The sequence below is a fragment of the Vreelandella azerica genome (assembly GCF_013112225.1).
In the GTDB taxonomy this organism is placed as follows: Bacteria; Pseudomonadota; Gammaproteobacteria; order Pseudomonadales; family Halomonadaceae; genus Vreelandella; species Vreelandella azerica.
Genome location: NZ_JABFHI010000004.1, coordinates 115,344 through 173,014 on the forward strand (window position 1 = coordinate 115,344; position 57,671 = coordinate 173,014).

At 55.7% G+C, this 57,671-nt stretch carries 49 protein-coding genes, 2 tRNA genes and 9 pseudogenes (1 of these 60 only partly in view); 21 read left to right on the forward strand and 39 right to left on the reverse strand.

From position 1 onward, the window contains the following. Positions 1 to 123: 123 nt before the first annotated feature. Positions 124 to 2,496 (reverse strand): phosphoenolpyruvate synthase, encoded by a 2,373-nt coding sequence (gene ppsA, locus HLB35_RS10625; protein WP_171702559.1) that lies wholly within the window; start codon positions 2,494 to 2,496, stop codon positions 124 to 126. 260 nt (positions 2,497 to 2,756) lie between these two features. Here ppsA and ppsR point away from each other — a divergent pair, with 260 nt between their 5' ends. After that, complete coding sequence (ppsR, locus tag HLB35_RS10630; RefSeq protein ID WP_171702560.1) at positions 2,757 to 3,608, forward strand: posphoenolpyruvate synthetase regulatory kinase/phosphorylase PpsR; 852 nt, start codon at positions 2,757 to 2,759, stop codon at positions 3,606 to 3,608. Positions 3,609 to 3,632: 24 nt separating this feature from the next. On the opposite strand, the gene HLB35_RS10635 is transcribed toward ppsR, so the two are convergent. The 4 genes and pseudogenes from HLB35_RS10635 to HLB35_RS10650 form a co-directional block, all read right to left on the reverse strand. Further along, positions 3,633 to 4,211 carry a hypoxanthine-guanine phosphoribosyltransferase gene (locus HLB35_RS10635; protein ID WP_171702561.1) on the reverse strand — a complete coding sequence of 193 codons (579 nt, stop codon included), beginning with the start codon at positions 4,209 to 4,211 and terminating at the stop codon, positions 3,633 to 3,635. Between the two features lie 82 nt (positions 4,212 to 4,293). Then, entirely contained in the window at positions 4,294 to 5,313 is a 1,020-nt protein-coding gene (nagZ, locus tag HLB35_RS10640) for a beta-N-acetylhexosaminidase (protein WP_171702562.1), read from the reverse strand. A 112-nt stretch (positions 5,314 to 5,425) separates the two neighbouring features. Then, the gene (locus tag HLB35_RS10645; RefSeq protein WP_171702775.1) at positions 5,426 to 5,896 is read right to left on the reverse strand and encodes a L,D-transpeptidase family protein; all 471 of its coding nucleotides are present in this window, start codon (positions 5,894 to 5,896) and stop codon (positions 5,426 to 5,428) included. 24 nt (positions 5,897 to 5,920) lie between these two features. Next, positions 5,921 to 6,624 (reverse strand): annotated as a pseudogene (locus HLB35_RS10650) (TetR/AcrR family transcriptional regulator). Between the two features lie 328 nt (positions 6,625 to 6,952). Here HLB35_RS10650 and lexA point away from each other — a divergent pair. Beyond that, complete coding sequence (gene lexA / locus HLB35_RS10655) at positions 6,953 to 7,639, forward strand: transcriptional repressor LexA (RefSeq protein WP_171702563.1); 687 nt, start codon at positions 6,953 to 6,955, stop codon at positions 7,637 to 7,639. Between the two features lie 27 nt (positions 7,640 to 7,666). On the opposite strand, the gene HLB35_RS10660 is transcribed toward lexA, so the two are convergent. Together HLB35_RS10660 and purU are read right to left on the reverse strand one after the other, a co-directional pair. After that, on the reverse strand, positions 7,667 to 8,338 hold the full coding sequence (locus HLB35_RS10660) for an energy-coupling factor ABC transporter permease (protein ID WP_171702564.1): 672 nt from the start codon (positions 8,336 to 8,338) through the stop codon (positions 7,667 to 7,669). Between the two features lie 63 nt (positions 8,339 to 8,401). Beyond that, positions 8,402 to 9,256, reverse strand: coding sequence for a formyltetrahydrofolate deformylase (gene purU / locus HLB35_RS10665; RefSeq protein ID WP_171702565.1), 855 nt, complete (start codon positions 9,254 to 9,256; stop codon positions 8,402 to 8,404). A gap of 307 nt (positions 9,257 to 9,563) precedes the next feature. Here purU and HLB35_RS10670 point away from each other — a divergent pair, with 307 nt between their 5' ends. Continuing rightward, complete coding sequence (locus HLB35_RS10670; protein ID WP_171702776.1) at positions 9,564 to 11,165, forward strand: ribonuclease J; 1,602 nt, start codon at positions 9,564 to 9,566, stop codon at positions 11,163 to 11,165. An 18-nt stretch (positions 11,166 to 11,183) separates the two neighbouring features. Here HLB35_RS10670 and moaE read toward each other — a convergent pair whose 3' ends face one another. From moaE to HLB35_RS10720, 10 genes and pseudogenes are all read right to left on the reverse strand, one after another. Further along, positions 11,184 to 11,636 (reverse strand): molybdopterin synthase catalytic subunit MoaE, encoded by a 453-nt coding sequence (gene moaE, locus HLB35_RS10675; RefSeq protein ID WP_171702566.1) that lies wholly within the window; start codon positions 11,634 to 11,636, stop codon positions 11,184 to 11,186. Positions 11,637 to 11,638: 2 nt separating this feature from the next. Beyond that, positions 11,639 to 12,445: a cyclic pyranopterin monophosphate synthase MoaC gene (gene moaC / locus HLB35_RS10680; protein ID WP_171702567.1), complete on the reverse strand. Its 807-nt coding sequence runs from the start codon at positions 12,443 to 12,445 to the stop codon at positions 11,639 to 11,641. Between the two features lie 72 nt (positions 12,446 to 12,517). Further along, positions 12,518 to 13,078 (reverse strand): molybdopterin-guanine dinucleotide biosynthesis protein B, encoded by a 561-nt coding sequence (mobB, locus tag HLB35_RS10685; RefSeq protein ID WP_171702568.1) that lies wholly within the window; start codon positions 13,076 to 13,078, stop codon positions 12,518 to 12,520. Between the two features lie 14 nt (positions 13,079 to 13,092). Further along, positions 13,093 to 14,264 (reverse strand): annotated as a pseudogene (locus HLB35_RS10690) (uracil-xanthine permease family protein). A gap of 187 nt (positions 14,265 to 14,451) precedes the next feature. Continuing rightward, positions 14,452 to 15,081 (reverse strand): uracil phosphoribosyltransferase, encoded by a 630-nt coding sequence (upp, locus tag HLB35_RS10695; RefSeq protein WP_171702569.1) that lies wholly within the window; start codon positions 15,079 to 15,081, stop codon positions 14,452 to 14,454. A gap of 96 nt (positions 15,082 to 15,177) precedes the next feature. After that, positions 15,178 to 15,861: a uracil-DNA glycosylase gene (gene ung / locus HLB35_RS10700; protein WP_171702570.1), complete on the reverse strand. Its 684-nt coding sequence runs from the start codon at positions 15,859 to 15,861 to the stop codon at positions 15,178 to 15,180. 67 nt (positions 15,862 to 15,928) lie between these two features. Beyond that, positions 15,929 to 16,408, reverse strand: coding sequence for a xanthine phosphoribosyltransferase (gene gpt, locus HLB35_RS10705; RefSeq protein ID WP_171702571.1), 480 nt, complete (start codon positions 16,406 to 16,408; stop codon positions 15,929 to 15,931). Between the two features lie 8 nt (positions 16,409 to 16,416). Next, positions 16,417 to 16,961, reverse strand: a pseudogene (locus HLB35_RS10710) (adenine phosphoribosyltransferase). A gap of 33 nt (positions 16,962 to 16,994) precedes the next feature. Continuing rightward, positions 16,995 to 18,292 (reverse strand): annotated as a pseudogene (locus HLB35_RS10715) (NCS2 family permease). A gap of 148 nt (positions 18,293 to 18,440) precedes the next feature. Further along, complete coding sequence (locus HLB35_RS10720; RefSeq protein WP_171702572.1) at positions 18,441 to 19,082, reverse strand: riboflavin synthase subunit alpha; 642 nt, start codon at positions 19,080 to 19,082, stop codon at positions 18,441 to 18,443. A gap of 562 nt (positions 19,083 to 19,644) precedes the next feature. Between HLB35_RS10720 and HLB35_RS10725 the strand changes: the two genes are divergently transcribed. The 4 genes and pseudogenes from HLB35_RS10725 (at position 19,645) to HLB35_RS10740 (ending at position 22,791) form a co-directional block, all read left to right on the forward strand. Next, entirely contained in the window at positions 19,645 to 20,688 is a 1,044-nt protein-coding gene (locus HLB35_RS10725; RefSeq protein WP_171702573.1) for a methionine ABC transporter ATP-binding protein, read from the forward strand. Then, positions 20,669 to 21,321 (forward strand): annotated as a pseudogene (locus HLB35_RS10730) (methionine ABC transporter permease). Before HLB35_RS10725 ends, HLB35_RS10730 begins: the two are co-directional and overlap by 20 nt. Before the next feature lie 106 nt (positions 21,322 to 21,427). After that, the gene (locus tag HLB35_RS10735; RefSeq protein WP_171702574.1) at positions 21,428 to 22,219 is read left to right on the forward strand and encodes a MetQ/NlpA family ABC transporter substrate-binding protein; all 792 of its coding nucleotides are present in this window, start codon (positions 21,428 to 21,430) and stop codon (positions 22,217 to 22,219) included. A 95-nt stretch (positions 22,220 to 22,314) separates the two neighbouring features. Continuing rightward, a complete protein-coding gene (locus tag HLB35_RS10740) occupies positions 22,315 to 22,791 on the forward strand; it encodes a GAF domain-containing protein (RefSeq protein ID WP_171702575.1) in 477 nt (158 codons plus the stop codon). 97 nt (positions 22,792 to 22,888) lie between these two features. On the opposite strand, the gene HLB35_RS10745 is transcribed toward HLB35_RS10740, so the two are convergent. Then, positions 22,889 to 22,965: transfer RNA gene (locus tag HLB35_RS10745), tRNA-Val, on the reverse strand. A gap of 37 nt (positions 22,966 to 23,002) precedes the next feature. After that, positions 23,003 to 23,079: transfer RNA gene (locus HLB35_RS10750), tRNA-Val, on the reverse strand. Between the two features lie 173 nt (positions 23,080 to 23,252). Here HLB35_RS10750 and HLB35_RS10755 point away from each other — a divergent pair. After that, a complete protein-coding gene (locus HLB35_RS10755; protein WP_171702576.1) occupies positions 23,253 to 24,326 on the forward strand; it encodes an endonuclease/exonuclease/phosphatase family protein in 1,074 nt (357 codons plus the stop codon). 58 nt (positions 24,327 to 24,384) lie between these two features. On the opposite strand, the gene HLB35_RS10760 is transcribed toward HLB35_RS10755, so the two are convergent. Then, positions 24,385 to 25,761, reverse strand: coding sequence for a class II fumarate hydratase (locus HLB35_RS10760; protein WP_171702577.1), 1,377 nt, complete (start codon positions 25,759 to 25,761; stop codon positions 24,385 to 24,387). A gap of 298 nt (positions 25,762 to 26,059) precedes the next feature. On the opposite strand from HLB35_RS10760, the gene HLB35_RS10765 reads away from it, so the two are divergent. Continuing rightward, entirely contained in the window at positions 26,060 to 26,434 is a 375-nt protein-coding gene (locus HLB35_RS10765) for a phasin family protein (RefSeq protein ID WP_171702578.1), read from the forward strand. A gap of 129 nt (positions 26,435 to 26,563) precedes the next feature. On the opposite strand, the pseudogene hda reads toward HLB35_RS10765, so the two are convergent. Together hda and HLB35_RS10775 are read right to left on the reverse strand one after the other, a co-directional pair. Then, a pseudogene (gene hda, locus HLB35_RS10770) lies at positions 26,564 to 27,267 on the reverse strand (DnaA regulatory inactivator Hda). Beyond that, positions 27,264 to 28,385, reverse strand: coding sequence for an AI-2E family transporter (locus HLB35_RS10775; protein ID WP_171702579.1), 1,122 nt, complete (start codon positions 28,383 to 28,385; stop codon positions 27,264 to 27,266). The pseudogene hda and the gene HLB35_RS10775 overlap by 4 nt, the downstream one beginning before the upstream one ends. A gap of 157 nt (positions 28,386 to 28,542) precedes the next feature. On the opposite strand from HLB35_RS10775, the gene purM reads away from it, so the two are divergent. Beyond that, positions 28,543 to 29,610 carry a phosphoribosylformylglycinamidine cyclo-ligase gene (purM, locus tag HLB35_RS10780; RefSeq protein ID WP_171702580.1) on the forward strand — a complete coding sequence of 356 codons (1,068 nt, stop codon included), beginning with the start codon at positions 28,543 to 28,545 and terminating at the stop codon, positions 29,608 to 29,610. Further along, entirely contained in the window at positions 29,607 to 30,338 is a 732-nt protein-coding gene (gene purN, locus HLB35_RS10785) for a phosphoribosylglycinamide formyltransferase (protein ID WP_171702581.1), read from the forward strand. The genes purM and purN overlap by 4 nt, the downstream gene beginning before the upstream one ends. Positions 30,339 to 30,445: 107 nt before the next feature. Here purN and dcd read toward each other — a convergent pair whose 3' ends face one another. The 5 genes and pseudogenes from dcd to HLB35_RS10810 all read right to left on the reverse strand — a co-directional run bounded on the left by dcd (position 30,446) and on the right by HLB35_RS10810 (position 35,850). After that, positions 30,446 to 31,012 (reverse strand): dCTP deaminase, encoded by a 567-nt coding sequence (gene dcd / locus HLB35_RS10790; protein WP_171702582.1) that lies wholly within the window; start codon positions 31,010 to 31,012, stop codon positions 30,446 to 30,448. Positions 31,013 to 31,021: 9 nt separating this feature from the next. Beyond that, entirely contained in the window at positions 31,022 to 31,825 is an 804-nt protein-coding gene (gene apbC, locus HLB35_RS10795; protein WP_171702583.1) for an iron-sulfur cluster carrier protein ApbC, read from the reverse strand. 109 nt (positions 31,826 to 31,934) lie between these two features. Beyond that, complete coding sequence (locus tag HLB35_RS10800; protein WP_171702584.1) at positions 31,935 to 32,735, reverse strand: enoyl-CoA hydratase-related protein; 801 nt, start codon at positions 32,733 to 32,735, stop codon at positions 31,935 to 31,937. Between the two features lie 35 nt (positions 32,736 to 32,770). Further along, positions 32,771 to 34,935 (reverse strand): annotated as a pseudogene (locus tag HLB35_RS10805) (acetate--CoA ligase family protein). Between the two features lie 60 nt (positions 34,936 to 34,995). Then, positions 34,996 to 35,850 (reverse strand): enoyl-CoA hydratase/isomerase family protein, encoded by an 855-nt coding sequence (locus HLB35_RS10810; protein WP_171702585.1) that lies wholly within the window; start codon positions 35,848 to 35,850, stop codon positions 34,996 to 34,998. A 191-nt stretch (positions 35,851 to 36,041) separates the two neighbouring features. Here HLB35_RS10810 and HLB35_RS10815 point away from each other — a divergent pair, with 191 nt between their 5' ends. From HLB35_RS10815 to HLB35_RS10825, 3 genes are all read left to right on the forward strand, one after another. Then, a complete protein-coding gene (locus HLB35_RS10815; RefSeq protein ID WP_171702586.1) occupies positions 36,042 to 36,995 on the forward strand; it encodes a MurR/RpiR family transcriptional regulator in 954 nt (317 codons plus the stop codon). A 246-nt stretch (positions 36,996 to 37,241) separates the two neighbouring features. Next, positions 37,242 to 38,408: a TRAP transporter substrate-binding protein DctP gene (gene dctP / locus HLB35_RS10820; RefSeq protein ID WP_171702587.1), complete on the forward strand. Its 1,167-nt coding sequence runs from the start codon at positions 37,242 to 37,244 to the stop codon at positions 38,406 to 38,408. 116 nt (positions 38,409 to 38,524) lie between these two features. Then, positions 38,525 to 40,726: a TRAP transporter large permease subunit gene (locus HLB35_RS10825; protein WP_171702588.1), complete on the forward strand. Its 2,202-nt coding sequence runs from the start codon at positions 38,525 to 38,527 to the stop codon at positions 40,724 to 40,726. 63 nt (positions 40,727 to 40,789) lie between these two features. On the opposite strand, the gene HLB35_RS10830 is transcribed toward HLB35_RS10825, so the two are convergent. Beyond that, complete coding sequence (locus HLB35_RS10830) at positions 40,790 to 41,767, reverse strand: NADPH:quinone reductase (RefSeq protein ID WP_171702589.1); 978 nt, start codon at positions 41,765 to 41,767, stop codon at positions 40,790 to 40,792. Positions 41,768 to 41,940: 173 nt separating this feature from the next. On the opposite strand from HLB35_RS10830, the pseudogene HLB35_RS10835 reads away from it, so the two are divergent. Continuing rightward, positions 41,941 to 42,728: pseudogene (locus HLB35_RS10835) on the forward strand (glycerophosphodiester phosphodiesterase family protein). Between the two features lie 18 nt (positions 42,729 to 42,746). Here HLB35_RS10835 and HLB35_RS10840 read toward each other — a convergent pair. Next, positions 42,747 to 43,226: a hypothetical protein gene (locus tag HLB35_RS10840; RefSeq protein WP_216601496.1), complete on the reverse strand. Its 480-nt coding sequence runs from the start codon at positions 43,224 to 43,226 to the stop codon at positions 42,747 to 42,749. Positions 43,227 to 43,526: 300 nt separating this feature from the next. Between HLB35_RS10840 and HLB35_RS10845 the strand changes: the two are divergent. Continuing rightward, a pseudogene (locus HLB35_RS10845) lies at positions 43,527 to 45,250 on the forward strand (proline--tRNA ligase). Positions 45,251 to 45,353: 103 nt separating this feature from the next. Further along, the gene (locus tag HLB35_RS10850; RefSeq protein WP_171702778.1) at positions 45,354 to 45,899 is read left to right on the forward strand and encodes a transglycosylase SLT domain-containing protein; all 546 of its coding nucleotides are present in this window, start codon (positions 45,354 to 45,356) and stop codon (positions 45,897 to 45,899) included. Between the two features lie 28 nt (positions 45,900 to 45,927). On the opposite strand, the gene HLB35_RS10855 is transcribed toward HLB35_RS10850, so the two are convergent. The 4 genes from HLB35_RS10855 to HLB35_RS10870 all read right to left on the reverse strand — a co-directional run bounded on the left by HLB35_RS10855 (position 45,928) and on the right by HLB35_RS10870 (position 47,430). Next, positions 45,928 to 46,092, reverse strand: a complete 165-nt coding sequence (locus tag HLB35_RS10855) for a diguanylate cyclase domain-containing protein (RefSeq protein ID WP_235937139.1) — start codon at positions 46,090 to 46,092, stop codon at positions 45,928 to 45,930. A gap of 35 nt (positions 46,093 to 46,127) precedes the next feature. Next, positions 46,128 to 46,364: a hypothetical protein gene (locus HLB35_RS10860; RefSeq protein WP_171702590.1), complete on the reverse strand. Its 237-nt coding sequence runs from the start codon at positions 46,362 to 46,364 to the stop codon at positions 46,128 to 46,130. A gap of 257 nt (positions 46,365 to 46,621) precedes the next feature. Continuing rightward, positions 46,622 to 46,783 (reverse strand): cytochrome c oxidase subunit CcoM, encoded by a 162-nt coding sequence (gene ccoM / locus HLB35_RS10865; protein ID WP_171702591.1) that lies wholly within the window; start codon positions 46,781 to 46,783, stop codon positions 46,622 to 46,624. A gap of 128 nt (positions 46,784 to 46,911) precedes the next feature. Then, positions 46,912 to 47,430 (reverse strand): FKBP-type peptidyl-prolyl cis-trans isomerase, encoded by a 519-nt coding sequence (locus HLB35_RS10870; protein ID WP_171702592.1) that lies wholly within the window; start codon positions 47,428 to 47,430, stop codon positions 46,912 to 46,914. Positions 47,431 to 47,522: 92 nt separating this feature from the next. On the opposite strand from HLB35_RS10870, the gene HLB35_RS10875 reads away from it, so the two are divergent. Further along, on the forward strand, positions 47,523 to 48,890 hold the full coding sequence (locus HLB35_RS10875) for an AmpG family muropeptide MFS transporter (protein ID WP_171702593.1): 1,368 nt from the start codon (positions 47,523 to 47,525) through the stop codon (positions 48,888 to 48,890). On the opposite strand, the gene HLB35_RS10880 is transcribed toward HLB35_RS10875, so the two are convergent. Then, positions 48,887 to 50,698 carry an SEC-C domain-containing protein gene (locus HLB35_RS10880; protein WP_171702594.1) on the reverse strand — a complete coding sequence of 604 codons (1,812 nt, stop codon included), beginning with the start codon at positions 50,696 to 50,698 and terminating at the stop codon, positions 48,887 to 48,889. The genes HLB35_RS10875 and HLB35_RS10880 overlap by 4 nt on opposite strands. A gap of 161 nt (positions 50,699 to 50,859) precedes the next feature. Here HLB35_RS10880 and HLB35_RS10885 point away from each other — a divergent pair, with 161 nt between their 5' ends. Further along, positions 50,860 to 51,450 carry a GNAT family N-acetyltransferase gene (locus HLB35_RS10885; RefSeq protein ID WP_171702595.1) on the forward strand — a complete coding sequence of 197 codons (591 nt, stop codon included), beginning with the start codon at positions 50,860 to 50,862 and terminating at the stop codon, positions 51,448 to 51,450. A gap of 14 nt (positions 51,451 to 51,464) precedes the next feature. Here the strand turns inward: HLB35_RS10885 and HLB35_RS10890 are convergent, their stop codons facing one another. Further along, complete coding sequence (locus HLB35_RS10890) at positions 51,465 to 52,712, reverse strand: ABC1 kinase family protein (RefSeq protein WP_171702596.1); 1,248 nt, start codon at positions 52,710 to 52,712, stop codon at positions 51,465 to 51,467. 216 nt (positions 52,713 to 52,928) lie between these two features. On the opposite strand from HLB35_RS10890, the gene HLB35_RS10895 reads away from it, so the two are divergent. Together HLB35_RS10895 and HLB35_RS10900 are read left to right on the forward strand one after the other, a co-directional pair. Beyond that, a complete protein-coding gene (locus HLB35_RS10895) occupies positions 52,929 to 54,869 on the forward strand; it encodes a DNA topoisomerase 3 (protein ID WP_171702597.1) in 1,941 nt (646 codons plus the stop codon). A gap of 32 nt (positions 54,870 to 54,901) precedes the next feature. Next, a complete protein-coding gene (locus tag HLB35_RS10900; RefSeq protein WP_171702598.1) occupies positions 54,902 to 55,978 on the forward strand; it encodes an NAD(P)H-dependent flavin oxidoreductase in 1,077 nt (358 codons plus the stop codon). On the opposite strand, the gene HLB35_RS17890 is transcribed toward HLB35_RS10900, so the two are convergent. From HLB35_RS17890 to HLB35_RS10915, 4 genes are all read right to left on the reverse strand, one after another. Next, positions 55,975 to 56,103, reverse strand: coding sequence for a hypothetical protein (locus HLB35_RS17890; RefSeq protein WP_268895910.1), 129 nt, complete (start codon positions 56,101 to 56,103; stop codon positions 55,975 to 55,977). The two genes, HLB35_RS10900 and HLB35_RS17890, sit on opposite strands and share 4 nt — an antisense overlap. A gap of 144 nt (positions 56,104 to 56,247) precedes the next feature. Beyond that, positions 56,248 to 56,508, reverse strand: coding sequence for a tunnelling fold family protein (locus HLB35_RS10905; RefSeq protein ID WP_171702599.1), 261 nt, complete (start codon positions 56,506 to 56,508; stop codon positions 56,248 to 56,250). Between the two features lie 19 nt (positions 56,509 to 56,527). Continuing rightward, on the reverse strand, positions 56,528 to 57,208 hold the full coding sequence (gene queC, locus HLB35_RS10910; protein WP_171702600.1) for a 7-cyano-7-deazaguanine synthase QueC: 681 nt from the start codon (positions 57,206 to 57,208) through the stop codon (positions 56,528 to 56,530). Between the two features lie 133 nt (positions 57,209 to 57,341). Beyond that, a protein-coding gene (locus HLB35_RS10915) for a DUF4236 domain-containing protein (protein WP_171702601.1) crosses the window boundary here: on the reverse strand, positions 57,342 to 57,671 show its 3' portion. It continues 894 nt past the right edge of the window; 330 of the gene's 1,224 nt are visible here — the last part of the coding sequence; the start codon falls outside the window, past its right edge; the stop codon is at positions 57,342 to 57,344.

Genomic DNA, 57,671 nt, shown 5'->3' on the forward strand with positions numbered 1-57,671 from the left:
ACATTTGGCGAGATCCGTTGTTGCAGCCTCGTCGTGAAAAGTGCTCGCTAATAAATACTAGCCAATAAAAAAGCCCAGCGGCAGCCGGGCTTTTTATTGTTCACAAAAACACTATGGAGTCACTTAGTTGAGGGTTTCACCCGCCAACATGAACCAGGTTTCAAGTACCGCGTCCGGGTTCAGGGAGACTGAGTCTATTCCCTGCTCCATCAGCCACTTGGCCAGGTCCGGATGATCCGATGGGCCTTGCCCGCAGATCCCCACATACTTGCCTTGCGCCTTGCAGGCCTGAATGGCCATAGCCAGCAGCTTTTTGACCGCCGCATTACGCTCATCAAACAGATGCGCGACGATACCCGAATCACGATCAAGCCCCAGAGTCAGCTGCGTCAGGTCGTTGGAACCAATCGAGAAGCCGTCAAAGTGTTCAAGAAACTCATCCGCCAATAGCGCATTAGCAGGCAGCTCACACATCATGATGATCTTGAGGCCGTTCTCGCCGCGCTTGAGGCCATTGGCAGCCATCAGCTCAACCACTTCACCGGCTTCCTCAGGTGTACGCACAAAGGGCACCATGATTTCGACGTTATCCAGCCCCATGACTTCGCGCACCCGTTTCAAGGCTCGACATTCCAGTTCAAAACAGGGCCGGAAGGCATCAGAAACGTAGCGGGAAGCACCGCGGAAACCCAGCATGGGGTTTTCTTCGCCCGGCTCGTAAAGCTTACCGCCAATCAGATTTTCATACTCGTTGGATTTAAAATCTGACAGCCGGACAATCACCCGCTGCGGATAAAACGCAGCAGCCAGGGTCGAGATTCCTTCAACCAGTTTATCCACGTAAAAACTGACCGGATCATCGTAGCCGGCTGTTCTCAGATCGATAATCTGCTGAAGATCCGAAGGCAACGTCGCGTATTCGAGCAGCGCCTTGGGGTGAACGCCAATCATCCGGTTAATGATGAATTCCAGACGAGCCAGGCCAACACCGGCATTCGGCAAGCTTGAGAAACTGAAAGCGCGGTCTGGGTTACCAACGTTCATCATGATCTTGAAAGGAATCTCCGGCATGGCATCAACGCTTGATACCTTATAGTCGAACTCCAGAAGCCCTTCATACACTTGGCCGGTATCCCCTTCCGCACAGGAAACCGTGACATCACTGCCTTCGTTAAGCAGCTGAGTGGCATCCCCACAGCCAACAACCGCTGGAATACCCAGCTCACGAGCAATAATGGCGGCATGGCAGGTGCGTCCGCCGCGATTGGTCACAATCGCCGACGCCCGCTTCATGATCGGCTCCCAGTCCGGGTCGGTCATGTCGGTGACTAGAATATCGCCGTCGTGAACCTTGTCCATATCATCAGGGCTTAACACAATTTTTACCGCCCCGCGGCCAATACGCTGACCAATCGCACGGCCAGTCACCAAGGTGCGGCCCTTTTCCTTCAGATGGAAGCGTTCCAGCTTACCGCCTTCCTGTTGGGAAACCACTGTCTCCGGACGCGCCTGAACGATATACAGCTTACCGTCATCGCCATCCAGCGCCCACTCGATATCCATCGGGCGCTGGTAGTGTTTTTCAATCGTCACCGCCTGCTCGGCCAGCGCCATTACCTGGGTATCATCGAGACAGAAACGCCCCCGCTCCTTGAGCGGCACATCGACGGTCTCAACAGATTTACCCGCGCTGGCATCATCGGTGTAGACCATCTTGATAAGTTTGGAACCCAGATTACGACGCAGCACAGCCGGGCGACCAGCGGCCAGGGTCGGCTTGTGCACATAGAACTCATCCGGGTTAACCGCGCCTTGCACAACGGTTTCACCCAGGCCCCAGGAGGCGGTGACAAATACCGCATCGCGGTAGCCGGATTCCGTATCCAGAGTGAACATGACCCCGGCAGCACCGGTTTCCGAGCGCACCATTTTCTGAATACCGGCGGACAGCGCCACGTTTTCATGGGCGTAGCCACGGTGTACCCGGTAGGAAATCGCCCTGTCGTTGAACAGTGACGCAAAGACTTCATGTACGGCGCGCTTGATATTGTCGAAACCTTCGATGTTAAGGAAGGTTTCCTGCTGGCCGGCAAAGGAGGCATCTGGCAGATCTTCAGCAGTGGCTGAGCTGCGCACGGCTACCTTGAGGTTGGGGTGCTGCTGTTGCAGCTGCTCGTAGGCGTCACGCAGGGCGGCTTCAAAGTTGGGCGGCAGAGGTGTGTCAATCACCCATTGACGAATATTGCGACCGGCCTCGGCAAGCGCCTTGACATCGTCAACGTCAAGCCGGTCCAGCGTGGCATTTATGCGTTCGTTAAGCTTTTCATGGGAGAGAAATTCCCGGTACGCCTGAGCAGTGGTGGCAAAGCCGCCTGGCACAGTCACGCCAGCGCCGGAAAGGTTCGAGATCATTTCACCCAGAGAGGCATTCTTACCACCCACCCGCTCTACGTCGTTCATACCCAAGTGATCAAACCACAGAATGTACTCTTCCACGCAACCCCCTCGCATTTAGCATCAGCACGGCCAGCGGGCCGCCCAAAATAGACGATGCTACCCTAGCATCACCCTTCTCTATTCGCCATTGGTCTAACATCGAAGGGGGTGGAGGATAATTACAACATCGGTGACATTCAGACGTTTCCTGTAGTGGCTACGCGAACCTCTACTATTGCCGCAGTGAGGTAAGCAGCTGCTGAGATTGTTTTATCGCTGCCAAGTCGTGACAATAGCCCAATTCACGCCATATTCCCGTATTGACAGAGCGACAAACTGATGACACGCACCGCTTTTTTATTTCTGATGGCACCGGTATCACCGCTGAAAGCCTGGGGCGCAGCTTGCTGGCCCAGTTTGAAAATGTCGAAATCAAGATGCTGACCAAGCCATACATCGACACCCTGGCCAAGGCTCATGCATTGGTTGAGATCATTGACGCCACCGCTGTCAATGATGGTGAACAGCCGATCATTATCGATACCATCGTTGATCAGGACATTCGCGATGTGATTCGTAAAGCCACAGGCTTCAAGGTTGATATCTTCTCAACCTTCCTGAAACCCTTGGAACAGGAACTGAACACTCATTCTTCCTACAGCGTAGGCAGAACCCATTCGATTGGCAGCGATGATGTGTATATGGACCGGATTCACTCGGTACATTTTGCCCTGGATAACGACGACGGTGCGCGTACTCATCAATACGACAAGGCTGATGTGATTCTGGTAGGTGTTTCACGCTGTGGCAAAACCCCCACTTCGCTGTATCTGGCGCTGCAGTTTGGTATTCGCGCCGCCAACTACCCGCTGACCGAAGATGACCACGATGAAGATGGCGTGCTCAAACTACCCAAAGCACTGGCACCCCACCGGCACAAGCTGTTCGGGCTGACCATTGATGCGCGTCGCCTGGCAGCCATTCGCAATGAACGACGCCCCAACAGCCGCTATAGCTCCATGGATCAATGCATGCAGGAAGTTGAACAGGCAGAATCCTTGTATCGCAGCATGCATATTCCGTTTATCGACACGACACGTTTTTCCGTTGAGGAAATTTCCACCCGCATGATTGCTGAGACTGGCCTGTCACGGCGTTTCTCACCGCGATAATGTAATGGTTTAAAAACTTTGGGTTTAAAGGCCTTTGGGTGCAAAGATCCCAGGGGCGTTGCGCCAGTAGCCTTTGTAATCCATACCAAAGCCGAATACAAAGCGGTCTGCGACTTCCAGGCCGCAATAATCGGCTTTCAATCCAGGCGCTGCCTTGCGGTCATGCTGTTTATCAACCAGCACCGCCGTGCTGATACTCGCCGCTTGGGCTTCTTTGCAGTATTCAAGAATAGCCGCCAGCGTTGACCCTTCATCAAGAATATCGTCAATGATCACCACATGGCGCCCTGCCATGGGCACTTCAGGAGAAACCCGCCAGAACAGATCCCCTCCGCGCAGTTCACTGCGGTAGCGGGTCGCGTGGATATAGTCGACTTCCAGCGGGAAACCCAGGCGGGTCAACAAGTGCCCGGTGGTGATCAAACCACCGTTCATCACGCAATAAAAGACCGGCAACTTGTCGCCGAGATCCCGGCTGATTTCTTCGGCCATGCGGTCGAGGGCGTGCTCCACCTGCTGCTGAGTAATCAGGCAGTCCGCATCATCCATCAGCTCGCGCATGGAATCGCGCGAAGCCAGTGTTTCATTATCTAACTTGGCCATCATGTTTCCTCTGGCGTTTTTACAAATGGGCCATGATTGCCTACAGGCCTTCTCGTGTGTCGTCGATTTTTTGATTTCTAGCTTACTGAGCTGAGCCAGCCAGCGCTTCCAGCCTGGCGTGGGTGCGCCGCCAACGCCCCAATGCGCTCAGCGATTCAAGCGTTGGCCTCGCACGGGCGTAGCGTAATTTCATGGGTCGTCTTGTGCCCTTCCCGATGCATGCATCAAGCACTTCAAGTGCTGCCGCACGATCATTACATATTAGTAGCATATCGCAGCCTGCCTGCAGGGCGGCGTTAGCGCGCCCTGCAGGTGAGCCTGCGGCATGAGCGCCGGTCATGCTCAGGTCATCGGAAAAAATACAGCCTTTGTAGTTGAGCGATTCACGCAACATGCCCAACCAGGCCGGAGAGAACCCAGCAGGCCGATGATCAAAGGCAGGATAGATAACATGGGCGGGCATGACGCCATCCAGCACATTCGCCAGCTGGGTAAACGGCACCAAATCATGTTGCTTGATGGCGCTCAAAGGGCGTTCATCAACCGGGAGGGCAATATGCGAATCTTCTGCCACGCTGCCATGACCGGGAAAATGCTTCCCGACAGCCGCCATCCCGGCATCATGCAGGCCTTGAATCAGCGCTTGGCCAAGCTCAGCCACCTGCTGCGGTTGTTGGCCAAAACTACGATCGCCAATCACGCTTGAGGTGCTCCCATCAACGTCCAATACCGGAGCAAAGGTAATATCCAATCCGCAGGCGGCCATTTCCATGCCCAGCAACCAGCCGGCATCCCGTGTCAGGGCTAGCCCTTCAGCCGCATCCTGCTGATAGCGCTGGCCAAGCAGGGCCATCGGCGGCAAGCGGGTGACGCCTTCCTTGATACGCTGCACCCGGCCGCCCTCCTGATCAACCGCAATAAGCAGATCAGGGCGCACTTGGCGAATGTCATCGCATAAGGTGCGCACCTGGGTGGCACTTTGAATGTTACGCGCAAACAAAATGACGCCACCCACGGCATCTTTCTGCAACAGCTGACGTTCATCCGACGTTAACGAGCTTCCTTCGAGGTCAAGCATGACCGGGCCAACTGAGTGCGTCATAGCATAAACATCCTGAAAAAACGGCAATTCTAGTGGATCATTCCCTGTATGCAACTTATCTGGCAACAATGGCGTTGTTGATCGGCTATGGCCAACTCTGCATCCGACGCTCTTAGAGATGTATCCAGACGGGTGTACCGGGTACCGCGAAAGCAAATACCTCCAGCAAGGCCTGGCGCTCAAGCCGGATGCAACCATGCGACAGCGGCTGCCCCATGGGCTCACTAGGCGGCGTACCGTGGATATAGATATAACGGCGCTGTGAATCCACCTTGCCACCCCGATTAAAACCGCTTTCCAGGCCACACAGCCAAAGGATACGCGTCAGAATCCAGTCTCTTGCAGGATACTGCTCACTTAAGGCCGCTGAATAGATTTCCCCTGTCCAGCGACGGCCGCGAAATACCGCATCAGGTGGCGCCTCGCTGCCAATGGCAGCCCGCACATAGTGCCAGCCCAAAGGGGTCTGGCCACTGCCATCCTGCTGGCCGGTGCCCGCCTTGCCAGTAGAAATCGGCAAGCAAAGCTCACTTGTTTGCCCCTGCCACAGAGTTAATGCCTGGCGTGTAATATCGACGTCAATCCACTTGCCCGCTTCAGGGGAAGCTCAATCAGCGAGGGAGTGCGCATTGTTGTACTCCTTGCTCTCGAGCGCCTTGTGTTCTGACTCAACGGAAGCGGGCAACGGTGCATTCATAGCCGCCACCACCACAGGGCGCAGGCGGCGTACCAGATCGCGCACGGAAACATGCTCCTGATAATCTTTCTGAGCAATATCTCTCAGCGCATCCAGGCCAGAAAGGGTAAAAATCACCGTTCCCAGCATGAAATGCAGCCGCCAGAAACGCTCAGCGTCCGGCAGTTCAGGGGTAGCCTGACGCACAAGTTCGGTAAAGCGGGTGAACACATCGCCATATTGCTCCTGGATAAACCGCCGCAGGTGGCCCTGCGCCTGGCTGTAGGCCAACCCCAGAAGGCGCATGAAGACTTTAAGGCTGTTGCGCTCAGCAGGCACCGATAGAACCGTCTCCGCCATGGTTTCCAACAGCACTTCAAGCGGGATAACGCGCCCCTGATAGCGCTCTTCCAGCGCATCCAAAGCGCTATGAAAACGCTCACTGAAGGGGTCCAGATAGCGTGAAAATACTGACTGGATCAGCGCCTTCTTGGAGCCGAAATGATAGTTGACCGCGGCCAGATTGACCTTTGCTTTGCTGGTAATGTTGCGCAGCGATGTTTCAGCAAAGCCGCGCTCAGCAAAAGGACTTCAGCAGTGTCAAGGATGCGTGTCACTGTGTCGAGCTGGGCCATGAAGTTGCTCCAGAAAACAGATGTTTAAAACATAAACAGATATTACGACATGGCTTGCAGACGCTCAACGCCTGTTGAATTAAAACTGTCCCTGTCGCCTGCAAACACTTACCGCCTGCAGTTGAAAACCTCGGTTCTCTCACGCAAGCCTCTGGTATGACTACACAAAATTTAACGCTCATCCTATACTGGACAGAGGCACATACTGTATACTTAATCACATAGTTTATTACGCTAATTTTTGGGTTCATCTGCAGAATTAACCTATCAATAAGTAATGACAGGTTCTTACTTATTAATTACCAACACCATCAGGTGGGAGAGCTCCATGTCTCGTCCTTTGACTGCGCGCCAACAAAACGTTTATGACTTTATTGTCAAAACCATGGGTGAATTTGGTTACCCACCCACTCGCGCCGAGATCGCTAAGGCGCTTGGCTTTCGCTCCCCGAATGCGGCGGAGGAACATCTCAGGGCACTAGAACGCAAGAAAGTGATTCGCATTATCCGCAATACTTCGCGGGGTATACGCCTACCGGCTCAGGAAGGCACTGAAACCACGCCTTCACCCCCTGAAAGCCAGCCTCTGGAAAGCGTACCTGTCAGCACTGCCAACAGCGGCTTGCCAATTATCGGTGAGGTTGCTGCAGGCAGCCCGATACTGGCCACTGAGCATATTGATCGTTACTGCCCGTTGCCGGCTGAATACTTCACACCCAAAGCAGATTACCTGTTGCGGGTGCGCGGCCTGTCGATGAAGGACGTTGGTATTCTCGAAGGTGATCTATTGGCAGTCCATCGTACCGAGCACGTTCGCGACGGCCAGATCGTGGTTGCCCGGCTGGATGACGAAGTAACGGTCAAGCGTTTTAAACGCGATGGCCATCTGGTTCAGCTGCTAGCTGAAAATGAGGATTTCCTGCCAATCAACGTTGACCTGCGCTCTCAGTCGCTGGAAATTGAAGGCGTGGGGGTGGGCGTTATTCGGGGTGGCAGCGGACAGGCGTTGGGTTAAGCGGCCTGCCCGCTGTAGGTGTCATGCCTACTGCATATCAATGTAGCGGTGGTCATTAAAGGTGGCCACCCACTGCGGATGGTAGACCAGCAGGACACTTAGCAACATGCCGGTAATAAAGGCTTCTGAAGGCATCAGAAGCGGAAGAAAACGCGCATATTCCTGAGCAAGATACACCGCTTCAGGGTCTGTACCGGCCAGGACAATCAGCCCTACCGCCGTTAACCCACCAGCCAGTGTTGCCAGTGCAGTACCAAAAAAGCCGCAGGCAAACAGAAAGACCATCAGGTTATCGGGCATCTTGCGGTCGACAAATCGCCAGATAAGGCCTGTCGTCAAGGCAGGCACTATCCCTGTCACCAGGACATTCGCCCCCAGCAACGGCCACTCGTTTCGCCCAATCAATACCATGGCAATGTTGATCATGACGTTGCTCAATAGCGCCAGCGGCGCCTTGAACACCAGCGTCATCAATACGGTAAACACCAAGTGCAGGGTTAGCCAATCCACCGCTTGAGCACGTAGTTGCCACATCAGCACAACGGCCAGCGTCGCCGCCAACCAACGATGCTGTAAGGCAGTATCGTCCAGCAGCGCCTGCCAGGGCTTCAGCATTAATACCCAGGCCAACATTGCGGTAGAAAGCAACCCGGAAAGCAGTAAAGCCCAAGGCGCCAGGACACTTTCGGCAAAAGACATAAAGACCAACCTCAAGGGGTAAAAAGCGGGATTTCCTACCGAATACTTTCCAGGCGTTGCACGCTAGTTGAAGACAACCGTCTTATTACCGTGAATAATGACCCTATCTTCAAGATGCCAGCGCACGCCACGTGCAAGCACTGACTTTTCAACGTCGCGCCCAAAACGCACTAGATCCTTTGGCGTATGGCAATGCGTAACCCGATGGATATCCTGCTCAATAATGGGGCCTGCATCGAGTTCTTCCGTCACATAGTGACAGGTTGCCCCTATCAGTTTAACGCCCCTTTGGTAGGCTTGGTGATAAGGTTTGGCGCCCGCAAAGGAAGGCAGGAAACTATGATGGATGTTGATCACTCGCCCGCTTAAACGTTGGCATAATGCCGGCGGCAGTATCTGCATGTAACGCGCGAGGATAACACAATCCGCCTGAAGCGCTTCTATCTGTGCTTCAACGGCATCAAAGGCCGGCTGTTTATCGTCAGGGTTCACCGGAATATGCTGATAGGGAATACCGTACCACTCGGTCAGCGAGCGCATGTCATCATGGTTGGAAAGTACTCCAACGATATCACAGGCAAGCTCTCCTCCCTGCCAGCGATACAGCAGATCCACCAGACAGTGCGACTCCTTGGACACCATGATCACGACCTTGGGCAGCTTGCCCGTATCGGTTACCGCCCAATCCATCTGAAAATCATCAGCCACTGGGCGAAACGCTTCACTGAAAGCATCAGGACCCATCGCCAGGGAATCAGCCAGAATTTCATAGCGCATGAAAAAGCGCCCAGTTTCCAGGTCTGAATGCTGGCTCGCTTCGGTAATTGAGCCACCTTGCTGGGCAATGAAATTGGCCACTCGCGCCACAATTCCCACCTGATCCGGGCAGGAAACCACCAAACGATAATATCGGGACATAAATAAGACTCTGTGATAGCACTGACCTGAAGCTGGCGACAAGCCTGCATGAATTTCGCCATCCTGGGCTGCTTGCCTCTTCAGAGTGGCAAACAGGGGATATAGTGTACCGAATGTGCGCACGCTGATCACGGTTGCAAATCGATCCACAGCGCTGCAGTGATTGTGGCAGCCCCCTCAATCCCGTATAGTAAAGGCCTTACTTTCAAGGCTTTTCACCCACGATGCATCCACCCCGCGTACATATTCGTCCCCGTCGTCGCCCCCGCTGCAGCTACTGCCGCTTGGAGGGTGCGGTGAAGTGGGAATGAACTTCACCCTGTACGGCTATGAAGACCATTGGGTAGCGGTTGATTGTGGCATGATGATCCGTCAGGACATGCCTGGCACTCCCCTGCAAGTTCCCAACCTGGACACCCTGACGTCGCTTGATATCACCCCAGCGGCGCTGTTTATCACCCATGGCCATGAAGATCATATCGGCGCTGTTGTCTGGTTGTGGCCCAACTGGCAATGCCCGATCTACGCCACGCCGCTGGCCGCAGGCCTATTGCGCCTCAAGTTTGCCGAACATGGCCTAAGCCCGGAAAAAATCAGCGTTGTCGACCCTGGCGAGGCTCTTTCATCCGGACCTTTCACCGTTCGCCACCTGCCGCTGCCGCATTCCATTCCGGAAAGCTGCGCACTGATGATGTTGGTGGGTGATTATCGCGTTCTGCATACGGGTGATTGGAAGCTAGATGCCCAGCCTCTGGTGGGCAAGCCGGCTGACGCCAGCCAGTTCCGCGCCCTGGCACCGCTTGATCTTGTGGTGGGTGACTCAACTAACGCGCCCATGCCCGGTCATTCCGGTAGTGAAGGCGATGTCGCCAAGGCGCTGGCCAGCACCATTGCCAGCTGCAAGGGTCGCGTGGTGATATCCTGCTTTGCCAGCAATGTGGCGCGGATAGTGGCGATTGCCCGGGCAGCCCAGCAGTGCGGGCGCAGAATCAGCCTGATGGGGCGTTCCATGGAGCGTATGGTGACGGTGGCCAGAGGGCTTGGTTACCTTGACGAGCTGCCGCCGCTGGTACCCGCCCACGATCTGGGCTACCTGCCCGCTGATGAAGTCATTATTATTGCCACCGGCAGCCAGGGTGAGCCGCGTGCAGCGCTACAGCGCCTGGCCCAGCGTCGTCACCCCTTTGTTGACCTGGAACCGGGCGACAACATCATCTTTTCAGCCAAAGCGATTCCTGGCAACGAGCGCCCTATTGAACGCTTGAAAAAACGCTTCACCCAGATGGGGATTACCCTGTTTGACGAGTTCAACCACCCGGAACTCCACGCCACAGGCCACCCGGCCCAGGAAGAGCTGAAAACCCTTTACCGCTGGGTAAAACCGCGCCATCTGCTGCCCGTGCATGGCGAGGCGCGTCATCAGCAAGCGCATCAGGAGCTGGCCGAATCGCTCAATATTGCAGCGCCGTTGGCACCGCTTAACGGCGACCTGATCCATTTTGATTCTCGCGGGCTGCGCCATCAGGCGCGCTACCCTCAGCCGCCCTGCATTGTCAGCCAGAACAGCGTCGTGCCGCACCCTGGCCTGGAAGCATCCACCCAGCATAAACGCCGTGGCAGCCTTTATCTGGCCCTGCCGGTTACTGCCAGCGATATTGGTTGGTGGCGTATTGGTCGTTTAATGCTGGATAACGCCGGGGCAGGCGCACTGGATGAAGACAGCTTCAGCGACTGGCTGGACGAGCAGTTGAGCGAGATTCATGCCGACACCCTGGCGGAGCTGCGCCTGGCGTTGCAGCCGCGCCTGATCAGCTGGCTGGCAGAGCATATGCAGCATCTGCCAGAGGTTCACCTGCAGATCATGGCGGCCGAAATGCCCGAATGGAGCACGCCGGACCAGGAAGGCTGAGAAACGTTATCCAAACTCTTACCAGCGGGTTGCATCCTGCTGGTCTGATGCACGCTCCTTCACCCAGTAATCGCCCTCCCTAGCGTGTTCCTTTTTCCAGAAAGGTGCCCGGGTCTTCAGAAAGTCCATGATAAAATCACAGGCCTCAAAGGCATCGCGCCTGTGCGCGCTGGCCACCGACACCCGTACGATAGGGTCGCCAGGCGCCATATAGCCAACTCGATGAATGATCCGGATTCCCTGTAGTGACCAGCGCTGCCACGCCTGTTGGCCGATGTCCTCAAGGGTGCGCTCTGTCATACCCGGATAATGTTCAAGCGTCAGCCCTGTCACCTCAGGGGATTCATTGAAATCACGCACCAGGCCTGTAAAGCTGACCACAGCCCCGACATCGCTGCGATTTTCCAGAAGATCCTCATAGCCATAAGCCATATCAAAGGCTTGCGTCTGAATACACACTGCAATATTCATGATTAGCCGCCGGTTACAGGAGGGAAAAAAGCCACTTCATCGTTATCCGTCAGGCGCGCACTGTCATTGACCATCACCTGATTGACGGCACACAGGGTGCGTTGATCACGCAGGACATCAAAGTTGTCTTCCCTAGCGGCAAGCAATGCTTTCAGACCAGCAACATCCTTGGTTTCCAGCGCATCCAGGGCAATGCTCAGGTCGCTATGCCCCAGGCGCTCGCGCAGTTCAGCCAGAAATTTAACGCGCACGCACTCGCCCACACAGCGCTCGCCCAACTGCACTTCGCCCGCCGCGCTTTCGCCGGTCACAATCGGTGGAACCTCTAGATCATAAGACCCACGCTGGTAATCACCGCTTTTGCCACCCACCTTGCTATCCAGTTGAACCCCTTCAATGCGCATCGACTTGTCCACCGCCTTACACATATCGTAGAGCGTCAGGCAGGCCACGGATACGGCGGTCAGCGCTTCCATTTCGACACCGGTCTGCCCTGTCAGGCGGCACATGGCCGATACATGCACACAGCTGTTTTGCGTATCAAGTTCAAAATCCACCGTTACCTTGGAAAGCGCTAACGCATGGCAGAGTGGGATCAGTTCATGGGTGCGCTTGGCCGCCTGAATACCGGCAATCCGCGCGGTGGCGATAACATCACCCTTGGGCAGCGCCCCGTCGGTCAGCAAGTGCAGCGTTTGCGGCTGCATCATGATGCGTCCGGAAGCCACTGCCTCGCGGCGGGTTGACTGCTTTGCGCCCACATCCACCATATGTGCCTCACCGTTAGCATTCAGGTGCGTCAGTTGCATATCAAATCACCCCAGAGTCAATCAAGACCGTTAATAAAGACCGCTTAATCCAACTAGCTGATGTTTCCGCTTTCAGCGCTGCATCCAACCATGAATCCATTCAGCAATACTGGGCGCGTCATCAATATCAAGACGCGCTACTGCTTCTGCCAGCGGCCGAGCATCTGAATGCTTGAGAGCCGCTGCACAAACCCAGGGATCTTCCAGAATACCTGGATCGCCCACTTCCTGGCGATAAACCACCAGCTTGGGTAGCGGCCAGGCCTTGAACCCTTCGACAATGACCAGATCAGGAGTATGCGCTGCCATCAAGGTCAGCAGGTGATTCAGATCCGGCTCTTGCTGCCCCGGCGTTTCCTGCATTAGCGCGTACCGCTGATGGGACGCCACCAGCATTGGTGATGCACCTGCCTTGCGCAATTGGTAACTATCCTTACCGGGCTTGTCTACCTCGAAGCTATGATGCGCATGCTTGATTACACCCACCGTCAGGCCGCGTTCACGTAGCGCTGGCAGCAAGGCCTCCAGCAAGGTCGTTTTGCCGGTACCGCTCCAGGCCGCTACGCCTAGTACAGGAAATTCGGTGGCCACCAGGGGGCAATCTCTGAGATGCTCATAGCGATCCTTTTTCATACCAATGGCAAGCTTTATTCATCTTCCTGGGCACGCGGCAAGACCAGATTCAGCACTATCCCTACAATCGCCGCCAAGCTAACGCCCTGCAAGGTGAACTGGCCGCCCCCAAACTGCATGCCACCGATCCCGAAGACCAGAATCAATGACACCACCACCAGGTTACGAGGCGCCGTCAACGATTGCCCTGCCCTGACCAGGGTATTCATCCCTACCACGGCAATTGAGCCAAACAGCAGTGTCATGATACCGCCCATCACAGGCGCGGGGATGGTCTGCAGCAAGGCCCCCAGCTTACCAATAAAGGCCAGCAGAATAGCGATGATAGCGGCAATGATCATATACATCGGATTGAATGCGCGGGTCAGGGTGACCGCACCCGTCACTTCTGAGTAGGTGGTGTTAGGCGGGCCACCAAACAGGGCAGCCACTGTGGTTGCCAGGCCATCCCCTAACAGGGTGCGATGCAAACCGGGGGTTTCCAGATAGTTTTTACGCGTCACCGAGCCAATCGCGACCATATCACCAATATGTTCAACGGCAGGGGCAATGGCTACCGGGATCATGAACAGAATCGCAGCCCAATGAAAGCTTGGCGCGGTAAAATTGGGCAGAGATAGCCAACTTGACGAGGTCACCGGCGAAAAGTCCACGACCCCCATGATCAGCGCCAGCACATAACCACTGATAATACCGCCCATAATCGGCACCAGGCGGAGTAGCCCGCGGCCAAATACCGCCAAAATCAGGGTGATCAAAAGGCTGGTCATGGAAAGGAAAATGGCCGCACCATAATCAATATTATCGCTGTTTTCACCGGTTGCCATACTGACCGCCACCGGCGCAAGCGCCAGGCCGATTACCATGATCACAGGCCCCACGACGACCGGTGGCAGCAAACGATGCAGCCAGGCGGTACCCTTCAAGCGCACGACCTGAGAAATCACCACATAGACCAGCCCCGCTGCCATCAAGCCGCCCAGGGTGGCCGAGACGCCAAAGCTGGCAATCGAGCCCTGAATAGGGGCGATAAAGGCAAACGAAGACGCCAGAAAGACCGGCAAAGTCTGACGGGTGACCGCATGAACACCAGGGTGCCAGCCCCTGCGGTAAACAAGGCAACACTTGGGTCAAGCCCCGTCAGTAGCGGTACCAGTACCAAGGCACCAAAAGCCACAAACAGCATCTGTGCGCCCGTCAGTATTAGCTTAGGCCATGAATCGGATTGTGCGGTTGTGGTGGTATCACTCACAAGCTGCCTCCATTGAATGGGTGGGTATTTGACGCCCCTGAACCGCTAGCGGTCTCACGACAGTCACTCAAAAAAATGCCCCCAACGCCTATAGCGTAAGGGGCAGGAGATCAAGGGTTGTTCAACGCGTCCCGAAGATCTTGTCACCGGCATCCCCGAGACCGGGGACGATATAGCCGTTTTCATCCAGCCGTTCATCCACCGAGGCGGTGTAGATCTCGATATCCGGGTAAGATTCCTGAACACGCGCAATCCCTTCCGGTGCCGCCACCAGGACAATCACCTTCATCTGCTCGCAGCCGCGCTCACGCAGCATATCAAGGGTGGCCACCATGGAGCCTCCAGTAGCCAGCATGGGGTCGATCACAATGGCCATACGCTCTTCGATATCATTGGCGAACTTGGCAAAGTAAGGTACAGGCTGAAGCGTTTCTTCATCGCGATAGAGGCCAACCACGCTCACCCTGGCACTGGGAATCAGGTCAGTAACGCCTTCCAGCATACCCAGGCCAGCACGCAGAATAGGCACAACCGTGACTTTCTTGCCCTTTAGGCGGCGCGTCATGATCGCTTGGCCATTCCAGCCCTGAATTTCGTGGTCTTCAAGCTCCAGTCCCTGGGTTGCTTCATAGGTCAGCAGCTTGGCCACTTCACCCGCCAGTTCCCGAAAGCTTTTGGTGCTGAGATCCATCTCGCGCATAAGGCCCAGCTTATGCTGGACCAGTGGGTGATTTATGGCATGTACGCTCATGGAACTTCCTCGCGGCGGTTAGACGGAATAACGACGTTCGTCGACTCGACAAACGCGTAAAATTGCGCAGCATTCTACTCTCAACGAACGCCCAGGTTAAGGGGTAGTCGGTAATTGCCAGTCAATCGGTTCACGCCCCTGAGCGACCAGAAAGGCATTCGCCTGGGAAAAATGCCGAGTACCGAAAAAACCACGATGCGCTGACAGCGGCGAAGGGTGTGGGGCTTCGAGAATCAGATGACGCTGCTGGTCAATCAGCGCCTTTTTCTGACGCGCATGACTACCCCACAGCATGAAAACACAAGGTGGCGCCTGCTGGCTGACAGCCTCGATGGCCCTGTCAGTAAAGGCCTCCCAGCCTTTGCCTCGGTGAGAAGCCGCATTGCCCTGCTCAACGGTCAAGGCCGTATTTAGTAACAGCACGCCCTGGCGGGCCCAACTCTCCAGGCAACCGTGGCGCACCGGCTGAAAACCAGTATCACTGGCCAGCTCCTTGTAGATATTGGCAAGCGAAGGCGGCACCGGCACACCGGGCTGAACAGAAAAGCACAGCCCATGGGCCTGATTGGGCCCGTGGTAAGGGTCCTGCCCCAGTATCACTACCTTGACATTGCTCAGCGGCGTCAACTCGAAGGCACGAAACCAATCAGATGAATGCGGGTAAATCACCTTTCTAGCGGCTTTTTCAGCGGCCAGAAACTGCTTGAGTGAGTGCATATAATCAGCCTGGAATTCGGCGCCCAATGCTTCTGCCCACTCACCTGATAATGGATTTGCCATACCTGCCCTCGTTCATGCCCTTCAAGTAGCAGCCTCTTGCAGCTGCGCCCATGCTGGTTGAGTCCGTTTACTTCTTGACCTGATCCACCAGCGGCTCAACGTAGGCCACACCCATATCCCAGGGGAACTGGATCCAGCACTGCTGGCCCACTTCGGTCAGATACTGATCAACCAGCGGTTTGCCTTCCGGTTTGGCATAGATCGTCACAAAATGCGCCTTGGGCAGCATTTCCCTGACGGCTCGGGCGGTCTTGCCGGTATCCACCAGGTCATCCACCAAAAGCCAGCCATCACCGTCATGGTCAACGCCTTTAAGCACGTCAAGCTGGCTCTGCTCCATATGATCGTAGCTTCTGATACAGACCGTATCGATCAGTCGCACATTCAACTCACGGGCAATCAGCGCCGCCGGAATCAACCCGCCTCGGGTAATGGCGATAATCCCTTTGAAATCCCGCGCCACCAACTGATGGCAGAGCTCACGCACATCGCGGTGTAGCTGATCCCAGGAGACCGTAAAATGTTGACGATAACGATGACTACTCATAAAAGGTGTTACTCGCTTTCATTAAAGGAACATACCGCGAACACACCAAAACCGGCATCGCGAATTTTCTGGGAACCGCCCAGTTCAGGCAGATCAATAATCGTTGCCGTTTCAACCACCTGCCCACCGCAGCGCTGAATCAGGTTGGCAGCGGCCAGCATGGTGCCGCCTGTGGCAATCAGATCATCCATGAGCAGAATGCGGTCGTCCTTATAAAAGGCATCCGCATGCAGTTCCACTTCAGAATGGCCGTACCCAGCGTATAAGTTTCACTGATTGTCTTGAAAGGCAGCTTGCCCTTTTTGCGCACGGGCACAAAGCTGCAGCCCAACTCGTAGGCCAGCGGCGCGCCGATGATAAAGCCACGTGCATCAATGGACGCAATCGCATCAAGGTTCATTTCCTGATAGCGGTGAACAAAGCTATCAATCAACTTGCGAAATGCCGCGCTGTTCTGCAACAACGGCGTAATATCGCGGAAATTCACCCCGGGCTCGGGCCAGTCAGGAACCGTGCGGATAACGGACTTGATATAATCGCCGTAGATGCTCATTGCGTCTCTCATTGGTTCATCAAAGATGGAGGATTAATCCAGGAACAGGAACTTGGCTACAAACAGCAGCGCCAGCACAATAACGGCCGGATTCAGGTCTTTAAAACGGCCTGACAGGGTCTTGATCGCCACAAAGCTGATAAAACCCAGCGCAATGCCTTCTGCAATCGAAAAAGTCAGCGGCATCGCCAGTGCTGCAATCAGCACAGGGGCAGCCTCAGTCGGGTCATCCCAGTCGGCATGTGCCAGACTACCGGCCATCAATACTGCCACATACAGCAGTGCGCCCGCGGTGGCATAGGCTGGAATAGAGCCCGCCAGTGGCGCAAAAACAGGCTGACCAGAAACAGAATCGCGACCACGACCGCGGTAAGACCAGTACGCCCGCCTGAGGCAATCCCGGCGGTGGATTCGATATAGCTGGTGGTGGTCGAGGTACCCAGAGCAGCACCGGCCATGGAGGCAGTGCTGTCGGCCATCATGGCGCGCCCGATGCGCGGCAGCTTGCCATTTTCGTCAAGGAGTTTACCGCGCTGTGCCACGCCTACCAGCGTGCCAGACGTATCAAACAGGTCAACAAACAGGAAGGCAAAAATGACGCTGAGCATGGCCACATCCAGAGCGCCCATTATATCCATCTGCATCAGGGTTGGCGCAATGGAAGGCGGCATGGACATCAGGCCACCGTATTCATTGTGGCCCAGCAGGATGGCGACGACTGTCACACCCAGAATGCCAATCATCACCGCGCCGGTCACCTTAAGATAGGCCAAGGCAGTAATCACAAAAAAGCCGACCAGGGCATAAATGGCGGCCGGCTCAGTCAAGTCGCCCAGAGCTACATAGGTGGCCGGGTTAGACACAACGATACCGGCATTTTTCAGTGCAATCATGGCCAGAAACAGACCAATACCCGCCGCAATACCCAGGCGTAAAGAAAGCGGAATCGAATTGATGATCCATTCACGTACCTTGAAGATACTCAGCAGGAAAAAGCAGAAACCGGAAAGGAAGACCGCACCCAACGCTGCTTCCCAGGTGTAGCCCATTCCAAGCACAACACCGTAGGTAAAGAAGGCATTCAGGCCCATACCTGGCGCCTGGGCAATCGGGTAGTTGGCCCAGATACCCATCACCAGACAACCAATGGCCGCTGCCAGACAGGTGGCTACGAAGACTGCTCCGTAATCCATCCCGGCTTCAGACAGGATACTGGGGTTAACGAAAATAATGTAGGCCATGGTCAGGAAGGTGGTAACTCCTGCAATAACCTCTGTTTTTATATTTGTCTTATGTTCTGTCAGCTTGAAGTGCTTATCCAGAAAGTTCATGAGTATGGTTACCCTTGGTGCAAACGCAGCGGCGTCAGAGTGCAAGAAAAGCCGCATATATTACCGAAAGGCCAGCATTCATGCGAGCCTTAAGGCAATGAGCAGCCAACATGAAACCGCAGCACAAGGCGGCGGCGTCCAAACAGACTTAGCCTGCAATATCGAGGCCACGTGTACTCAACATACGTTCAACGGTTTCAACGATGACCTGGGTTTGCGGGTCAATCTCGATATTGACGTTATCCCCCAACTGACGGTCACCCAGGCTTGTACGTGCCAGTGTTTCCGGAATCAGGTTCACGCAAAACGCCAACGACTGGCTCTCCTTGTCATGCCTCACTTCTCCCACTGTCAAACTGATGCCATCAACGCCGATGTAACCTTTTTCAAACACAAAGCGGCCGATTTCTGCTGGCAGGTTAAACCACAGGCGCCGATTATTGGGCGCTTCTTCAATCGCGCTCAGGGTTGCCATGCAAATAACATGGCCCGACATGGAGTGACCGCCGATTTCATCACCAAAGCGCGCAGCGCGCTCGATATTGACACGCGACCCTTCACTGACTGCACCAAGATTGGTCAAGCGCAGGGTTTCGCGCATCAGATCAAAGCTCACACGGTCATCGTCAATGGCGGTGACCGTCAAGCAAACGCCATTATGAGCAACGGAAGCGCCGGTGGTCAGCCCTTCGCGCATTTCAGCCGACATCTTTATAACGTGTGTCCTGAATTGTTCCAGCTCTTTGACGGCCACAACTTCAGCTGTGCCCTGAACGATACCGGTAAACATAAAGTCCTCTATTAAAGTACGGTCGGATAAATATCCACAATGAAAGAAAGGCGTCATGATAACGCTGTTATTGTGCCATTTTTAACTATCAGGCACCCAATAGATGTACGGCTGTATAACATCAGCACAACCATTATCGACACCCTTTTCCTTGATATGACGATTCAGGCAGTAGCTTCCGAGCAGGCCATTGAGCCCGCTTGAAACACCCCACTTTAGCCTTTTCAACAGAGAATCACCTGCAGTAGAAACATTAAACCAAAAATTAATATCAAATAAGCAATACAGTATAAAAATCCCACCATGGCGTTTGACAACCTATCAGCTTCATCTTAGACTTTTTGCCTAATCGAAATGACGCCGATTTGTACCCAGATTGCGGGCGTCCATCGTGAGACATCACGGTGAAGTGCAGCTAAAAGGGTGTGTCCAGCGTTGATGGCCACCCATCAGGGTGGTCTTTTTTGCCCCCACCCTACGCTCGCCGCCCCCGCATGTTTCCATATCGGCTTACTGAATCTGGCCCGCAGTTTTCACTTGCGGCCAACCTCAAGGTAACGCCATGATCGAGCTCAACAACGTCAGTAAAACCTACACCAATGGCAGCCAAGTCGTTCACGCTCTGAAAAACGCTAACCTGCATATCCCCAAGGGTGCCATTCACGGGGTCATTGGCCTGTCCGGCGCCGGCAAATCCACATTGATCCGCTGCGTCAACCTGCTGGAGCGCCCAACCGAGGGCAGCGTGATGGTTGATGGCCAGGATATCACTCGCCTTAGTGCTGCTCAGCTGAACCAGGCGCGTCATCGCATCGGCATGATCTTTCAACACTTCAACCTGCTAACGACTCGCAATGTCTTCGATAATGTTGCCTTCCCTCTGGAGCTGACGGGACAGTCTAAACAGGCTATCAAGGAGCGCGTTGAACCCTTGCTGAAGCTGGTGGGCCTGGCTGACAAGGCCAGCCAGTTTCCCGCCCAGCTTTCGGGCGGCCAAAAGCAGCGGGTGGCGATTGCTCGCGCTCTGGCCAATGAGCCCGCTGTGCTGCTCTGTGACGAGGCCACCTCAGCGCTGGACCCCCAGACCACGACCTCGATTCTGGAACTGTTGCGCGATATCAACCAGACGCTGGGTATCACCATCTTGCTGATCACCCACGAGATGGAAGTTGTCAAATCCATCTGCCACCGGGTCAGCCTGATTTCTGCAGGCGAGCTGGTGGAAGACGCTGAAGTCGGCGACTTTTTTACCGCCCCGCGCACCCAGCTAGGGCGAGACTTCCTCAATGATTTTCTTCAGCTTACCCCGCCCAAGGAGTTGGTTGAGCGCCTACAGTCCTCCCCTGGCGAGCGTACTCACCCAGTGGTACGTCTGACGTTTTCCGGCGATGCGGTGTCTACACCGCTGATTTCCCGCCTGGCCAGAGAATGCGGTGTTGATGTCAGCATTCTGCAGGCCAAGGTGGAGTCAATCCAGGAGCGCACTCTCGGGCTGATGATAGCGGAACTGCTGGGCGATGCGCAGCAGACCCGTCAGGCAATCACCTATCTTGAATCTCACCAACTTAACGTGGAGGTGCTTGGCCATGTCCAGCGCAATGATTGATCTTATTTTCCAGGCCACCCTGGACACCCTCTACATGGTCGCCATCTCAGGGTTTATCGCCACTCTGCTCGGTGTGCCGCTGGGCGTCTTGCTGTATGTCACCCGACCACGCCAGATTCTGGCCCGGCCGCTGCTTAACCAGGTATTGGGAATCATCACCAATATTGGCCGCTCGATTCCGTTCATCATTCTGATGGTGGCGATTACCCCCTTCACGCGTATGCTGGTAGGCACCTCCATTGGCATCAATGCGGCCGCTGTACCGCTTACCATTGCCGCCATCCCGTTTGTTGCTCGCCTGGTAGAGGGAGCACTGAATGAACTGTCACCTGGCCTGGTAGAAGCCGCTCAGGCCATGGGCGCAACGCCCTGGCAGATTATCTGCAAGGTGCTTTTGCCCGAAGCCCGAGGTGGCATTATCACCGCACTGACCGTCACCCTAGTAACGCTGGTCAGCTACTCAGCCATGGCGGGGCTGTTGGCGGCGGCGGCTTGGGCGATCTGGGGATTCGCTACGGCTATAACCGTTTCATGCCGGAAATCATGCTGGTCACCGTCATTATACTGGTGGTTATGGTGCAGGGCTTCCAAAGCCTGGGCGACTACCTGGTACGTAAAAGCGACCGTAAATAACCTGGATGCATATAGTCTATTTTATTGATAACCAAAAATTATTAAAAATAGCTTCTTTATGCTTTAATATCACGCTAACTCAATACTATTCGTGAGGAAAAACACCATGAAAACACTTGCCATCAGCAGTTTAACCGCTCTGGCACTATCCATTAATACTGCAGCCGCCGATGACCACAGCATCAAGGTCGGCACTGTCGCCGGGCCTGAAACCGATGTTATGGAAGTGGCAGTGCGTATTGCGGAGGAAGAATTCGGTCTTGATATCGAGATCATCGAATTTACTGACTACGTAACCCCCAACGCAGCCTTGGCCGATGGCAGCCTGGATGCCAATGCTTTTCAGCACGAGCCCTACCTGCAGTCAATGATCAATGACCGCGGTTACGATCTGGCGATTGCTGGCCGCACCTTCGTCTACCCGATTGGCGCCTACTCCGAGAAGTACACAGATATCGCCGATCTGCCTGACGGCGCCCAGATTGCCCTGCCTAATGACCCTTCCAATGAAGGCCGTGCCCTGATTTTGATGCACAATGAAGGCCTGATCACCCTGGAAGATCCCACTTTCCTTGAAGCCACACCGCTGGATATTGCCGAGAACCCGCGCAACTTCCGCTTCCGGGAAATCGAAGCTGCCCAGTTACCCCGAGTATTGCCTGATGTGGATATGGCGTTCATCAATAATACCTTTGCCCAGCCTGCCGGGCTGACATTGGGTGACGCCCTGATCAAGGAAGGCCCTGAGTCTCCCTACGTCAACTTGATCGCCGTGCGTGCCGGTGATGAAGAGCGTGAAGACATTCGCCAACTGGTAGATGCCTACCAGCGTGAAGAAGTCATCGAAAAAGCCGATGAGCTGTTCAAGGGTGCCGCCGTGCCTGGCTGGATTGAATAAACGCCAGCCGTATTAAATACTAAACACATCATAGCGACATCAGGTCAGCATCATTGCTGGCCTGATGTGCTTTTACACCGAGGAAAATTACCCGCATGCCTCAGATTGACTATCTCCTGCTCAACCGACAGCTGGAAGCTTTGCTTGATACCCGCGACTGGCTGACCAACAGCGCCCAGCTCTGCGCCTTTGTCTTTCATGAAGTGCCCAGCCTTAACTGGGTGGGCTTTTATCTGCAGCGAATGCCAGAGATGCTCAGCCTGGGGCCTTTTCAGGGCAAACCCGCCTGTCACCCGATTCCTTTCAGCAAAGGCGTTTGCGGAGCAGCAGCTCGCCAGCAAAGTACCCAGCGCGTTGATGATGTTCACGCTATTGCCGACCATATTGCCTGTGATGCCGATTCACGCTCGGAACTGGTCATCCCTGTGGCAATTGATGGTCAGCTGTGGGGCGTCTTCGACCTGGACAGCCCCATGCCAGCACGCTTCAGCGAGGAAGACCAGAACGGCATTGAGCGTTTGATTGCGACCTTTCTCCGCCAGACGGATCTGCCCGTATTTTTAGAGCACTAGTTCTGTGTCATAAAACTGCTGGCCACAAAAAAGCCCCGAGCATGATGCCCAGGGCTTTTTTATGGAATTTGTATCAGCCTGATAAAAAGGCATGAAATGGTAGGACCAGGCGGATTTGAACCGCCGACCTCCACGATGTCAACGTGGCGCTCTAACCAACTGAGCTATGGTCCTGAAACAAGTCAATATTTGCGAAAAGTTGCAGTAAAGCTGGTAGGACCAGGCGGATTTGAACCGCCGACCTCCACGATGTCAACGTGGCGCTCTAACCAACTGAGCTATGGTCCTGCTGCTGTGCAACGGATGCGTATTTTACGGCTTTATTGCTGAAAGGCAAGTCATTTTTGTTCAAGAACACAGGCATGGTACTGACAGGAAGTGTTTCAGCATAAAATCGACACTTATCCAGCCAAGGCGCTAAGATAACTCAAACCTTCACGCTTAGGATAAGGAGATCACCTTTGGCCGGACTTCTGCTGGGAAGCATATCGCTACTTCTGCTGCTGGCAACGCTGGTTGCCTACATTCGCGTTCACTGGTGGTGGATACGTGCCTTTGAGTTTCCCCGCCTGCAGTTTGCTCTGCTTGCTCTGTCATGCGCCTTGGCCAGCCTATGGTTAGTGGAGCCTGGGCTTTGGCGCACCACTTCAGTCACCTTGTCACTTGCCAGCGCCATTCTCCAATTCAGCCACATTCTGCCCTGGACGCCCTTATGGCCAGTGCAGGTGAAAAGATCCGCCCAAGAGGCACCTGAAAAACGCAAGGTGACGCTATTCATTGCCAATGTGTTAACGCCCAATCGTCAATCTCAGGCGCTGGTTGACATGATCGTCCGGCATCAGCCCGACATTGTGCTGACGCTGGAATCTAACGACTGGTGGCAGACCCAGCTCGACAAGGCGCTGGATAAAGACTGGCCATACTCTGTCAAGATTCCGCTGGATAACCTTTACGGCATGCATCTTTATTCCAGGCTAAAGTTGGAAAATACTGAAGTCCGGTGGCTTATTCAGGACGATATACCGTCTATCCATACTCAGTTGGTACTGGCAAGCGGTGATATTGTGCAGTTTTATGCCGTCCACCCCAGGCCTCCCGCCCCCAACGAAAGTGAGAAATCGCTATGGCGGGACGCAGAGCTTTTATGGATAGGAAAAGAGATTCATCGCCATGGGCAAGCAAGCATCGTTGCCGGAGACCTCAACGATGTTGCCTGGTCACGCACAACACGGCTGTTCTGTCGGGTCGGCAACATGCTCGACCCACGCCGTGGGCGCGGCATGTTCAGCACCTTCCATGCTCACTATCCTGTGCTGCGCTGGCCGCTTGACCATGTGTTTATCAGTGAGCATTTCACCCTCGTAAAAATGCAGCGTCTGGAGAATTTCGGCTCTGATCACTTTCCGATTCTGACTACCTTGTGCTACTGCCCTTCGCGCCAGGCTGAGAATGAAGAGCCTGACGCCAACGGTGAAGAACATCTGGAAGCCCACCAGACCATCCAACAAGGCAAACAGGAAGAACAGCAGACCTGACCTTCTTTTTCTCTTGTCTATCCGCTGTTTGTGGCTTTCTAACCCTCTTCGCCTGCCGCTATTCAGGCACCCCGCCATGGGTCAGTACAACAGGATCCAGCAGGCGCTCAAGGGTGGCTCGGTCCAGGTCGGTTTCCTCTTCGGCCACATCAATGATCGGCCGCCCAGCCTGATAGGCTTTCTTGGCAACGGCTGCCGCTGCGTTATAGCCAATGACACCATTCAAGGCGGTCACCAGAATCGGATTACGCGCCAAAGGGCCTTGCAGGTTATCTTCACGCACCTTGAAAGTGGCAATTGCCCGCTCACCCAATAGCCTGGCGGTATTACTCATTAGGGTAATTGAGGTCAACAGGTTATAAGCCACCAGTGGAAGCATCACATTCAGCTGGAAATTGCCACTTTGCCCGGCCACGCTGATGGCCGTATCCAGGCCGATCACCTGGGCCGCAGCCTGGGCGGCAGACTCGGGAATCACCGGGTTAACCTTGCCTGGCATAATCGAGCTGCCGGGCTGCAGTGCCTCCAGCTCAATTTCCCCAAGGCCTGCCAGTGGGCCGGAATTCATCCAGCGCAGGTCATTGGCAATTTTCATCACCACACAGGCAAAACCTTTCAGCTGCCCGGAAAGTTCCACCGCCGCATCCTGGGAGGCCAGACTGGCAAAAAAGCTGTTGTTAGGCACCAGCGTAAGCCCTGTCTGCTGACTCAGATCCTTGGCCATCAATTCGGCAAAGCCTTCAGGGGCGTTGATTCCCGTGCCCACTGCGGTACCGCCCTGGGCCAGCCGGCATAAACGCTGCATGGCACTATCAAAACGCTCAATGGCCTGCCCTACCTGGCTCGACCAGGCGCCAAGCTCCTGATCCATGCGCAGCGGCATAGCGTCCATCAGGTGCGTGCGCCCAGTTTTCACCACCTGCGCAAGTTCTTCTGCACGACGATCAATGGTTGCCTGCAGGTTCACCAGAGCAGGCCGCAGTGATTGCGTGACGGCAATCGCCGCTGAGAGGTGGATCGCGGTAGGAATCACATCATTGCTTGACTGCCCCATATTGACATGGTCGTTGGGCGTCACTTCGACTCCCTCACGGCAGGCCAACCGGGCCAGCACTTCGTTAACGTTCATATTGGTTGACGTGCCGGAGCCGGTCTGAAAAACATCAATAGGAAAGTGGTCATCATGCTGGCCATCGATAACTGCCTGGGCGGCCTTTTCAATCGCCTCGGCCCGAGGTTGATCAAGCAGACCCAACTGGCCGTTAGTGCGCGCCGCTGCCAGCTTTATACGTGCCACAGCGTGAATAAACGCACAGGGCATGGGCGTATTCGAGACCTGGAAATTATTGATGGCCCGCTGAGTCTGCGCGCCGTAAAGCGCCTCTTCCGGCACTTCCAGCGCTCCCATGCTGTCTCGTTCGGTACGCATCGTCATGTCTACCTCCTCGTCTCAGCTTTCAGTAGTACATTCCGTCAATATTATTTTTCATTAACAATCATCCTGTACGATGATTCAACCTGAAGGCAAGGGTGCGCACCCACACGTCCTGAAACATCGGTTGAGAGACGTCAGCGACTGCCCCTTCTTTACCCGCCAACGCGCCATCACACAAATAATGTTGCAATGCACAAAAAAGACGCTCTATACTGCAACGCAACATGCAGCAAAACGCATCCATTATCCATTTGTCTTCACGACTTAATGTAATACCAATACCCTCGGAGGGTTTATCATGCGCACTATCAACACTAACGAAATGACTCAGCAGTTTGACAACATGTTTATGGCTCCGGCTCGCGCCTTCGCCGCTCTGAACGTCGATTTCGCTGAAAAAATGTTCAACGCCCAGCTCGATGCCAGCAAAGCTTACGTCGACACCAGCATGGCACAGGTTCGCAGCCTGATGAACGTTAAAGATGCCGAAGGCCTGCGTTCTTATATGGAAGGCCAGCAGAATGTAGCCAAAGAACTGGCTGAGCGCGTTAAAGGCGATGCTGACAAGGTTGTTGCCCTGCAGCAGGATTTCATGCAGCAGAGCCAGAAGCTGACTGAAGAAAACGTCAAGCAAGCCCAGGAAACAGCCACCAAGATGAGCAAAACTGCTTAATGGTCTGTTCCGCTGGCTAGCTGTTAGCTAGCACCAAGGCTGACACTGGGCCTCAGTGACAGCCTTCTGAAATACCGCCAGCTTGCCTGGCGGTATTTTTTGTGTGGTTGCCATAGCAATATGCAGCCGCTACCAGCCGAGCGCCTGCTTGATAAAAGGAATTGTCAGCCTGCGCTGAGCAGACAGAGAAGCTTTATCCAGCTGTTCCAGCGACTCACACAGCGCGCCCAACTCTCGCGGCCCCCGGTGCAGAATATAACGCCCGACATCGTCTGGCAGCTGCATGCCGCGTACCTTGGCACGCAATTTAAGGGCCGCTAGACGCTCTTCATCGTCCAGCGGCTGAAGATGAAAGGTCATTCCCCAGGAAAGCCGCGAGGCAAGATCCGCAAGCCCCACATCCAGCTGACGCGGCGCTCCCTTGGCAGCAATCACTATCCGTTTACCCCCGTCGCGCAACCGGTTGAACGCGTGAAAAAGTCCCTCTTCCCAACGCTTTCGCCCCAGCACGCATTCAAGATCATCCAGCGCCACCAGATCCAAACATTCAATATCTTCCAGAATCAAGGGGGAAAATGGCCAATATCGGCCAGGGGAAGATACAGCGCGCGCCTGCCAGCATCTGATGCGGCATGACAGGCTGCCTGCAACAAGTGGCTGCGCCCTGTGCCATTACTCCCCCAGATAAACAGATATGGCTCGCCATCCTCCCTCATCTGCCCCTGAAGCTGGCTAACCGGGGCAGCATTACGCTGGCTGGCATAGAAATTATCGAAGGTCGCGTCGTCGCGTAACCCAACCCCGAGCGGTAACTGTGCCGGTGCTCGGCTCATGATGAATCCCTTCCGTCATGCGATCCTCGCTCTTCCAGCTGGCCCTTTACTTCGGCATCTTGTGTCACTGTGCTGCCTTCCTCATATAAGCTGCTGTTTTTATAGCGATCGTGGGCTTCACGCAAGAGTACCATGATGACGGCTGCAGCGGGCAGTGCCAGCAATACCCCCGTGAAACCAAAGAGTTCACCACCTACCAGCACGGCAAAAATAACCGCAACCGGGTGGAGGCCTATCTTATCGCCCAGCAGTTTCGGTTGCAGCACGACGCTTTCAATCATCTGCCCGGCAGCAAAAATCGCGATAACGCCTAAGATCGCCCAAATGGTTCCCATCTGGAACACAGCCACCAGCAAGGCGATGGTCAGACCAACAATAAAGCCCAGAAAAGGTACGATGCTGGCCAGGCCCGAGACAAAGCCAATCAAGAGCCCGAAATTAAGCCCGAGCAAGCTCAGCCCCAGCGCATACAGCACCCCAAGACACAGCATGACCAGCAACTGGCCGCGCAAGAAGGCCGATAGCACTTCATCACAGCGCCCAGCCAGCCGCAGGGTATCCGCCAGCCAGCGCCTTGGTATCAGGTCAGCGAGACGCTGCATCAGGTGATCCCAATCGAGCAACAGATAAAAAGTAACGACCGGCACCAGGGCCACAAAGGTCACCCAAGACACCAGCGCCATACCGGAACGCCCAATCTGCCCTAACGCCTGAGCCAGATAGCCACCGGCATCACGCCAGTTTTTGGTCAATACCTGCTGGATATTTTCCATCTCGGTTTGCAGATCATAGCCCGCCCATTCTTCAAGCTTGGGCGCCAGTACGTTCTTGACCCATTCAAAAATCGCCGGCAAGGATTCCCCGAACTGCTTGGCCTGCTGAACAATCAAGGGCACGACAATCAACAGGCTGATCACCAGCACCAACACCATAATAAGAAAGACGCTGGTGACGGCCAGAACACGACGCATCCCCCAGCGCTCGAAACGGTCTGCCAGAGGGTCCGCCAGATAAGCCAGAATCATCCCTGCCACAAAGGGCATCAGTACTGCATCCAGCAGGAAGACAAGCCCTGCCAGCACCACCAGAAACACAATCCCCCACCACGAATGGCGCATTGTCGCCCCTCCCTGAAAATCATTTGAACATTGCTGGCTTCAGCCGTCCGCCATCTTCACAAAGCGCACCCGTAGGCTGCTTGAGCGATGCGTGATGCTATTGTCGGTGTTACAATCCGCCTTTCGATTTATCGTCCAGCTTACATCAGGATTCGCCATGACCCAGACGCCTTCATCAACTTCTCAACCATCGCTTAGCTATAAAGATGCTGGCGTTGATATTGACGCAGGCAATGCCCTTGTCGAACGTATCAAGCACGTTGCCAAGCGTACCTCTCGCCCTGAAGTGATGGGCGGGCTAGGCGGTTTCGGTGCCCTGTGTGAGCTACCCAAAAACTACCGTGAACCGGTGCTGGTCTCCGGCACCGACGGTGTGGGCACAAAATTACGCCTTGCCATGGATCTTGGCAAACATGACACCATTGGCATTGATCTGGTGGCCATGTGTGTCAACGATCTTATCGTTGCTGGCGCCGAACCGCTGCTGTTTCTTGACTACTATGCCACGGGCAAACTCAATGTCGATATCGCCGCCGATGTGGTCAATGGCATTGGCACTGGCTGCGAACAGGCAGGCTGCGCCCTGGTAGGTGGCGAAACCGCCGAAATGCCGGGCATGTATGAAGGTGATGACTACGACCTGGCGGGCTTCTGTGTGGGCGTCGTCGAAAAATCCGAGATTCTTGATGGCAGCCGCGTCGATGAAGGTGACGTACTGCTGGGGCTTGCCTCATCCGGCCCGCATTCCAATGGCTATTCATTGATTCGCAAGATCCTTGAGGTCAGCGGAGCATCACTCGACACCCCGATTGATGGCATGCCGCTCAGCGCTGCCCTCATGGCCCCTACCCGTATCTATGTAAAATCGCTGCTATCGCTGATGCGCGATACTGATATTCCGGTGCATGCCCTGTCACATATTACAGGTGGCGGCCTGCTGGAAAATATTCCACGGGTTCTGCCGGAGCATCTTGCTGCGCATATCAACCTGGACAGCTGGCAGCGCCCTGAGGTGTTCAACTGGCTGCAGAGCAACGGCAACGTTGATGAAACCGAAATGCACCGGGTGCTGAACTGCGGCATCGGCATGGTGGTGGTGATTCCCGCCGCACAGGCTGAGCAGGCGCGTGAACATTTACAGGCTCAGGGGGAAAGCGTCTATACCCTGGGCAATATCGTCACACGCACCGCTGAGGCCGTGACGCTGGAGAAAATGGGCGTATGAGCAGCAATGTGACCCCTGATGCGATCACCAGCGAGTTGCCTGCCATACCTGCCGATGCGCCGAGCATTGTCGTGCTGATTTCGGGTAGTGGCAGCAACCTTCAGGCGTTGATTGATGCGCAGGCCCATAACCAGCTGAGCGGCAAGATTGTGGCGGTCATCTCCAACGAACCGGATGCCTACGGACTGACCCGCGCCCATGACGCCGGGATTGATGCCGTGGTGCTTCCCCACCGGGAATATGACAGCCGCGAGGCCTATGATGGCGCCTTGATCAAGGTGATTGAACGCCACCAGCCGGATATTATCGTGCTGGCTGGCTTTATGCGTATCCTGACACCGCGCTTCGTGCAGCGTTTTCTTGGCAAGATGCTTAATATCCATCCGTCGTTGCTTCCCGCATACCAGGGCCTTAACACCCACGCCCGGGTATTGGCGGATGGCGCCAGCGAACACGGTTGCAGCGTTCACTTCGTGACCGAAGAGCTGGATGGCGGCCCGGTGGCGATTCAGGCGGCGTTAAAGATTGCTGCCGACGATACGGAAGCCACCCTGAAAGAGAAAATCCATGCCCGTGAACATCTGATTTTACCCATCGCGGTGAACTGGTTCCTCGATGGTCGCCTGCAATACAGCGGCACTGGCGCCACCCTGGATGGCATTGCCCTGCCACCGGAAGGCCTGCGTTTAAGCCATGAGGACGCAGCGGACGAACTCGACGAAGCCTGAACCTGATATCTCCCTTAGTGTTAGTGTTAGGCGGTGAGCAAACAGTAACGCCCAGCCCCTGTTCAAGGGCTGGGCGTTCTGCCATTGACTGGTGTATCTTGGCTTTTTCAGGTGCGCGGCAGAGTCACTCCGCGCTGGCCCATGTATTTGCCGCCTCTATCCTTGTAGGACATCTCGCAGACCTCATCGGATTCCAGGAAAAGCATCTGAGCGACGCCTTCGTTGGCATAGATCTTGGCCGGCAGGTTGGTGGTGTTGGAAAATTCCAGTGTCACATGGCCTTCCCACTCTGGCTCTAACGGCGTGACGTTGACAATAATCCCGCAGCGGGCATAGGTGGACTTGCCCAGACAGATCGTCAGCACACTGCGCGGAATACGGAAATACTCCACAGTTCGCGCCAGCGCAAAGGAGTTGGGCGGAATAATGCACATATCGCCCTTGATATCCACAAAACTCTTTTCATCGAAGTTTTTCGGGTCCACGACCGCTGAGTGGATATTGGTAAAGACCTTGAACTCGTCTGCGCAGCGCACATCATAGCCATAGCTTGATGTGCCATAGGAAATGACCCTTTCGCCATCAACGTAACGTACCTGTTCTGGTTCAAAGGGCTCAATCATGACCTGCTGTTCAGCCATGCGGCGAATCCAGTTATCCGATTTGATGCTCATGTTGCCGTATCACTCGCTGAAAGAAATCGTCGGGCCCTGCTGATTATCAGTGCCGCTGAGCTGGGAAGCCATCTGGCGGGCAATCTGCGCAAATGCCTGGCTTGCTGGGCTGTCAGGCTCCGAGGCAACGCTCGGGTTACCGGAATCCGCCAGCTCACGGATGGAAAGGCTTAACGGCAAACGCCCCAGCACCTGGGTATCGTATTCTGCCGCAATCCGGTCACCGCCGCCGGTACCGAAAATCGCCGCCTCATGGCCACATTTTTCACACTGATAAACGCTCATGTTTTCCACGATCCCCAATACAGGCACATTGACCTTGCGGAACATCTCGATGCCTTTACGCGCATCCAGCAAGGCAATGTCCTGGGGCGTGGTAACAATCACAGCGCCAGCAACCGGCACACGCTGAGACAGCGTCAGCTGGATATCACCGGTGCCTGGCGGCATATCAATTAGCAGAAAATCCAGCTCGCCCCATTGGGTCTGATTCAACAGCTGCTGAAATGCCCCGACCACCATAGGCCCACGCCAAACCATGGGCTCTTTGGTGTTGACCAGAAACGCCATCGACATGGCCTTGATACCATGCGCTTCGAGCGGCAGAAACTTGTCTTCACCGGCTGCCTGAGGCCGAGTGCCTTCTTTGACGCCCAGCATCTGCGCCTGGCTTGGGCCATAGATATCCGCATCCAGCACGCCAACCCGATACCCCTGGGCGGAAAGCGCCAGCGCCAGGTTAACGGTCACTGTGGATTTCCCCACGCCCCCTTTGCCTGAAGCCACGGCAACAATATGTTTTACACCATCCATTCAGCGGCACTCCTCAGTGTGTGATTGGCTATCGGCGTTGATCATACCCGCAAGTGACGCAATCATAAACCGAAGCGGCTGATTGCCAAGCCAATCCGCACAGGCGCGGCTATTTCTTGGCCATGCTATCCAGCATCCGGTTAACGGCTTCCAGGTGCTCAGGCTCGTTATGGCACATGCCCTGGAAGGTGGCACATACATCCAGAAAGGCCTTTAACTGCATATCCGGGGCCATCTTCATCAGCCGCTTGGTTAGCCGTGTGGCCTTGGGCGGCTGGGTGGCGATGCGTCGGGCATGGGTCATGGCTGCTTCCAGCAAGTCTTCCGGTTCAGCCACCTCCAACACAATGCCGTAGGCCAGCGCCTCGTCAGCATCAATCACCCGGCCAGAAAGCGTCAGCTCAAAGGCGCGCTGGTAGCCGATTTGCCGCTGCATGAACCAGGCGCCACCATCACCAGGAATAATACCCAAGTTGAGGAAAGTCTCGCCAAACTTGGCACGCCGCGAGGCAATGCGTATATCTGCCATATTGGCCAGATCAAAACCGGCGCCTATCGCTGGGCCGTTGACGGCGGCAATAATCGGCACTTCAACGGCCTGCAATGCCAGCGGCATACGCTGAATACCATGCCGATAGCGTTCAGCCACCTCGGCAACGTCACCGGCAAAGTCACCGCCCCGACTGGCCATATCCTTGACATTGCCCCCGGCGGAAAACGCCGAGCCATCGCCGGTGATCACCAGCACCGACACATCCTCACTGCGGTTCACCCATTTCGCCACCGCCACAATGTCATCGACCAGCGCCGTGCCGGTCAGGGCGTTGCGCACATCATGGCGTTGAAGGGTCAACAAGGCCACGCGGTTATCAAGGGTAAGACGGGCATCTTTTAATTCGGGCAGCGTCATGCTGGCTCCTTTTTTGATTGGCTCAGTGGGTAAGATTAGTCAGTGGCGCGCTCAACGATCACCCTGGCATCGACGACGGCGTATCCGTCTGGATAGGCAATCACCGGATTCAGATCAAGCTCTTGTATCTGCGGATAGGCCTCAACAATATGCGCCACTTTCAGCAGCAACTCTGTCAGTGCCTGTTTATCAATCGCTGCTGCCCCCGCACGCCTTCAAACACTTTTTTAGCTTTGATCTGGTCAATCATGCAAGCCGCATCAAAACGGCTCAGCGGCAAGGCTCGGAAGGCCACGTCTTCAAGAATTTCCACAAAAACTCCGCCCAGACCAAACATCAGCACCGGGCCGAAGATAGGGTCTCGCATCATACCGATGATCACCTCAACGCCTTTCTCCGCCATGGGAGTGACCAGCACACCCTCAATCTCGGCGCTGGCATCGTAGGCCCGGGCGGAGGTCATGATCTGCTGGTAGGCCTCATTCAGTGCGGCCGCTCCACTCAGGTTGAGCTTGACCCCGCCAGCATCAGATTTATGTAGAATATCCTGGATACGACCTTCATGGCCAGCGGCTGGTGGGCAAACTTGGCCGCCACCTCGGCCAACTCACCTGCATCGCGCACCACGCGCTCCTCGGGGACTGCAATGCCGTGCTCACCGAGTAGCGCCTTGGCCTCATATTCGAGCAGATCGCGCCCACCTTTATGAGCACTAGCCAGCATTGCCTGAACGCTTGCGGCAGGAGTCGCCGCTGCAAAAGGCGCTTGCTGCTCACGCTCGGCAAGATACTGGCCACGCTCGCCAAGTGCCGCCAGGACGCGAACAGCATGTTCAATCGATGCATAGATAGGCAAGCCTGCCTCATGCATGCGGCGTAGCGCAGGTGGCTTGATGGGGGCATAAAGGCTGTAGACGACCAGCGGCTTGGTCGTGGCATTGGAAAGATCGACCATGACTTCAGCGCCGCGCATTTCATCCCCCAGCAGCGATTCGGCAAAGCGCAGACTATAGCCGCCGAACATCCCCACCAGAAAAACGCTGTCAACGTTATCATCTGCTGCAACGATTTCCATGCACTTGGCCAGTAGCGAGGGGTTGGCGTCCGAAGACCCGGCCACATCCACCGGGTTAAGGGTGGACGCCTGCGGGAACAGAATGGCCCTTAGCTGGGCGCGGGTATCTTCACTCAGTTCCGCCAGGCTCAACCCCGCTTCCGCCAGGCGGTCTGAGGCAATCGTGGCCTGACCGCCGCCGTCAGCAATCACCGCCACCCGCTTACCACGCGCCTTCTGCAGCAGGCCCAGGCCTTCCGCTACCGGTAGAATTTCATCGGAATACTGCACCACGCTGACACCCGACTGACGCAGCAAATCAACCGTCATCTGATAGCTACCTGCCAGCGCGCCGGTATGCGAGCTGGCGGCTTTCTGGCCCTGTTCAGTGGAGCCGGACTTGTAGACCACGACAGGCTTGACCGCCGTCACGTCGCGGGCCACCTCAAGAAAACGCCGACCATCCCGGAAACCTTCCACATACAGGGTCGCCACCCGGGTATGCTCGTCTTCTCCCAAGTAGCGCAGGTAATCATTGAAGCCGATATCACTCTGGTTGCCGGGGCCAACATAGGTACTGAAACCCACCTGACCGTTATGCTGGGCTTCCAGCGCCAACGCCAGCAGCATATTGCCTGACTGGGAAATAATCCCGATATCTCCGGCTTTTACGCCGTCAAGCGCCAGCAGGTTAAGGTGATGATGAAGGTTGAAGACGCCGGAAGTATTGGGGCCTATGACGCGCACACCATGCGCTGCAGCCTTGGCCATCATCTCGCGCTCAAGCTGGGCACCTTCTTCGCTCATTTCGGCAAAGCCGCTGGCCAGAATAATGGCGCCCTTGATACCGCGACGACCACATTCGGCAATCAGCCCGCACGCTGGCCGCTGGCGTACACAGAAGCGCCAGCTCAGGGTTACCGGGAATCGCTGCAATAGACGGCCAGGCCTTTACCCCGAGAATCATCTCAGCCTTGGGATTAACCGGATAAATATTGCCGCGATACCCGCCCTTGATCAGCCCGACCATGGCTTTGTAACCGCGTTTGGTAGGGTCGGCCGACGCGCCGACAATGGCGATGCCCGTCGGCGCCAAAATATTATGCAGCGGGCTGCGCGTGCTGAGATGACCTTCAATTGGGTTCACAGGGATAACCTCTAAAAAACGAGCAATAAGGGAGATGTCAAAAACGCGGCTTAGCAGCCATCAACGGCCGTTGAACTGCGGTTGGCGCTTTTGCGCAAAGGCATCGACCCCTTCCTGCCAGTCTTCAGTGGTCGAACAGGTAAACACAGCGTCCAACTCCTGCTGGAGCTGGCTATCGAAATCATTGGCGCTGCCTTGATTCACCAGCCGCTTGAGCATGGCGATAGACACTGGCGCCTGACAGGCTAGTCGGGCACCCAATGCATGAGCCTGCTCAAGCAGGTCGACAGCCGGATAGGCGGCTAACGCCAGACCGATGCGCTGCGCTTCCTCAGCGTTGATCTTGTTACCGATATACAGCAAACGGCGCGCCTGGCTGAGCCCCACCAGCTGCGGGAGGATTTTTGACACACCGCCACCCACGCATGTGCCGATACTGGTTTCCGGAAAGCCAATCTGGGCTTCATCTGCCATCAGGATAAAATCACATGCCACGGCCATCTCCGCGCCAGCGCCAAGCGCATAGCCGTTGACGGCTGCCACTACCGGCTTTTTAAGCCGATAGATGGCTTCACAGACATCGTTACCCAGCTGCAGATACTCACGGCGTTGATACAGGGTGCGTGCGGCACCGCCATGCTCTTTCATGTCCGCGCCTACACAGAAGGCGCGCCCTTCGCCTGTCAACACAATGGCGCGCACGTTAATCGCCTGCTCAGCCAACGCCAAAGCATCCAACAGATCAAGATACAGGCCTTCAACCACTGCATTCAGGCGGTGTGGACGATTGAAACGCACTTCAAGCACCTGGTCCTGCAAGGAAAGCTGTAATGTTTCATAGCGAGGCAGGTTTTCAGCATTGAGGTTGGAAGGTAGCGTTGAAGCAGCGGGAGAGTGGGAATCACTGTTGGGCATTGTCAGGCTCGGCATGGAATCAGTAGGTTAAAAAGAAACAAACGTTTTGCTATATGCTTTATTTAAGTACGTATGTTTCATTAAGATCCTAGACCAAGGTATCAAAGCCTGTCAACACACCTGTATCTTTTTATGCCTAAAAATGATACAAATGTTTCCTATCGAAGAGCGATGTTTAGCGAGGAAACTGCATGCCATCTCCTGCTCCACCTGCGCCTGGTCTGACGCAAGATGGCCACGCGTCAAGTACACATGATGCCACCGCTTCAGCCGTCAGCCGCCTGGATGACATTCACCAGCAGCTGGCTGAAATCTATGCAGAACTTAGTCCGCAGCTTAAGCTCGCCGCGGGCTATGTGCTGGAACATCCGCTGGATATTGCCTTCCAGTCAATTCGCAAATCGGCAGCAGCAGCCCAGGTCACTCCTTCCACTCTGGTACGTCTGGCCAAGCGGCTGGGGTTTGAGAGTTACGACCTGTTCAGGGAAGTCTTTCAATCCGCCGTTCAGTCTGGGCCTGTCGAGCTTTCCGGCAAGGCCAACCAGTTGCGCAGCTTGGCCAGCCAAACAGATGACCAGGTATTTCTTGATGTCGGGGATGCGGCTTTCGATAACATTGGCCGCCTGTTTACTGCCGATAATCAGGGGCGCGTGCGCGAAGCTGCGCAGATGATACTAGCGGCCAAAAAAGTCGCCGTGGTGGGGTTTCGTGACACCTTCGCCTGCGCCTATCATTTTGCTTACGTTGGGCGTATCGCCATGCCCAATCTGCATCTGATTCGCGGTTTGGAGGGCGGGCTACTCACCGAGCTCGATCACTTCGGTGAGCAGGATATTGTGGTGGCTTTTGGCTTTGAACCTTATTGCGCAGAGACGGTCAAGGCACTTGAGATTACTCGCCTGAACGGCGTCAAGGCGATTGTCGTTACTGACACCCTGCGTTCACCACTGGTGCCCGGCGCACAAATCACCTTCAACCTTGCCAATGCCACGCCACACTTTTTTCCATCTATTCTTTCAGCGATTACTCTGATCGAAGCTATCCTCGCTGAATGTGTTGCCTATGGCCCCGATCAGCTAGTAGATAACGTCTCCCAGTTCGAGCAACGCATGCGTCTGATGGGGGCTTACGTTGAAGTTGATTGAGCCCACATACAGGCAGACCATCGCTGTCGTTGAAAATATTAATTGGCGACCTTACTCAATTTAGCTACATTCTTAGTCTGCAAAGGTTATGACGTCGTAACAAGATGCTATTGGTTGATTGTTGAGACGGTATGCTCAATGACTTTTGTAAAAGCCACACGGAAGATCATAGTGGTTTTTGATAATTTCCAGGAGGACAAAAATAACAACGTCTTGGCTATAAAAAGCCATCTCTGGAGTTACAAGATGTCAAATAACAAGCACGAAAACACGCTTCTCACCAACCTGGATAACGCTACTTCGAAAGTATCCAAAGCCTCTACAACACGCCGCAATTTTCTCAAGACAGCCGCTGTCGGCTCCGCTGCAGCGGTTGCTGCTCCCTGGGTAGGTAACGTTCAGGCGCAGCAAGGCATCCGTATCCGTATGCAGTCTTCCTGGCAGCCCGGTACCGTGGGTTATCGTACCTTTGAAGCTTGGGCCAACGGCGTTGTTGAAGCCACCAGTGGTGAAGTATCGATTGAGCCTTTCCCAGCTGGCGCTGTAGCCGGTGCCTTTGAAGTGGCCGATGCAGTTCGAAACGGCGTACTGGATGGACAGAACTGGTTTACCGTTTATTGGCCCGGCAAGATGCCTGCCGGTGTATTTCTGACGGCTTTCCCGATGGGGCTTTCGCTTCCCCACCAATGGGACATGATGTTCGGCGCCTATGGCGGCATGGACATTGCCAAGGATCTTTACCGTCGCCAAGGCCAGGAGCTACTCGGCTACGTCCACCACGACCTGAACCTGATCCACTCCAAGATTCCGCTACGCAGCTTTGATGACTTCAAGGGAATAAAACTACGTATGCCAGGTGGCATCGTAGCTGAAACCTTTGCCGAAATTGGCGCGCGGACAACTCTTCTGCCGGGTTCAGAGGTTTATCCTGCGCTGGAAAAAGGCACCATTGATGCGGCTGACTTTACCGGCGCGGCAGTCAACTACGAGCTGGGCTTCTGGCAAGTGGCCGACTACATCATAATGGGACCGCCTTCTACGCCCTGCCTGCACCAGGCCGTCGACCTTATGGATATTTCGGTCAACCGACGCACCTTTGAGCGAATGTCATCACAGACCCAAGACCTGATGCACGATCTGGTCGCTGCCTATTCTCGCGAACACTATGCTGCCATCCAGAAGGCCAATGCGGAAGCCTGGCCAAAATATCGCGAGAAAGGGGTCGAAATCATTCATTTGACCGAAGAGGACGCGACCCGTTTCCGTGAAGTGGCCATTCCTCTGTGGTTCAAGTGGGCCAACAAGGATGCCGATGCTGCCCGTCTGTTCAAGGCGCACCTTAACACCATGATGGATCCTGCCGTGGCCTTGATCACTGAAGAAGATATCAAGGACTATCAGCTCAACCTGTAAACCTTGAATCATTGCGCTACGTCGCCCGCAGGGCGTAGCGCCTTCACTGCTTGCCTCTGTCTTAATCGATCATCCGCTGTCAGCCTGTCACGGTTGCCAACGCGGAGGAGTGTCCGATGAATTTCGAGATAAATTTTGTCTTACCCCACTGGCTATACTGGTCAGTGCTCGGCTTGCTGCCGTTGGTGGTGATGTTCTTCGTTAACCGCAGCTTTCGTCTTGGCGGCAAAGTTGATGGAGGTGATATCGCCGAGATACCTGCTGGTCAGGAAGTTGCGGCAACTTACCACCCTCCCGGCAACCTGTTCACTCGGCTGGCTGATGGGGTTTCTGGCTTTGCTGGCCGCTATGTCGCCTACTGGGCATTAATCGCTCCCTTCATATTTGCATATGAAGTACTTGTCCGCTATGCCTTCAACTCACCGACTAACTGGGTGCATGAATCAATGACCCTGATGTTCGGTATGCAGTACCTGCTGGCAGGCGCCTATGCCTTGCGAGAAGGCGGCCATGTAAGAGTCGATATTCTTTATACCCGCGCCAAACCCGTCAATAAAGCAGCACTGGATATCATGACATCGGTGTTTTTCTTTATTTTCACCCTGGCCCTGCTAACCACTGGTTGGACTTTCTTTTCACAGTCTGTCAGTGATGCCTATTTCTTTGGTTCCAGCTACTCCAATGAAACCTCCTTTACGGAATGGGCTATTCAATTCTATCCGGTCAAATTCATGATGTTCTTCGGCGGCTTGTTGCTTCTGCTCCAAGGCATCGCTCAGTTAGTACGCGATATTCAGGCGTACCGCCATGAGCGCCAGGCAACGCCCAATAACCCGGCTGGGTTTGCCAAGGCACTCATTTGGCTGGCTATCGTTGTCGGCAGCTGGACACTTTTCGAAATCGCCAACATTGTGTTGACCGACTACGACAGCCTGCCGTTCAGCCTGGAAAACAGCCTGGGGCAAGTTGGTATTGGTGGCTTGACCCTGGTGATGTTCGGCTCCCTGATGATGGTATTGGTAGCGGGTTTACCGCTGGCCTTTGTTACTGGTGGCCTAGGCGTGGTCTTCCTTTATCTGGTGGGCGACCAGAATATGCTCAACCTGATCCCGTCACGCATCTTCCCGATGATGACCAATTACCAGCTATCAGCGATTCCACTGTTCATTTTCATGGCCTCAGTACTTGAGAAGGCGGGCATCATTGAAGAGCTGTTTGACGTTGTTTATAAGTGGATGGGTGGGCTCAAGGCTGGCCTGGCCATTGCCACCATCATTGCCTCAACCCTGTTGGCCGCCATGGTAGGTGTTATTGGTGCCGCCGTGGTGACCATGGGCTTGATTGCCCTGCCCGCCATGCTCAAACGTAACTATGATCCGGAAATTGCCATTGGTTCGATCATGGCAGGTGGCACTCTGGGTATTCTGATTCCACCGTCGATTCTGGCCATTATCTATGGCGTTATCGCCCAGCAATCAGTCGGTGAACTCTATCTTGGCTCGCTGATTCCTGGCCTGATGCTGGCGTTCATGTACGGGTTCTATTGCTGGATGCGCGGCACATTGAATATCAAGATGGCACCGCCCATGCCAGTAGAAGACCGCGTGGACATGACAGAAAAGCTGCGTCTGTTGCGCAATATGCTCGCCCCTATCGTGCTGGTCGTGTTGGTATTGGGCATTATCTTTACGGGTATCGCTACCCCGGTGGAAGCAGCAGGTATCGGCACCTTTGGCGCCCTGATCGTCGCTGCCATGCACAGACGCCTGACCTGGGCCAATCTGCATGCGGCCTGTATGACGACGCTGGTTGCCTCTGCCATGGTGATGTGGATCATCTTTGGCGCCAGCATCTTCGTTGGCTTCTACATCCTGCAGGGTGGCCAGACCTTTGTTCAGGACCTGATTGCCGGGGCAGGTCTTGGCCCTTATGCCGTACTGGCCTTAATGATGGTGCTGCTAGTAGCGCTTGGTATGTTTCTTGACTGGGTGGGTATCCTGCTGCTAGCGGTGCCTATCTTTGTGCCTTTGATCAAAGGCATGACCTTTAGCGGTGTGTTTGGCCTACCCGGCGTTGACCCGGCGGATGTATCGCTGTGGTTCGGGGTTATCTATCTGGTCAACATGCAGATGTCTTTCCTCAGCCCGCCGTTTGGCTATGCCCTGTTCTATATCAAAGGGGTCTGTCCACCGCATATCACCATGGCACAGATATTCCGTTCATCACTGCCGTTTTTGGCGCTGCAGGCGCTAGGGCTGTTGCTGGTAATCATGTTCCCGGCCTTAGTCACCTGGCTGCCTAACCTGGCCTACGGCTAACCAGAGCATCTGTTAAACCACTGCCCGCCATCATCGCTTCAACGGTGGCGGGCAGCGCTTTTATCAGGGCAACAGAATGGTTGAACCCGTCGTCTGGCGCGACTGCAGGGCTTCCTGCGCCTTGCCAGCTTCGCTGAGCGGATAGCGCTGGGCAATATCGATACTGACCTGGCCACTGTTAAGCATGGCAAAGAAATCCTCACACATCATTTCCAGGCGTTCACGGGTATCAGCATAGCCGTTAAGGCTTGGGCGAGTGACAAACAGAGCGCCTTTCTGATTCAGAATACCAATATTGACTCCTTCCACCGGCCCGGACGCATTGCCGAAACTGACCATCAACCCACGTGATTTAAGGCAGTCCAGCGAGGTCTCCCAGGTGTCCTTGCCAATTGAGTCATAGACCAAATCACACATGGCCCCATCGGTCAGTTCACGCACGCGCTCAACCACATCTTCCGTGCTGTAGTTGATAGTTGCCCAGGCACCGCTTTTCTCCGCCAGAGCTGCTTTTTCCGCTGTACTGACCGTACCAATCAGTTTGACACCCAAGGCACGCGCCCACTGGCAGGCAATCGAGCCCACCCCACCGGCAGCAGCATGAAACAGGATGGTCTCACCACCTTTTAACGGATAGGTCTGGCGCAGCAGATATTGCACAGTCAAACCTTTGAGCATACTCGCCGCCGCGGTTTCAAAATCAACGTCATCCGGCAGGATCACTACCTTGTCGGCTGGCAACGTATGCTGCTCGGCATAGGCGCCTAAAGGCCCCTGGGCATAGGCGACGCGATCACCTTCCTTAAGATGGGTGACGCCTTCACCCACAGCCTCAACCACACCGGCACCTTCCGTGCCCAGCCCTGAAGGCATCGAAGGCGCCGGATACAGGCCAGTGCGAAAGTAGATATCAATAAAATTAAGGCCCACAGCCTTGTTACAGACACGCACTTCACCTGGCCCCGGCGCCTTGGGTGCCGCCTCAACCATCTGCAACACCTCGGCGCCACCTGTTTCAGCAAACTCAATTCGCTGGCTCATTGATACCTCTCTTTATATGACGATTTTTGTGGTTTATCGGCTAATAACTTACCAGAAATTAACAAAGAAAACGTTGTGCAGGGATGAAGCTTTTTGAAGACTCACTATCTTCTGGCTGTCATCTTGCTGTGCTAGTCTCAGTAGCCATCATTTTCTGGATCATCGAGCCTGTCATGACACCCATTTCCGCAAGCGTTGACCTAAAACATCCTGCTATACAGCTCCCCCGCCTGATTGCTCATCGTGGCTATTCTGCGGCGGCGCCTGAAAATACCCTGTCAGCGGTGCGCGCTGCCCATGCAGCGGGTGCTCGCTGGGTCGAACTGGATGTTCAGTTATTAGGCGATGGAACAGCCGTGATCTGGCACGATGGCGATATCTCCCGCTGCTCGGATGGACGCGGTGATCTGAAGAGTCTGGATTGGACGCAAGCCCAGAAACTGGACGTGGGGGATGGTTCAATGATGACTTTGCAGGTGAACGTATGGCCAGCCTGTCGGCCATGCTTGACCTGCTGAACGCGTTGGAAATGGGTGTCAATATGGAGTTGAAGGTCAACAAGGGGCATGACCCACGCCTACTGGTAGAAACCTGCCTGCCACTTATGTTGGCTGAACTGCCTCCCGAACGACTGATTATTTCATCGTTCAATCAGCAAGCGCTGCAAATCTGCCGGGAACAGGCTGATGCCCAGGCACTTGCATTAGGCATTCTCTGCGATGTTCTTCCTGCTGACTGGCAGGCTCAATGCCAACACCTGGAAGCTTTTAGCCTTCATCCTTCATGGACCCGCCTGAAGCGCGCTCAGGCTGAGGCCATCAAACAGGCGGGCTATGCATTACTCTGTTATACCGTCAATGACCCCAGCGCTTTTGAACCTTACTGGCACTGGGGAGTTGATAGCGCCATTACTGATCAACCTGAGGCGTTTCAGCGCTATCTGGATAATCACGCAGACTGACTGTCCGGAAAGAGCTGACTAGAAAGCACCCAGCTTCTGGCCATCCTGTACGCCTGACATACGCACCATGGCTAGTGCTTCATCGAGGCTTTCCACTTCTTCAACCCTCAAAAGCTCACTGTTGAGCGACACTGGCTGGCCTGCTTTCTGAGACAACAGGTTTTCCAGCGCCTGGGTATCGGTGGCATCTTCAAGGCGCTGAACGTCCAGACTGGACGAATGAGTACCTGGCAAATAAATAGTGCCATTGGAAAAGTCCACCGCGTAAGCGATCACACCGGGCACCAGGAAGAAAAGCAGGCCAACACCATTGGCAGCGGCCACTTTGATATCAATTTCGCCGCTTATCTGGCCTTTGCGCTCAGGGTAAAAAATAGTGCCACAGCCGGTCAGCGCGACCACACAGATAGCAACCACGGTGCCTTTCAACCAACGATTTAATCGCTCACCGTGTATACAACGCCCACCAGGATGGTTACTAACGGCTGAATTTTTCATTATCGGCTAACCTCAAAAGACGCAAAATTTGACATCAGAATCACAGATGCCATCCATAAGAAAAGTAGTCATGGATATTACCATGCAGGGCAGCATGAAGAACAACCAAAACCCAAGCCACCCAAACTTATCAGCCGCTGACGTTTTGCCGCTGTCTACGCTTCACCGTACAATACCGGCATCAAGAAATAATCTGCGGTTTGACTAACAATATTTTCTGACTGTAAGGCAACAATACCAGCGACTGTTATTCGGTTGCTCTACATCTAACTGACTCAATATCAAGGGAACACCCACCTCATGCGCGCCAGCCAACTACTGATTGCCACGCTTAAAGAAACGCCCGCCGATGCCGAAGTTATCAGCCACCAGCTGATGCTGCGGGCCGGGATGATTCGCCGCCTGACATCCGGGCTTTACACCTGGCTGCCGCTGGGCCTGCGCACCCTGCGCAAGGTAGAAACCATCGTGCGTGAAGAAATGAACCGTGCAGGCGCACAGGAAGTGCTAATGCCAGCGGTTCAACCAGCAGAGCTATGGCAGGAATCGGGCCGCTGGGAGCAGTACGGCCCAGAACTTTTGCGCCTCAAGGATCGCCACGAACGCGACTATTGCGTGGGCCCGACCCATGAAGAGGTCATCACCGACCTGGTACGCAGGGAGATTGCCAGCTACAAGCAGTTGCCGATCAACTTTTATCAGATCCAGACCAAATTCCGTGATGAAATCCGTCCGCGCTTTGGGGTGATGCGCTCGCGGGAATTCATCATGAAGGATGCCTACTCCTTCCACCTGGATGAAGCGTCGCTGCAGGACACCTACCAGACCATGTACGACGCCTACACGCGTATCTTCACGCGCCTGGGGCTGGATTTCCGCCCGGTGATTGCAGATAACGGCTCGATTGGCGGCACTGGCTCCCATGAATTCCACGTACTGGCAGATTCCGGCGAGGATGACATTGTCTTCTCCACCGGCTCTGACTATGCCGCCAATATGGAAAAAGCCGAAGCCCTGCCTGCGCCCCTCAACAGCCCACAGGAGCGCTCGGCCCCAAGCCAGGAAATGACCCTGGTTGACACCCCTAATGCCAAAACCATTGCCACCCTGGTCGAACAGCACAACCTGCCTATCGAAAAAACCATCAAGACCCTGATGGTTCACGCAGCGGAAGGCGGCCTGATTGCCTTGCTGGTGCGCGGCGACCATGAACTGAATGAAGTCAAAGCGGAGAATCACCCCGGGTAGCTACCCCGCTGACCATGGCCAATGAAGAAGAAATTCGTGCCGTTGTCGGTGCAGGCCCTGGCTCACTGGGCCCGGTCGGGCTCGAAATGCCGATTATTATCGACCGCAGTGTGGCTCTGATGAGCGATTTCGGCGCCGGTGCCAATACGGATGGCAAGCACTACTTCGGAATTAACTGGGAGCGTGATGCGCCTCTGCCGGAAGTTGCCGACCTGCGCAACGTGGTGGAAGGTGACCCCTCACCGGATGGCCAGGGCACCCTGGCGATCAAGCGCGGCATTGAAGTGGGCCATGTCTTCCAACTGGGCCAGAAGTACTCTAAGGCCATGAATGCCAACGTGCTGGGCGATAACGGCAAGACCAGCCACCCCTGGATGGGCTGCTACGGTATCGGCATCACCCGGGTGGTCGCTGCGGCCATTGAGCAGAACCACGATACCTCTGGGATTATCTGGCCCAATGCCATTGCCCCTTTCCAGGTGGCGCTGGTGCCCATGAACGCCCACAAATCCCAGCGGGTACGGGAAGAGTCCGAACGCCTCTATCAGACGCTCAGCGCCGCCGGGCTGGATGTTCTGCTGGATGACCGCGACACCCGCCCAGGCGTCAAATTTGCTGATCTGGAGCTGATGGGCGTTCCTCATCGCCTGGTGATTGGTGACCGCGGCCTGGACAAGGGTGAGCTGGAATACAAGGGCCGCCGCGACAGCGATGTCACCATGATTGCAGCCGACAGCGTGGTTGATTTTCTGCGTGATAAGGCCGGGCTCAGTTAATTATCGCGCTACCCCGTCGCGCCGCCGCCTCTGGCAGACGGCGGCGCTCTCGGTAGCCCTTATCAGGGTAGCCCTCAGGATGGATATTGGGTTAGCCCTGAAGATGCCTCGGCTAGCGGCCTGGCTGGCAATCGGTTGGCTTTTCAGCCCTGTTGCACTGGCCAGCGCCGAGCAGGCCCTGGTGCCTACCTTTGAAGCAGCGTCTCAGGCAACCTCACCAGCCAATTCACAGCAACAGCGCTGGCAAAGAAAGATGTCACCCCGGCTTGCCCGCTTCGTCTCATCAGCGGATCTACACGCCTTGATTCTGCAACGTGTCTATCAGGAAGCCTCCCTGGCGGGACTTCCTCCTTCGCTGGTATTGGCACTGATTGAAGTCGAGAGTGCTTTCAAGGCAGATGCCGTATCATCAGCCGGCGCAGTTGGGCTGATGCAGATCATGCCATTCTGGATTGAGGAGCTTGGCCTTGCCGCCGACAATCTCAAGGATCCCGCCAGAAACCTGCGCTACGGCTGCACGATTCTGGCCCATTATCTGGCGGTCGAAAACGGCGACTTCACCCGCGCCCTGGCGCGCTATAACGGTAGCCTCGGCAAGACCTGGTACCCTGAACGCGTGATGCGCGCCTGGCAACGAAACTGGCGCTAATCCTTGCTCTCATCAACGACTCATTGCTTTAGCCAACGACGCGCCAACTATCTCGCCCTGCGGCTTTCACGTCGTAGAGGGCATGATCGGCGTTCTGATAAATCTGTGAATAAGCGCTTTGGCCCGCGCAAAAACGGGTAGCGCCGATACTCAGCGTCACCGCTTTATGCTGAGGATGGGAGGGATGCGGCAAGGCCGCTAAATCCTCATTCAGCGCACTGCGGTTACCTACAAAACGCAGGGCAGGTGGAACTTCGTCAAATGCAGCGCCAGAAAGTCGCGAAACACAACACCCTGCATGTCAACTTGATGCCCTTGGTAAGGGTCATAAAGTACAAAATGCTGACGCAGCAGAACCGAACCAATGGTATCGATAGGGATATCTAGAACTTTATCGTTATCAAGCAGTGTTACTGAGGATTGGGCAGCTACGTTACAGGCCACCACCAGACTGCTGATTGCCAATAATACCCTCAATACATGCTGCCTGTTTTCTGGCCGACTGGTCCACATCGCATGCATCCAGTTAAGTATCGCGAATCAATTCATTAAAGTTTACATTCATTGGGTTGAAAACTGAAAAAAAAAAAGCCGACCCAAATGGGCCGGCGACTGGGGGCTTACCAGAAGTACACCCCTCCCCTGACAACTGGTGCTAATCAAGACAGCTGTGAGCTATAACCACTTTGATCACTTTTAACTTTTAACTTTTAAAGCGTTCACTAATGGCTGATGCCATGAGGCTGTGAATGAGCAGAAACCTTTGTATGGCTGTTCTTCTTACGACGATGATCGCGAACAATGAAGGCAACCCAGCCAATCATGAACACAATCATCAGCGCCACGGTAACCAAACCAAAAATAATAGTATCGTCCCAGTACATAACGACTCTCCCCGCCGTGAAGTAATGAAACAACCTTAGCCGCGAATGGCACAACATAAACTGACATGGATCAATTTTACGCCGTAGAACCACGCTTAGCGGCACTATTTTTGACGTATATCAGTTTTTCAAAGCACTTTGCGGTCTTCCACCTTGCTGTGATCGGTTCCCGGTGGCAACGGATGCCCCTTGGCCAGCTCAGCGCGGGTTGCCTCACGCACATCAAGAATTTTGACCTTGTAGCGCAACGTTCTGCCCGCCAGCGGGTGGTTGGTATCCACCGTTACCTGATCACCCTCAAGGGCTACCACAGTGACAATCTGCGGCCCGGCTTCGCCTTCGGTCTGAAAACGGCTACCAATTTCAAGCTCCGCGTTGCCAAAGGAGTTGCGGCTAACCTCCTGCACCAGGGCTTCATTGCGAATGCCATAGGCATCTGCTGGCATCAAGGTAACGCTCAACTCGCTACCGGCTGTCTGCCCTTCCAGCGCCTGCTCCAGGCCAGGCACGATATTATTGTGGCCATGCAAATATTCCAGCGGCTGCTGACGAGCCTCGGAATCATCCAGCACCTGCTTTTCTCCGTCATGCTGAACATCACTGAGCACGTAATGCAGGGTGACAACCTGATGCGCGGCAATCGACATGGAAAACTCCTCTCCGGTAAGCTATTGGCTTCAAAACATCGGGCGTAGTGTATCACCCGCCCTTGGTTGTCGTCTTTCTGGAGCTACACCCTATGCCCACCCCTACGCCGCAACGCAGCTGGCGGGACGCCTTTGCTGTGTACTGGCATGCGCCGGTTATTACCATGCTGTTTCTGGGGTTTTCTGCCGGTCTGCCCTTTCTGCTGGTATTTTCCACCCTTTCTGCCTGGCTACGCAGCGATGGCGTTGAAGTCGCGGCGATTGGTTTTTTTGCCTGGGTAGGCATGCTCTATTCGATCAAGTTTTTCTGGGCGCCGATTGTCGACCGCTTAGCCCTGCCGCTACTCACTCGCACCTTTGGCCAGCGGCGCAGCTGGATGCTGTTGGCCCAGGCCATGATGGTTGCCGGGCTGGTGGGCCTTGCCAGCCTGGAACCCCAGGGAAATCTGGCTTGGGTCGCGGTCTTTGCGTTGCTGGTCGCCTTTGGTTCCGCCACCCAGGATATTGCCATTGATGCGTTTCGGATCGAATCTGCCGATGACGATATCCAGGCGGCCATGGCGTCTACCTACATTATTGGTTACCGGAGCGGCTTGATGGCCGCAGGCGCCGGAGCACTGTTTGTGGCCGCCGCCACCTCATGGAATATCGCCTATCTGTGCATGGCGGCGTTAGTCGGTGTAGGGGTTATTACGGTGCTGCTGCGCCCTGAGCCAGCGCGCAATTCATTGACCATTCAACTTGCCCACGAACCCAAAGTCCGTGCCTTTTTGCGCGCCAGCCGTGGCAAGCCCCGCTGGCTACGGCGCCTGGGCGCCTGGAGCATTGGTGCGATCATCTGCCCGTTCAGCGATTTCTTCCGCCGCTATGGTATGAGGGCGCTTTGGGTGCTGGTGTTTATCGGCGTCTTCCGGATCAGCGATCTGGCCATGGCCTCCATGGCCAATCCTCTGTATATCGATCTAGGCTTTTCCCTGGCCACCATCGCCAACGTCACCAATATTTTTGGCATTGCCATGAGTGTTACCGGCGGCATTCTGGGCGGTCTTCTGGTAGCCCGCTACGGTATTGGGCCGCTGCTGATTCTGGGGGCTGTTATGGTCATGCTGACCAACCTGCTGTTTGCCCTACTGGCAATGATAGGCAACCAGTTACCCATGTTGGTTGTGGCGATTGTCGGCGATAACCTGGCCAACGGTTTGGCCAGCGCGGTCTTTATCGCGTTTTTATCGAGCCTGACATCAAGAGCCTACACCGCGACGCAGTACGCGCTGTTTTCATCACTGATGACGCTGCCGGGCAAGTTCATCAGTGGCTTTGGCGGCATCATGGTGACCTCACAGGGCTATGCCAGCTTTTTTGTGGCGGCAGCACTGCTTGGGTTACCCGCCGTTGCCTTGGCTATCTGGGTCAGCCGTGACAAGCAGCTGGTTCCAGCCCCTAAGGTTGTAAGCACTTAACGATATGATGACAGCCACGCCAGCGCACCGGGTGTGGCGCGCCATTGGTCACGCATCAGGGTGCGATATTGCCAGGCTTCGCCACGGGTACCGGGGTCAATATTACCATCCCAGCTAGGTTTCATCGGGCGCGGGTTATCGGCCCCCAACAGCTCAATGGCGTGGCGATTATAGCGTTGGATGTCTTCCAATATGCTGGCCGCCTCTTGGTAATGTTCCAGGCGGAAGTGGGCCAGAGCGCGTCCAAACAGAATATTCAGCGCCATTGAGCCGTCGTCACGGTGCTCTTCCAACAGCTTCAGGGCATCGGCATTGCGGTCATCGCGCAGCAGCTGGTCGAGCACCAATTCCAGCAACCCAAGGCTGTCTTCGCGGTTCACCAGCAGCATCTTTTCTGCCAGTTGACGCGAGTGCTGGCGTGCACCACGCTCCATCCCGACCACCAGCGCCAGGCCGGTGCGCAGCAAGATAGCGTTATCCGCATCGTCCCAGCACAGGTTGCCATCACCGGCGGCGCGCGCCTGATCCAGCCAGCGATCGAGACGCAGCGCCAGCGGCTCCAACAGGCTGGGCGCCATCCACGGCAAGCTGCCAAAGCGGCTGGTCAGGGCAAGGGCCAGATCCTGCACCACCTGGGGTGAATCCAGCCACTCCGGATGAGCACATAGCGTTGACATCCAACCCACGGCGTTATCCCAAGGGTCGTCAACAAAGCCCAGAGCAATATCGGTATCAACCATGACCTGGAACTCAGCGTGCCAGGCTGCAAACAGGGTCGCCTCACGGGCACTGACGTGATAATCAAGACGCTCTCCACGCGCACGAATATCCAGCTTGGGTGCGGTCGTCAACGCCGCCAGCAGCGATTGCAGGGCTACCAGCGGCGTCGCCAGATCGTCTTCGGCACTGAGCAGCTGATCCGCCAAGGTCGCCCCCGGGTTTTCCGCCAGCGCGGCCAGAAAATCCAGCTGATCTTCGTCCAGCTCTCCCTTGCGTACCAGACGCCGATACCAGAAATCTGCGCGAGCCTTGGCTTCCTCTTCATGGCCTTCATGCAGCAGTAGCATGGCCTCTATATACGCCAGCGTCGGTGAATCCGGCAGCGCCTGCTGGGCGCGCACAAAGGCCGCGCGGGCGCTGTCCAGGTCATCGCCATCCAGGTATGTCAGGCACAAACGCTCGAGGGCAACACCGCGCAGGAACATGGGGCCGCGCTCCAGCACCTCATCCAGCAGGTCAGCGCGTTTGCGGTTAAAGCCGCGCTCCTGGTAGAGATCCAACAGGATTTCAAAGGCCGGCTCGGTCTGTTCAGGCAGACGGGCCCAGTCGCTGCCATCAAACAGGGATTCCAGAATCTGCATGGCGCGCCCACTCTGGCCACTTTCGGCGGCAATCAAGCCGGCCTCAAGCAGTGACTGTGCCGGGGCCTTACCGCTGGCCAGCGCCGCTTTAAGGGTAGCGCCTTTCCATTCACGCAAGGACAACATCCACATCATCTGCGGCGGAATATCAGTGGGGAACTCAACCTGAGAGCAGCAGTGCTTGAACTTGCGACCAGAATCACACCAGCACGGCTCATTACGCCCCGGCGTTGCCAAAGGTTGGGAAGAAAAATCCAGGCGTTCCAGCGGCGTCTGCGACCACACGATAGGTGCCAACGCCTGAGCCTGGGTGGCATCACCGCCAAAATAATCGCCGCCGTGGGCGCGTACCCAGGTCATGAAATCGGGATAATGCTCATTCTGCCTGATAGCCGAGAGTGCCCCAGAGGCAAACCCCAGCAATTGCTCAACCCATACCGCCAGCATTGGCGTCTCCACTCAGTGATAAAAGCGCCCTAGTCTAGCATGACCATGGAGACTGTCGCAGACAGGATTGGCCGCTAATAGCGGCCTTGCTAGAGTTAGCCTCATCATCCGCCTGTCTGCTCTTACAATACGAGACATCAGTCACTATGGGAGCCATATTGATGAAGGACGTGACCGTCACTACCTGCCGGGGAAAGCATATAGACGCCTATATAGATGCCCTCGCCCAACTGCGCATCGACGTCTTTCGGGATTACCCTTACCTCTACGCGGGCGACCTGGGCTATGAAGCCGACTATCTGGGCCGCTACGCTGCCAACTCACAGAGCTTCTTTGTGCTTGCCTTTAAGGAAAACCAACTGATCGGCGCGGCAACTGGCCAGCCCTTGCAGGACGAAGTGGATGAGTTTCGCCGCCCCTTCGATCATCAGGGAATTCCTGTCCACCAGGTGTTCTACTACGGCGAATCTGTCCTGCGGCGTAACTACCGAGGGCTAGGCATCGGTAAACGCTTTATGGCAGAGCGTGAACAGCATGCGCGCCAGCAAGGATTCAGCATTGCCGCTTTTTGCGCGGTCGAACGACCAGCCGGTCACCCGCTCAAACCGGCTGGCTATCAGCCACTGCATGGTTTCTGGCAGGCGCAGGGCTACCAGCGTCACCCTGAACTGGCCACGACCTTTAGCTGGCAGGACATCAACGCATCAGCTGAAACCGCCAAACCCATGGTGTTCTGGTTAAAAACACTCTGATTCAGCTCGGCTGGTCAGGGCTTTCTGGCCCACTCCAACAGCGGTGCGGTGCGCCCATACATATCCAGACGGGCCTGCAGGCGAACCAGATTCCAGTAGTGGCCGTTCAGCGCCCGCGACAGCAACAGCGTATCAGCGGGAGGCTGCAGGCGATCCATCGCTGCCCAGACCTTGGGGGTCAGCTCCCGCAGGCGGCGGTGAACACGCACATCACTGAAGTCCTGTTCACCCGGCGCAAACAGCGGCGACACGCACTCGGCAGATTCACGATACAGAGAAAGCGGCGCGCCCTGCCCTTGACGCCCGCCCATCTTGAGCAGCGCCTCATCCATGGCCATGGGGTCATGTTTCAGGGTGGCATCCAGCAGTTGCATCATGGCCTTCAGGCGTGCTTCTGGCACCGGTATGACGGCACCAAAATCGTAAATCACCAGGCGCCCATCTTCATCAGCCGCGAAGTTGCCCGCATGGGGGTCAGCGTGCAGCTCGCCATAGGTAAACAGCTCTTCGGTAATCCAGTCAGCCAGTACCTCGGCCACTTTCTGGCGGCGCTCGTCATCAACACTTTCCAGCTCACGCAGCGGCGTGCCGTCAACAAAGCGCATGGCCAATACATGCTGGCCGGAAAGCTCAAACAGGGGTTCTGGAATCACCAAACGCGGCTCATGCTGATAGCGTTCGCGATAGCGGGCCAGCGCCTTGGCCTCAGCCAAGTAATCCAGCTCTTCTCGAAGCCCTGCCGCCAGCTCTTCAAACAGGGCATCCAGGCGCGCCTGAGGCACCTTGAACCAGCGCCCCAGGCGCATCAGGCGTTTGACCTGCTTGAGATCGCTTTCCAACACCTCCGCCAGTCCCGGGTACTGAATCTTGAGCACCACGGTATCATCGTCTTGGGTTACCGCGCGGTGCACCTGCCCCATGGAAGCACTGGCGAAAGGCCGCTCCTCTATCTGCTTGAAGTGCGCATCAATATCACCATACTGCAGCACCAGCGCTTCGCGGATGCGCGGCCAGGGCATTGGCTCGGCCTGGCGCTGCAGACGCGCCAGTTCATCGGCCAGATCCTGCGGCAGCAGGTCATCCCACTGGGACATGATCTGCGCCAGCTTCATGGCCGGGCCTTTCAGCTCGGAAAGCCCTTCAAACAGAGCTTCTCCCAAGGCCCGCCAATCCGCCTGCCCACCCATACGGGTTTTCAGCAAGGCCCCGCCGGTACGGGCACCCAGCCCCATCAATCGCCGCGTTCTTCCGCGCTCACGCATAGCGCTCGCCTCTACTGGTTAATTGCCAAGATGTGATAAGTTTACAGAACAGCGCTACCCTGTACAAAATATCTATACAAGATATTTACAAAAACACCCGTATTTCGGCGAAAATCAGCCAATAGGCCGTGATTTGGTGAAAAAAGATCACGCTGTTCCAGTGCCAGCAGAGGTCACGACAATGCTTAACTCTGAGACTAAACACAAGGCGCTACCATGCGTGTGATTATTGCCGAAAAACCCAGCCTGGCCCGTGCCATTGCCGAGGCGCTCCCCGGCCGCATGCAGCGCCAGGAGGGTCTGATCCAGTGCGGGGATACCACCGTCACCTGGTGCCTGGGGCACCTGCTGGAACAAGCACCGCCGGAAGCCTACGACCCAGCCGACAAGCAGTGGCGATTAGACCGCCTGCCGATTGTGCCCAGCCGCTGGCAGCTGGCGCCCAGGCCAAAGGCGCGCGGTCAGCTCAGTGTGATTCGCAAACTGCTCAAGCAGGCAAGCCTGGTGGTGCATGCTGGCGACCCGGACCGCGAAGGCCAGCTACTGGTGCAGGAAGTGATTGAGCACATGAATTACCGTGGCCCGGTGCAGCGGCTGCTGGTCAGTGATCTCAACCGCCCTGCCGTGGTGCGAGCGCTGGGCAGGCTGGAGGATAACCAGACCTTTCAGCCGCTATATCGCGCGGCTGAAGCGCGTGCCCGGGCAGATTGGCTGTATGGCATCAACCTGACCCGCGCCTGGACGCTGACCGGGCGCCAGGCCGGTCACGATGGCGTGCTCTCTGTGGGACGCGTACAAACGCCGGTACTGGGGCTGATTGTGCGTCGTGATAACACGATCCGCGACTTTGTGCCTTACCCCTTCTACCCACTATGGGTTGATCTACAGGTGCAACACGGCCAGCTGCGCGCCTGGTGGGCACCCAAGCCCAATCAGCCACTGGATGAACAGGGCCGCCTGATTGACCGCACCCCGGCGGATGCCCTGGTCACCCGTTTGCCCGGTGCCCAAGGCCAGCTTACCCAGCTGGAACAGCAGGAAAAACGCCAGAATGCCCCGCTGCCCTACTCACTTTCTGCCCTGCAGGTGGATGCAGCGCGGCGTTTCGGGCTTTCCGCCCAGGCAGTGCTGGATGGCTGCCAGCGTCTGTATGAGCAGCATAAGCTGATTACCTACCCGCGCTCAGACTGCCGCTACCTGCCGGAAGAACACTTTGCCGGAATGCGCAAGGTGCTCAGCAGCGCCTGCCAGAACGACACCACTCTGAATGGCTGGCTATCAGGCGCCGACTTCAGCCGTCGCTCCGAGACCTGGAACGATAAACAGGTTGGCGCTCACCATGCCCTGGCGCCGACCGGCAAGGCCTTTGATGCCAGCGCCGTCAGCGATATTGATGCCAAGTTGTTCCAGCTGATCAGCCGTAATGTGCTGGCCCAGTTCTACCCACCGCTGCGCACCTTTGAGGTAAAAGCCGAGTTCACCCTGCTGGAAGAGTGTTTCCGCGCTCGTGGCCAGCAGGTGCTCGACCCCGGCTGGAAGCCCCTGTTCACCACCCGGGAAGAGTCCCCACCGCTGCCGCCACTCACGCAAGGAGAAACCTGCCAGGCGCTATCGGCCGGTGTGGAGGAACGCGAGACCCGCCCACCAGAGCACTTTACCGACGCCAGCATCATCAAGGCGATGATGAATATCAGTCGCTATGTGGACGACCCGGAAGTACGCCGCACCCTGCGCGACACCGATGGCCTGGGCACTGAAGCCACCCGCGCCGGCATTCTTGAAACTCTGGTGCAACGCGGTTATATCGTCCGCAAACAGAAAGCATTACGCGCCACCCGCCTGGGCAGCGCCCTGATTGCCGCCCTGCCCGAGGCGGTCAGCATCCCGGAGCGCACCGCCCTGTGGGAGCAGCGTTTAAGCGCCATTGCCGAACGCCAGGATGACGCAAATGCCTTCCAGCATGCCCTGGTTGAAGATCTTTATGCACTACTGCGCCAAAGCGATGCCGGTAAACTACGCCACAGCCTGCAAACCGCCCAGGGTGAAGCCGCAGCATCTGCCAGGCGTGGCGCTAAATCAAACAAGGGCGATACAAAACGCAAACCCACAGGGAATAGGAAAAGAACACCCTCCACAGGGGCAAAGCGCAAGAAATAACCCTTTATAATCATCTTCCTTGGGAGACGATCATGTTAGAACAGGCCAGCCTTGCTCAGCAGCTCGGCATTGACTATCCGATTATCCAGGCGCCCATGGCGGGCGTGTCTACGCCTGCGCTGGCGGCAGCGGTAAGTAATGCCGGAGGGCTTGGGTCGATTGCCATTGGCGCCAGCTCAGTAGAAAAAGCCCGCGAACTGATTACTCAAACCCGAGAACTGACGTCAAAGCCGTTTAATGTCAATGTGTTCTGCCATCAGGCACCAAGATACGATGCCGCCCGCGAGGCCGCTTGGCTGAACCAACTGGCGCCCATGTTTGCTGAATTCGGCGCAACACCGCCCAACCAGCTGGATAAGATCTACACCAGTTTTGTTGAAGACGACGTGGCGCTGAATATGCTGGTGGAAGAAAAACCGGCTATTGTCAGCTTTCACTTTGGCGTGCCGCAAGCGGCCTGGGTCGAGACGCTCAAAACAGCAGGTATCGTGACCCTGGGCTGTGCAACCACCCTGGACGAAGCGCGTGAAATCGAGGCCGCTGGGGTGGATGCAATCGTCGCCCAGGGCTATGAAGCGGGAGGCCACAGAGGCGTGTTTGACCCGGCCAAAGGTGATGCCAGGATCGGCACTCTGGCGCTGGTACGCTTGCTTAGCCAGCAGTGTGGCATATCGGTTATCGCCGCCGGAGGCATCATGGATGGCCAGGGCATTGCAGCGGCCATGGCGCTGGGAGCATCAGGCGTTCAGCTGGGCACGGCCTTTGTGCTATGCCCAGAATCAGCGGCGGATGACGCCTATCGTCAGGTGTTGAAAAGCCCGCAGAGCCAGTATACCGAAGTCACTCAGAGTATTTCCGGCCGCGCCGCGCGGGGCATTGTTAATCGCTTTCACCGCGATATTGATGCTGGCTCAGCTCATCATCCAAGTGCACCACCACCGCCGGATTACCCGTTCACCTATGCGGCAGGCAAAGCACTGGCCAGCGCAGCGGCGCGCCAGGGTGAGCACGGGTTTGCCGCCCACTGGGCCGGCCAGGGCGCCGCATTAGCGCGAGAAATACCCGCAGGGGAACTGATTAACACCCTGGTAAAAGAGTGGCTGGGTTAAGGGCTGGCGTCAGCTGTAGCGCCTTTGCTGATTCCTTCGAACACTACGATGTGGGTGGGCTCGCTGGTTTGCGTCGCGACCTTGTCCGCCAGCCATTGAGCGATGTTTTCAATCGTGGTGGGCACCTTGAGCACTTCAGCGCGCGACTCAGGCAGAGCCAGGCTGAATGTTTCTTGAGTTAAAAGATAACGGTATAAAATTTTCCCATCTTGTGATGTTTCGACAATATCCGCATCTTCGATCAGGTAGCAATGATTAAGCCAGTCACTCTATTGCTGTTCAAGCTGCGGTACCCGCTGGCCGCGCTGACAAATCTCCAAGCGTGAGCGATGGCCATGAGCAATGCGCTGACAGTTGCCAAGGTGGCGCTTCAGACCATGGCTGTAGCCGAACGCCGCATCGTCAATGGTTTCAGCACTCAGAGTCAGGGTGACCCAAGAAACATTGGGCGGCCGCTGGGCATTCAACAGCGCTTCGCAATGCGCCCCTTCACCCTGCAAGGTGTAGAAGGCTTCCTTGATATGGTACATGGTGTTGCCTCTTGGGAGATCAGGACGGCCGGTAGGCGATGGGGTCTTCAATGCCGTTAGCGGCAAAGGCTTCCAGGCGGTCAATACAGCTGCCGCACTCACCGCAGGCCAGTTCCTCGCCCTGGTAGCAGGTCCAGGTGTGGCGGTAATCCAGGCCCATCCTGATTCCATCGGCCAGAATATCGGCTTTGGCAGCCTGCAGGTAAGGCGCGTGAATGGTCACCGGATTAAAGTCCGCCAGTCCGGCAGCCTGATTCATGGCCTCCACAAATGCCGGGCGACAGTCCGGGTAGATCAGGTGATCGCCCGCGTGGGCACCATAGTAGACATCCCGAGCGCCGATATTGATCGCCTTGGCGATGCTCATTGATAACAGCATCATGTTGCGATTGGGCACCACGGTCACCTGCATATTGCTTGCGGCGTAGCGGCCACTGGGAATGGCCTGGCGGGGATCGGTCAGCGCCGAGTTATCAATCAGGCCATGAATAGCGCGAATATCGACCACCTGGTGGGCGATGCCAAGGGTCTGGCAGACCTGGCGGGCCATACCCAGTTCACGGGAATGGCGCTGGCCGTAGTCAAAGGAAAGCGCATGTACATCAGTATGCTGATGGAGGGCACGATGCAGCAGGGTAAAGGAATCCATGCCGCCGGAATACACCACCACAGCGGGGCGGTGTTGGGAAGGTTGTGACATCAGGGGTGCTCATTGTCGGAGAATTTGTACAAAGCGGGATGCCAGCATGGCTGGCTGCCGGGTTCCGGTCCGGCTAAGCGGGATTTTACGCAGTCAGCCTGAGATTGGCCAGAACAAAGCGTCTAAACAAAGGCTAATCCAAACTGAAGGGTTGAATATCCCGAAAGATACCCGTCTTGGTCATATCCCGGCGCAGGCTGAAGGCTACCACGGCTGCCACAGGATCAACCTGCTCCAGCTGGTCAAAGTGGATACGGCACCACTGCTCACGGGTCACCTGGATACTGTAAAGATATTGATCAAGTTCTCCGCCCGTTGCAGGGTCAATCACCTGACGATAACCAGACACTCTGGCTTCTTCAACGCTGGGCAGACGGGAAAAAATAGCCCCAATCACGCGAAACGCCACGCCATGCACGTAATCACGGTAAAGTTTACGCTGACGGGTGGCGCTGAGTTGTCG

Coding starts and splice junctions, on each gene's coding strand:
- HLB35_RS10870 (WP_171702592.1), bottom strand. CDS start 47,430: ATGTCGATTGCCGCGCATCAGGTTGTCACCCTGCATTACGTGCTCAGT.
- HLB35_RS10885 (WP_171702595.1), top strand. CDS start 50,860: ATGAAGGACGTGACCGTCACTACCTGCCGGGGAAAGCATATAGACGCC.
- HLB35_RS10760 (WP_171702577.1), bottom strand. CDS start 25,761: ATGACGATGCGTACCGAACGAGACAGCATGGGAGCGCTGGAAGTGCCG.
- dcd (WP_171702582.1), bottom strand. CDS start 31,012: ATGAGCATCAAATCGGATAACTGGATTCGCCGCATGGCTGAACAGCAG.
- moaC (WP_171702567.1), bottom strand. CDS start 12,445: ATGCAACTGACGCACCTGAATGCTAACGGTGAGGCACATATGGTGGAT.
- ung (WP_171702570.1), bottom strand. CDS start 15,861: ATGGCAAATCCATTATCAGGTGAGTGGGCAGAAGCATTGGGCGCCGAA.
- HLB35_RS10880 (WP_171702594.1), bottom strand. CDS start 50,698: ATGCTGGCGGTATGGGTTGAGCAATTGCTGGGGTTTGCCTCTGGGGCA.
- HLB35_RS10895 (WP_171702597.1), top strand. CDS start 52,929: ATGCGTGTGATTATTGCCGAAAAACCCAGCCTGGCCCGTGCCATTGCC.
- HLB35_RS10890 (WP_171702596.1), bottom strand. CDS start 52,712: ATGCGTGAGCGCGGAAGAACGCGGCGATTGATGGGGCTGGGTGCCCGT.
- HLB35_RS10775 (WP_171702579.1), bottom strand. CDS start 28,385: ATGCGCCATTCGTGGTGGGGGATTGTGTTTCTGGTGGTGCTGGCAGGG.
- HLB35_RS10840 (WP_216601496.1), bottom strand. CDS start 43,226: ATGAAAAATTCAGCCGTTAGTAACCATCCTGGTGGGCGTTGTATACAC.
- HLB35_RS10850 (WP_171702778.1), top strand. CDS start 45,354: ATGCCTCGGCTAGCGGCCTGGCTGGCAATCGGTTGGCTTTTCAGCCCT.
- queC (WP_171702600.1), bottom strand. CDS start 57,208: ATGTCACAACCTTCCCAACACCGCCCCGCTGTGGTGGTGTATTCCGGC.
- HLB35_RS10670 (WP_171702776.1), top strand. CDS start 9,564: ATGAACTTCACCCTGTACGGCTATGAAGACCATTGGGTAGCGGTTGAT.
- lexA (WP_171702563.1), top strand. CDS start 6,953: ATGTCTCGTCCTTTGACTGCGCGCCAACAAAACGTTTATGACTTTATT.
- HLB35_RS10725 (WP_171702573.1), top strand. CDS start 19,645: ATGATCGAGCTCAACAACGTCAGTAAAACCTACACCAATGGCAGCCAA.
- nagZ (WP_171702562.1), bottom strand. CDS start 5,313: ATGACGCACTCAGTTGGCCCGGTCATGCTTGACCTCGAAGGAAGCTCG.
- HLB35_RS10875 (WP_171702593.1), top strand. CDS start 47,523: ATGCCCACCCCTACGCCGCAACGCAGCTGGCGGGACGCCTTTGCTGTG.
- purM (WP_171702580.1), top strand. CDS start 28,543: ATGACCCAGACGCCTTCATCAACTTCTCAACCATCGCTTAGCTATAAA.
- dctP (WP_171702587.1), top strand. CDS start 37,242: ATGTCAAATAACAAGCACGAAAACACGCTTCTCACCAACCTGGATAAC.
- HLB35_RS10830 (WP_171702589.1), bottom strand. CDS start 41,767: ATGAGCCAGCGAATTGAGTTTGCTGAAACAGGTGGCGCCGAGGTGTTG.
- HLB35_RS10825 (WP_171702588.1), top strand. CDS start 38,525: ATGAATTTCGAGATAAATTTTGTCTTACCCCACTGGCTATACTGGTCA.
- HLB35_RS10815 (WP_171702586.1), top strand. CDS start 36,042: ATGCCATCTCCTGCTCCACCTGCGCCTGGTCTGACGCAAGATGGCCAC.
- HLB35_RS10905 (WP_171702599.1), bottom strand. CDS start 56,508: ATGTACCATATCAAGGAAGCCTTCTACACCTTGCAGGGTGAAGGGGCG.
- HLB35_RS10720 (WP_171702572.1), bottom strand. CDS start 19,082: ATGTTTACCGGTATCGTTCAGGGCACAGCTGAAGTTGTGGCCGTCAAA.
- HLB35_RS10810 (WP_171702585.1), bottom strand. CDS start 35,850: ATGCCCAACAGTGATTCCCACTCTCCCGCTGCTTCAACGCTACCTTCC.
- HLB35_RS10800 (WP_171702584.1), bottom strand. CDS start 32,735: ATGACGCTGCCCGAATTAAAAGATGCCCGTCTTACCCTTGATAACCGC.
- moaE (WP_171702566.1), bottom strand. CDS start 11,636: ATGAATATTGCAGTGTGTATTCAGACGCAAGCCTTTGATATGGCTTAT.
- gpt (WP_171702571.1), bottom strand. CDS start 16,408: ATGAGTAGTCATCGTTATCGTCAACATTTTACGGTCTCCTGGGATCAG.
- purU (WP_171702565.1), bottom strand. CDS start 9,256: ATGTCCCGATATTATCGTTTGGTGGTTTCCTGCCCGGATCAGGTGGGA.
- HLB35_RS10765 (WP_171702578.1), top strand. CDS start 26,060: ATGCGCACTATCAACACTAACGAAATGACTCAGCAGTTTGACAACATG.
- mobB (WP_171702568.1), bottom strand. CDS start 13,078: ATGAAAAAGGATCGCTATGAGCATCTCAGAGATTGCCCCCTGGTGGCC.
- HLB35_RS10900 (WP_171702598.1), top strand. CDS start 54,902: ATGTTAGAACAGGCCAGCCTTGCTCAGCAGCTCGGCATTGACTATCCG.
- HLB35_RS10660 (WP_171702564.1), bottom strand. CDS start 8,338: ATGTCTTTTGCCGAAAGTGTCCTGGCGCCTTGGGCTTTACTGCTTTCC.
- HLB35_RS10735 (WP_171702574.1), top strand. CDS start 21,428: ATGAAAACACTTGCCATCAGCAGTTTAACCGCTCTGGCACTATCCATT.
- apbC (WP_171702583.1), bottom strand. CDS start 31,825: ATGGATGGTGTAAAACATATTGTTGCCGTGGCTTCAGGCAAAGGGGGC.
- upp (WP_171702569.1), bottom strand. CDS start 15,081: ATGAGCGTACATGCCATAAATCACCCACTGGTCCAGCATAAGCTGGGC.
- purN (WP_171702581.1), top strand. CDS start 29,607: ATGAGCAGCAATGTGACCCCTGATGCGATCACCAGCGAGTTGCCTGCC.
- ccoM (WP_171702591.1), bottom strand. CDS start 46,783: ATGTACTGGGACGATACTATTATTTTTGGTTTGGTTACCGTGGCGCTG.
- HLB35_RS10635 (WP_171702561.1), bottom strand. CDS start 4,211: ATGGCCAAGTTAGATAATGAAACACTGGCTTCGCGCGATTCCATGCGC.
- HLB35_RS10740 (WP_171702575.1), top strand. CDS start 22,315: ATGCCTCAGATTGACTATCTCCTGCTCAACCGACAGCTGGAAGCTTTG.